Origin of the sequence: Bacillus cereus group sp. MYBK245-2 (assembly GCF_051916145.1) — a bacterium.
GTDB classification, from domain to species: Bacteria; Bacillota; Bacilli; order Bacillales; family Bacillaceae_G; genus Bacillus_A; species Bacillus_A pacificus.
On the sequence record NZ_JBQAGB010000011.1, the window covers coordinates 1 to 57,671 of the forward strand.

Below are 57,671 nucleotides of genomic sequence, written 5' to 3' on the forward strand. Positions count from 1 at the left end.
TTCTACAACTGATTGTTCTTCTTCAATCGCTGCTTCTTCCACAACTGGTTGTTCTTCTTCAATCGCTGCTTCTTCTACAACTGATTGTTCTTCTTCAATCGCTGCTTCTTCTACAACTGATTGTTCTTCTTCAATCGTTGCTTCTTCTACAACTGATTGTTCTTCTTCAATCGCTGCTTCTTCTACAACTGATTGTTCTTCTTCAATCGTTGCTTCTTCTGCAATTAAAACGTCCGCAAAGCTTTGAACATCTTTTTTCGTTTGTTCATCAGCTTCAGCAACATGTATGAATTCATTCTTTTGTTCAATTGCTTCATTTAACACCATTTCTTGCTGCGTTTCCTCAAGTACTACAGGTTCGGCTTCTTCTGACTCTTCTGTTTCTGCAATTACTTCCATTTCTTCTGATTCTTCTGCTTCCGCAATTACTTCCACTTCTTCTGTTTCTGTAATTACGTCTACCTCTTCAAATTCTTCTGGTATTTCCACAATGATTGTTTCTTCAAGCTTTTCTTCTGCTTTGACAATCACTGATTCTTCTGGAGCTTGCTTTTCTACTTCAATAGTAGGTTGTTCTATTTCTGTATTACGTTTCATTTCTTCTGATAATATTGTATCCTCGTGCTCTACTTTAGAAGCTAATGATTCTGTTTGTAGAACATTTTCTACCACTACATCTTTTTCTTGCTTCGCATCTTCCATACGCTCAGCAATTGTTTCATGAAGTAATTCAGCCGCTGGAACTTCCTGCGGTGCACTCATTTCTTGAGCCACTTCTTTTTCTTCTACTATAGGCTCTTGGCGTTCGATTTCATAACCGTTTTTCTCTAGCCATTGATCGACAACTGACTTTTCTTCCTTTTTACTCTGTTGATCTTGCTCATCAACTCTTTCATGACTGGAAGAAGTCGGTGCTTGCCCTTCTGAGAAATGAGATAATGTATATCCTTTTTTCTCTAGCCATGCATCAACGACTGATTTGCCCTCTACAGATATTTCAAGGTCTTCTCTTTCCTTTACTTCCTCCTGCTTTTCTTCCTTTTTCTCTACTGAAGGACGATTATATCCGTAAATTGGCGAAATCATTTCTGTTGGACGAAATGGTCTACGGTTACTTTCTTGCGCTGGTGTAGATGCTTTCTTTACGACAGGCTCTCGCTCCGGTTCATATTGTATTTCCGGCTCTTCATATGTAGAAACTACTTTCTCCACATGCTGTCGTCTGCTTCTTTCCACTTTGATTCCTCTTTGAATAGGCTGATTTTCATACGTTACAGCTTGAACAGGTTGTTCTTCAAAACGCCCTGTTTCTATAACATCCTCTTCATCGAACCCATTATCCGGTATTAATGGAAAACGGCATTTACCTGCATTCCTACTTGCCATTTGTGCTTCTCTTGCTTCGGTGTAGTGGTTTACACGAGGAATTTTCGGCTGACTTTCAACTTGCTTTTGTACTTCTTTATTCATCGCTGTTTGTTCTTCCTCTTTGTTAAACAGCTTTTTCATCCAATCTAACATGCTTACCACTCTTTCTACTAAATAGTAACATCCTTTATTGTATCAGCATTCGGCAAAAAGTGCAGGTAAAATTAAGCATGTCATATTTATCCATAATATTCTAATTTACGAGTGTTTTCATATAGAAAAACGCAGTCTTACATGTAAGACTGCGTTTAAGCTTTACTCTTCCGATATTCATCTACACTATCCGTTACACTTTGCACCGGTCTCAAAGTTTTTTATAATTGTTTTATAATCTCATCCATATTTCCAATATAAACTGGCTGCCATTTTTCTGTACCACGTTCTGCAGTATAAACCGGATAAGCGTCATCATCTATATTTACGAAAACTGGATCGCCCATATCCGTTTCATATCCAATTGTAATCCATCCTTCTTGCCACTTTCCGTTTTCTTCACTAATTAATGAATTTTTATGTTTATCATATCGATAACCGATTTGTCCTTTTTCTAATTCATTTTCACTAAACAAATAGATTTCATAAGAACCTAACTCGATATCTTGCTGTTTTGAAGTTTCAATTCGTTTCAGAAGTTCTGCGATTTTTGGTTGTTGTTTCATGCGTCTATCCCCTTCTATTTTTCTAAATTTTAACTATTTTGTTTATAAAACACAATATAGATTTTAAGAAAAAAGGTGACATCCTTATGAATATGAACGATTTTCTACATATATCTATCACAACTCACAATATATCAAAGATTCAATAGAAAAGAGAGGCTGCCCAAAAGGACAACCTCTCTTTTCTTATACCAATTAAAATTTAAACTCTTGTCCAACTTCAAAGCTATCTTCTAATACAAGAATACCTTTTTCTTGTGGAGCATCTGGAAGCTCTAATTCACGTGCTGAACAAATCATTCCAGCAGAAGGAACTCCGCGAAGCTCAGCTGGCTTGATTAACATACCGCTTGGCATTACAGCGCCGATTTTTGCAACGACAACTTTTTGTCCTGCATCAACGTTTGGTGCACCACATACGATTTGTAATGTTTCTGTACCGATTTCTACTTTACAGATGTTTAACTTATCAGCATTTGGATGCTTTTCTTTTTCAGCTACATAGCCTACAACAAATTTTGGAGAAAGATCTGCTTCTACTGTTTCTTCAAAGCCGTTCTTCGCTAAAATTTCGTTGATTTTTTCTACAAGCTCTTTCGTTAATGTAAGGTTACCTGTTTCTTTTACTTCTAAGTAAGAAGATGCATGAAAGATGTTGAATCCTGCTGTTTCGTTGCTTTCACGGTCATATACGCGTGCAACATCTCCTTTGCGATCAAAAGTACGGTTCTCTAAAGTAATATCTTGTAAGGCAACAATTAGAGTGTCACCAATTCCTTCAAGGTTGTAAAAAACGTTCACTTCGTTCATCCTTTCTCTTTTCCATCTGTCTTCTTCCGATTCTTCGCTAAAATAAAGATTGGTTCAAAGTCCCCATCTTCATATACGAATGAAAGTGATGTAATCGGAACATGCCCTTCGGCAAAAAATTTCATTGTCATTTGTGCAATAATATCATAACCGATTTCGTTGACGATATCAGCAATAATTAATACATCTTGGTGAGGAACAGCAACAACCATGTCACCAGAAATCTTTTCACGCATCGATTGTAGTAACGATTCGTTTAAAATACGAGTCGCATCATACCCATCATTTGTGTTTAAAAAGTAGAATGTATTACCTGCTACTGTGTCTTGTTTAAATTCATAACCTAATGAGCGAGCGTTGAATAATGCCATTTCACGTACTTGTTGCTCTGTCAGCCCTAATTTTTGTAATAAACGCTCGTCAATGAGACGATATGTTTTATTCGAATCTAGCGCATAGTAAATACGTGTTTCCGCCGTATGATCCGTCATAATGAACGGATTTCCTTCTTCTGCTTGTTTCGGGAAAGAAGTAGAGCGAATAACAGGTAAAATTTTCGCCGCGCTATTTTCTTCCTTATGCATCGCAATTAACGCCTCTTGTACGTAATAGGCAACCTCTTCAATCGCCTTTTCTTTATTCACTTCCCATTTTGCTACAACTCCTGGAAGCGATACGTTAATACCTTTTTTTGAGTCTTTCTGTTCTATACGTAGAACTTCTTTCTCACTATCATACTGAAAGTCCCATTCCGGGCGAGATAATCTCTTCATTAACTCGTCTTTCATCTTTTTACTTGTCATCTTCATCTCTTTTTCCTCCCTTCCAAAAAAATAACCTCCCCCGCGAAGGTAGAGGTTGTTTTACAATTCAATTGGCAAATTGCCTTATTTTAAACCTTCAATGAACTCTTCGATTTGTTCTTGTGTTTTACGATCTTTGTTTACATAGCGACCTGTTTCTTCACCTTTATTGTACGCTACAAAGCTCGGAATGCCAAATACGTCTAATTTTACGCATAGATCAATAAACTCATCACGATCTACATAGTAAAATGAGAAATCACTATATTTCTCTTCTACTTCTGGCATAAATGGATCTACGAAGCGGCAGTCTGGACACCATTCTGCTGAGAACATAAAGATTACATTCTCTTCATTTTTTAACTCTTGGAATTGCTCCATGCTTTCTAATGATTTCATCTATATTTCCTCCTCTAACGAGTGCATTTTTTCATGTTATAATCTTTCTTTTATACTACCATACATCGCGCACGGTGCAAGGTTTATGCTTGCTTTTCATCATACTTATATTGCCCAACAAGTAACTTAACAACGTGTACAAATAATTCCGTACGGTCCACATAATCATCCGTAAAAATACCAATCGCACCTTCATGACTACGAATATCTTTTCTCTGTACAAACTCTTCCATCACTTCACTTAACTCCTTACCACCTTCAAGAGGTGCTAAAAAATCATCTGGTAACGTAATACGTGCCCCGCCGGCAACGAATGTTTTACCATCACTTGTTGCTAGCGCGCCCCAATTACACATAAATAAACCGTGCTCTGTTTTCATTACGCCGCCTTCTAGTCCAATGCCAATTTGAGCTTCCCCTTCCTCTAGTGCTCGCTTCGCTCTATTGATCGCTCCTTGCATCGTCTCTTCATCTGAAAATGGCTGGTTTGCTACCCCTGAAGGAACAGAAAGAGATGTAATTGTAGCACCTTTCCAAACCTTCTCCACAGCTCCAACCTTCGTTTTATTCTTAGATCCAACTACTACTTTCATTTCATTCACCTCTATAAAAATTTATCATTTTCCCTTACTCAAATTGTTCTTTATACACGAATGCACGGCCACCACACATCGCTTGTTTGTCTCTTCACTCTAAAAAAGAAGAGTTTTTCTCACAACATTGCGGACCTCGAACCCAAAAGCAACCTTACTCTCACTTCCTACCCGGGGTTTTAATCCCCCGTGCAAGAATCAATTAAGCACTAACCGCTACCATACATCGCTCGAGCATCTATTCAACCTAAAAAAAGAAGGGTTTTTCGCCCTTCTTCTCTACGCGTTATTCTTAATTGTCTCTAACGTCGTTTTATCCGTTGCTCTTACAAGCTTCGTAATTAGCTCTTTTGCTGCCGCATAATCATCCACATGTAAAATAGAAGCATGTGTATGAATGTAACGTGCGCAAACACCAATTACTGCTGATGGGATACCTGAGTTACTTGTATGTACACGGCCCGCATCTGTACCACCTTGCGAAATAAAGTATTGGTACGGAATGTTATGTGTTTCTGCTGTATCTAAAATGAATTCGCGCATTCCTCTATGCGTTACCATCGTACGGTCATAGATACGAAGAAGAGCACCTTTTCCTAATTGACCGAACTGTGTTTTATCACCAGATGCATCGTTAGCTGGGCTTGCATCAAGCGCATAGAAAATGTCTGGTTGAATCATATTTGCAGCAGTTTGTGCACCGCGAAGACCAACTTCTTCTTGTACAGTCGCACCAGAGTATAATGTGTTTGGTAATGTTTCGTCTTTTAATTCTTTTAATAATTCGATTGCAAGGCCACATCCGTAACGGTTGTCCCAAGCTTTCGCCATAATTTTCTTTTCGTTTGCCATCGGCGTAAACGGGCAGATTGGCACGATTTGTTGTCCTGGTTTTACACCAATCTCAATCGCATCTTCATAGCTATCTGCGCCTATATCAATTAACATATTTTTTATATCCATCGGTTTTGCACGTTGCGCGTCACTTAATAAATGAGGAGGAATAGAACCAACAACCCCAATAACAGGGCCATTCTTCGTCATAACTTGAACGCGCTGAGCTAATAGTACTTGGCTCCACCAGCCGCCTAAAGGTTGAAAACGAAGCATTCCGTTTTTCGTAATTTGCGTAACCATGAAACCTACTTCATCCATATGACCTGCTACAAGAACACGCGGGCCAGTTTCATCCCCTTTTTTCAGACCAAATACGCTACCTAAACCGTCTTGTACAATTTCATCTGCATATTTGCTTAATTCTTGCTTCATAAAACGGCGTACATCATGTTCGAAACCTGATGCACCTTGTAATTCTGTTAACGTACGAAATAATTGTAATGTCTCTTTATTCACGAAGTCCCCTTCTTTCAAACCTTAGTAGAATACCTCTTTTATTGTAACGAAATTTTCGAAATGTTTCTAGTTTCTTCTTTTTTAGCTGTATTTGCTTTATAATTATTATCGGTACACTATTTTTATTTTATAGAATTGAGGTGAATATATGAGCTGGAAAGGTTTAGTAGCAGGTCTTGGCGTTGGTTTCGCAGCTGGTTATCTTGTTGCAAACAAAGTACAAGAACAATCCCATATTTCTTCAGAAAAAGCATTGAAAATGGTAAAACAAGCATTAAGTCATAAAGGTGAAATTACTGGCTCTTGGGTACATATGGTTCCAGAGACATTTGAAAAATATGATGTCGCGTATGAAGTGTATCGCGGCGGTCTTACAACGATGTTAAATGATATACAAGAACGATTTGAATTTTTAGTTGATGCTAAAACAGGTACTGTTTTAGAGGTTATAGCAGCATAAACAGGAGGGTTCCCATTAGGTGAACCTCTTATTTTTTAATCGTGGATAGTAATTGAAATTATATCGGCGATTTTTCGAATATATCGACTGCAACTCCAAATATATCAGCGATTTTTCAAATATATCGACCGTAACTCAAATTATATCAGCGATTTTTCAAATATATCGACTTACCAACAAAAAAACGACAACAAAAAGGAGACTGCTCCAACAGACTGCTGGAACACCCTCCCATTTTTATGCTTCTATACCCGTTTTCCGTTCTATTTTTTCTACGATATGACCTTCCTCATTCCACTTTACTGCGCGATAATACGCGTCATGATAAAAAGTGAACCAAGCATCGTTTTCAGCGCCATACTTCATCCACTTTTGCTTATTTTCAATGGATGTCATCGGATAATCATCATAAGCCATTACCCATAATACATTTTGATGGGCGTGCGTCGGCAATAAGTCTGCTAAATGCAGCATTGTTTCTCCTTTGCTTTCTAAAGCGATAACTGCATGTCCATCACTATGACCGCCTGTATGTGCCATTTTTATTTCATCTGTAATTTCTATTTCTTGCTGAAACGTAATAACTTGGTCTACAATCGGCTCCCAATTTTCCTTCCAATATGTATTACGGGATCTAATATTTGGGTTCCTCATTTCATTCCACTCTGTTTCGCTTACGTAAACTTTCGCATTCGGAAAAGCTGGCACAAGGTGATCCCCTTCCCATTTTGTTAAGCCGGATGCATGATCAAAATGAAGATGCGTCATTAAAACGCAGTGGATATCCTCAGGCTTTAATCCTAGTTTTTCTAATGACTCATAAACCGATGATTCTTCTGTTACACCTTGGTTTCGCTTCATTTTCTCACTCAATTTACCGTTTCCTATTCCGGAATCAATGAGCATGTTGCCATCTTTCGTTTGTAAAAGTAACGGATCTGTTCGTAAATAAATATGATTTGTATCATTATGTTTATATTTACGTGACCAAAGTACTTTCGGCACAACGCCAAACATTGCTCCTCCGTCTAAATGTGTGTTCCCACCTTTTAGCCAAGTCACTTTTATATCTCCAACTTGTAACTGTTCCATTTTTCATCCCCCTTTTCTTTCAATACTAACATAAAATTCTGATTATTTTAGATACAAAAAACCTATGCATTACTGCATAGGCTCTGTACGATATTTTGCTTCTACTCGGTAAATGCGATGACCTTTACTAGAGAATTTCTCTTCGTACTCAGTCATAATGTTACCTTCAAAGTCACTGTTATGAAGATCTAAGCTTAAGTAAGTTAGTAACATACCATACTCCGCCATACTCATAAGAGAATATTCAAATAAACCTTGGTTATCTGTTTTGAAATGAATTTCTCCGCCTTCTACTAGCACTTCTTCATAATTGCGTAAAAACGTTTTATACGTTAAACGACGCTTCGTATGACGTTTCTTTGGCCATGGATCTGAGAAGTTTAAATAAACGCGATCAATCTCACCTTTTGCAAAGAAAACTGTTAAATCTTCAGCATCTTTATTAATTAATTTCAAGTTCGGTAATTCTTCTTCAATTAATTTATCAAGTGCATCTACAACAACACTTGTGAATTTTTCAATTCCAATATAATTAATATGGGGATTCGCTTTTGCCATATCATACATAAAGCGGCCACGACCTGTACCTACTTCGATGTGAATGGGTTGCTCATTTCCAAATACTTCTTTCCAGTTACCAGCGCGCTCCTCTGGATTTCCGATTACGATATGTGAATACTCATTAATTCGATCCATTGCATATGGTTTATGTCTTAAACGCATAGATGTTTCCCTCTCTTTACATAGCTATTTTAAAGGAATAATTCCTTCTTTCTGTTTTTAATCAATCTACCAAACAAAAAACCAAGTACGTACGAGCACTCGGTCCGTTTCTTTCAAGTATAAGATGTACCATTTTGATAAAAACTACATACAGCATTAAACATTCCATGACGAAACAGCTTTTTCTCTTACTTTTCTAAGAAGAGAAAAACAATCGAAAGGATGATCCGTTCATGCCAATTAATCAACAACATCAATTAGAAGTGCTGAAAGATATTTTAGTCAATCACCAAAGTGATTGTTGCGGGACAGTTTCTGAATGCGAGCAATTAGAGCGTCTCATTCAATCGTTACTCGCAAACGATAATATAAGTAGTGACGCTAAAGCAATGCTAAACGATGTATATTCTTATAGTCAATCGGGTAAATCTTCCTCTAATTTGGACAACCACATTTCCAATAATCAAGAACAACTTACTCAGTGGATTGCTGGAATGGACAATTTTTCTTAAGTATTACTCTGAAGCAAGTAGTTGCTGTAAATATTGATGCCAATATTCAGCTTCTGCTTGCTGCTTTTTTGTTGTATGCCATTGAATAGACAAAATCGTTTGTGCTATCACATACCATCTCATACGTTTAAGCAGCGATTCATCCATTTCAATATCATAGTAACCGAGCCACTCACTCCATTCTTGGCGCGGAATGTACCAATATAATAACATACCGAGGTCTAGAGCTGGGTCAGCAATTACAGCTCCATCCCAATCAATTAAAAACAACTCATCTTCATCCGACAATAGCCAATTGTTATGGTTTACATCACAATGGCATACAACGAATTCATTGTATTCAATATCCTTTAATGAATCCATTAAATATTGAAGACCTTGCTGAATTGTTTCCTCATCCCTTATATCTCCTCTTAAAACGAGTTGCAGCTGTTGTAATAACTCTTGTGCGTGAAGCGGCTGCTTCCCAAGTCTTTGAATCATCTGCACGAGTGCTTTAGAGGAGTGTATTTTTTTCAAAAGTTTCGCAACACGTTCTAGTTTCATATCCTCTGGCTCTAGCTTCTGTCCCGGAAGCCATTTTTGAGCAGAAATTACATCACCGTTCGTTACCCTTCTTGTCCAAAGTAATTTTGGAACAATTCCTTCTGCTGACAATACCGCTAAAAAGGGCGATGTATTCCGCTTTAAAAATAACTTCTGTTGTCCGTTTTGCGCAATATATGCATCGCCCGTTACTCCACCAGCCGGTACAAGACTCCACTCTTTTCCTAATAATTGTTCCAACCATTCCATATTCATTACCCGTTAACAAATCCTTATCTTTTATAGTTATGAAAAGAAAAACCGCAACATTTCTACACATGTTGTGGATTCATATATATTTTACTGTAAATGAAAAGAAAACTTGGCATAAGCCAAAAACTCTCTATTTTATTTTACAAAACCAGCCATAGAATGACAACTTATCAAAATCGTCACCTTTGTCAATTCTACATTTATTACATTCTCATCGTCAAGTAGCGATTTGTCACATTATCGTCAATATATACGTGCTAATCGGAGCGAGCCTAAGTTCCTTTCCTCTAAATGAAGAAATTGGCTCTATTTTAGCTTGCTTTTCGTTTACTAACACATGCCACGTTTCTTCTTTCGGAAGTTGCACCGTTTTCGCTTCTAAACTGCTATTAAATAAAACGACAATTTCTTTCCACGGTCCAAACGACTCTACATGCTCTAAATGATATGCAAGTACTTCTGGAGATGTTTGCAAAAAAGTCATGTGCTTTTTTATAAGGTCTGCATTTTGTAACCGGAATGCTCCGTGCTCTTTACGAATCGCAATTAAACCTTTTATATAGTTAACGGTCTCTATCTCTTTCTCTTTTCGATCCCAATCTAATTGATTAATTTCATCATTTGCATTATAACTATTTTCATTTCCTTGCTTCGTACGATAAAACTCTTGCCCAGCATGTAAGAAAGGGATGCCTTGCGACAGAATCACCATTGCAGTTGCTAGCAGATGACGTTTTTTCAAAATCTCTTCCGACTCTTCATTACTGCGCATTAGTTTATCCCACATCGTCATATTGTCATGACATTCTACATAGTTAATGCTTTGCACAGGCTCTAGAAACAAACCTGTTTCTTTCATACTCAAAAGGCTTCCTGATGCAATATACTGCAAATGATTACAGTCTACATACCCACCAAATGCAAAACCACGTTTATTTATATGAAAGGTACTCCCTTTTATCCCATCACGAAATTGATCATTAAATTGCGCAATATGCGGCATTTTCTTTGCATTATTTAACGTTGCCTTTTCCTCTGGAGGAAGTGGTGTTTGTAGATCCCATCCTTCTCCTAATAGCAGTGCATCTCGCTTTATGTTTCGCACTTCTTTTTCTATTATATTTATTGTATCAACATCTAAAATTCCCATTAAGTCGAACCGGAATCCATCAACATTGTACTCTGTAAGCCAATATAAAATAGACTCTACAATGAATTTCCTCATCATTTTCCGTTCAGATGCTATGTCATTTCCGACTCCCGTCCCATTAGAAGGCATACCATTTTCACCATGACGAAAATAATATCCTGGGACAAGCTTTTCAAATGATGAGAGCTCTCTTTCATACACATGATTATAGACAACATCTATAATCACTCTAATACCGTGCTCATGAAATGTTTCAATTAACTGTTTACACTCTACGATCCTGTTATACGGGTCAGAGGGATTTGTAGCATAATATCCTGTTGGCGCATTGTAATATAATGGATTGTAACCCCAATTATAGGCAGAAGAAGGGTTTGCCTCATCTACACCACCGAAACAGTATAAAGGTAATAGTTCAACATGTGTAACACCTAAATCTTTTATATGAGACAAACCTGTTAACGTCCCATTTCGCCCTGTCGTTCCTTCTTCCATTAGTCCCTTATATGTTCCTTTTTTACTCACTCCACTGCCCGGATGAATAGTAGCATCACGAATATGCAGTTCATACAATATGGCATCTGTCATTGCTTGTAATGGTGGTAATTGCCCTCGCTTCGTTACATTCGTCTTTTCCAAATCAATAACAACGCCGTACTTCCCATTTACAGTCACTGATTTTGCATAAGGATCCACAGCTTCGTTCCATATTAAATTAATACAAACAAGAAATGTATACTTTTCCCCGGCTAAATCGCCTTGCAATGTATGAGCCCAAACTCCATTTTCTTCTCTGTACATTTCGTAATCTGTATATTCTTTATCACTTTTATAAATTCTTACTTTCGCAAGCCTCGCAGTTGGAGCCCATACTTTAAATGTAGTTGCTTCCTTTTGGTGTACTGCCCCTAAATCTGTACCTTCGTAATAATACTTCTCATCGAAAATCGCTGTTCTTATGACAGCACCTATTTGTAAATCTGTTTCTTCATTCCGTTCATCTCGTACTGTATAATACTTCCCCACATCTAGCGGCTCTTCTATAAAGCACTCATACTTCGTTGCATCAGGAAGCGCAATTGTATGAGCAATCGGTAAATCTTTCACGTTACTTCCTTCTTGCAAACGAAATGTCCGACTTGTTCCATACGCATGTGGGAGCAAAATTGTAATTTTATTCATTTCATCTAAATAGGCATCAAATGGACGTTTTACTTTCAACATAAAAAAATCACCATCATTCTTAAAGTTAAAATGAAACGAGCTGCAAATGATAAGGCTTTTCTTATCAGCGAAGCCCTATACAGTAACACATTGTTCTTTATAGTATATTCACCTGTATAAAAAACGTTTTCATACATTCTATTTTTGTAATTTTATTTCAGCAATTGCTTTATATTTCGGTGTCTCCTTCACGTGAGATTCGTATAAAGTAATCGTATCCGCTTGAAATGATATTTCAGGCACTTCCTTTATATGTTCTAAATCAAACTTTTCTTCTCCTACCCATTTACGTGCAACAGTAATATGCGGATGATATGGGCGCGTTTCTAAAGAAAATCCATTCTCTTCACACATAACGTGTACTTGCTTTTGCAATTGAAACAAATCTTGATTTTCGCTTACCTTTGCCCAAAAAATACGCGGCCTGTCTTCCATACCAAACGTTGAAAACCCTTGTAATGTGAACGATAGTTCTTTCATTTCTATAAGTGTTTGTAATCCATTCTTTATTCCTTCTAATTGTTCCTCTGTCGCACTACCTAAAAACGAAAGGGTAATATGATAGTCTTCTTTATGTACCCATGAACGAAAGGGTAATTCCTCTTGCATTTCCTCTTTATAGTTAGACAGCACTTCTTTTATATGATTTGGTAACGTAATTGCGACAAAATAATGCAGTTCCATGTACATCTTCTCCTTCTTTATTGTTGCTTTTCTTTCTTATCTCATTCCATTAACTTCCCTACAAGTCTAACCAAGTTCAGGTCGTATTAATAAAGTGAAACTTTAATCAGTGGGGGTTTTCTCCATCCCCCACTGATTATCAGCCCTCACCAATCGGACTTTAATGGGCAGTTGATCCCCCCACCTAAATTCTTTGCTTTCGCTGAATTTTGAGATGGGGGTCTTACTGCCCATTAAAGCGGGATAGATGAAATGATATCGACATTTCGACAAGGAGCATCTGCTTACCAACAAACGGCACGTAATAGAAAACCGTCCCAAAGTATGTATCGGGACGGTCTTTTATTATTTATATATCCATTACTTCGCTAATTCATAAATTGCTTGCGCGTAAATTGCTGTTGCCTTTAATAAGTCTTCAATTTCAATATACTCATCTTTTTGATGCGCAAGTTCTTCTTTTCCAGGGAACAATGGGCCAAATGCAACACCAGCTTTTAACGAACGAGCGTAAGTACCGCCGCCAATTGCTAATAGCTCTGCTTTTTCACCTGTTTGTTCTTCATATACACGTTGCAACGTACGAATTAATACATGATCTTTATCAACATGATGCGGGCGAGAGTTCGAATAATCCGCCACTTCAAATCCATGAGTACCTACATATTCTTTTAACTTTGCAATCGTTTCTTCAAAGTTAGTCGTAACTGGGTAACGTACGTTTAATCCTAAATTGCCACCATTTTCTTTCGCATAAGAAAGGCGACCAACATTCACTGTTAACGGACCACTAACCTCATCTTTATAAGCGATAGTAGCCTTTTCACCATAAATATCACCAATAAATGTTTCTGCTACAAATGTTGCAAACGAAGCCCCTTTTCCATCAAGAGCAACTTTCGTTAAGAAGTTTGCCAGTAATAAACCTGCATTCTCGCCCTTCTCTGGAGTAGATCCGTGAGCTGAAACCCCTTTAATTTGCAACGTTACTGTATTACCTTCTACAATTGCTTCACCTATTTTTTTAGCAGTTTGTAAATACTCTTCATATGCTACTGTAAGTGCACTTACATCCTCTCCTGTAACAACCGCTTCTGCAAAATCAGGAACCATATTTAAACGGCGACCTGACTCAAATGAAACAAGTTCATATTTACCTTTCTTCTCTTCACTACCATTTTGCACAACTTGTATATCAGAAATTCCTTTTTCTGCATTAATAATTGGAAAGTCCGCGTCTGGCGCAAAACCGATTGTTGGCATTTCTTCGTTTTTAAAGTAGTGATCTACACATTTCCAATTACTTTCCTCATCTGTTCCTAAAATCATACGAACGCGTTTTGAAAGAGGTAATCCTAATTCTTTCACAATTTTCATCGCATAGTAAGCTGCCATCGTTGGGCCTTTATCGTCAATTGCACCACGTGCAAAAATCTTTCCATCACGAATATCTGCACTATATGCAGGAGTCGTCCAGCCATCGCCTTCTGGTACAACGTCAACGTGACAAAGAATACCTACTAATTCTTCTCCTTGTCCCATTTCAAGATGACCTGCATACCCTTCTAAATTTTTAGAAGTAAAGCCTTCCGTTTCTCCTTTATGTAACATGAACGATAAAGCTTTTTCTACACCTTCACCGAATGGTGCGCCCTCTTTCGCCGATTCTTCTTCCCATACACTTTTAATTTGTAAAAATTGTTGCGTATCACGAATTAAATCATCTTTTCGTTTTGCAACTTCTTCTGTCCAATTAATTGCTGACATCACGCATCCATCCTTCACTATATTGTTTCTTTCATCATAACAAACCGAAATCTCTTATGCCATATACGAAAACCAAATACCGAACAATTGTAATATTTCAGATATTTCTTATTAGTTTTTCTTTTATTTTTCTAAAAAAAATTGCAGGAATTTGGCGTTTTACGTAGAATTTTATGTGTTAGTTGACTGACCATATATACAATGTCAACTACCAATATTTTTCTATATGAATATTTGTTAAATTTCTGTAAAATTTAAGTAGATTAAAGCATGAATTTTATCATGTAGAGTACAATGGTAGTAACGACCTTCTTTCCTGAATGGGGTCAAAAAAACTAGTAGAGGAGTGGTTTTCTCTTGAAACCTACAACTACTCGTATGCTAACACGCATTAAATCAATTTATATGTACATCAATGAAAACGGAACGGTAACGACGAAAGACCTTGTAGATGAGTTCGGGATCACACCGCGAACGATACAACGTGATCTAAATGTGTTGCAGTTTAATGAACTCGTGTATAGCCCTTGCCGCGGTAAGTGGACAACAACAGGAAAGAAAGTGAGAATGACCTCATAACGAAAAATAATTGTATGTAAATAAATACATACCCCTTTCTAACTCATTAGAAAGGGGTCTTTTCTGCGCCTAAAAATAGTACTATTTCTCAGTATCTACTTGATATGTTTTTAACATCTCTACTTCTTCATCTGTTAGCTCTCGGTATTGTCCAAGTTCTAGCTCTTCATCTAACACTAACGGCCCCATCTCTGTTCTCTTTAGGTAGACTACTTTTTTCCCTACCGCTTCAAACATACGCTTCACTTGATGGAATTTTCCTTCTGTAATGACAAGCTCGATTTCAGAAATATCATCGCTTTTTAATATTGTAAGTGCACCTGGCTTTGTTTCATAGCCATCATCTAAAATAACACCTTTAGCAAACTCTTTTACATCCTCTTCTGTTACTACGCCTGCAACGTGTGCATAATATTTTTTCGGCACATGCTTTTTCGGAGATAACAATTGATGTGATAACTTCCCGTCATTTGTTATTAATAAGAAACCTTCTGTATCAATATCAAGTCTTCCCACTGGGAACGGATTAAAAATCGCATCTTCTAACTCTAATAAATCTATTACTGTTTCATGATTATCATCTTCTGTCGCTGAAATAACGCCTTGTGGTTTATGCATCATTAAGTAAACAAACTCTTTATATTCCACAACTTCACCGTGAATCATAACTTCTTGTTCTTCTACATTTACATGAACCTTTGCATCTTTCACTGATATGCCATCAATTTTTACAACGCCGTCTTTCAATAATTTCTTTACTTCTTTTCTACTTCCATATCCCATATTCGCTAATAATTTATCTAATCTCACGTTCTTCACCTTCTTTATTTATCATAGAAAAGGGGACGTAATTACGCCCCTTTTGATTTCAACTTTATTTTGAATCTATTGCCAAGTTTACGCTGGATTTTCTCTAACGCTTCTCCGCCGAATACTCTTTCAAGTACTCCTGTGCGAATTGCTAACAATCCGTAAACAAGACCACCAATACCTGCACAAATCGCAACCGTAATAAGAGCGCCCATTCGGCCATCCGGTGAAATCATGAAGGATAGAATCCATTGTGATAATTTCACAGTAACGACCATTACAAGTGTTAATACTGCAATTTGGAATGTTCTCTTATATACAACACCGAATGAATAGTGTGCGTATTTTTTAATTTGTTGATTTGTGTACCAAACAGAGACTAGGAAACCAACAGCTGTTGCTAGAATCGCCCCTACTGTACCGAAATAACGAATAAAGATTACGTTACATACAAATTTCAAAATAACACCCATTATCAGTGCGATAATCGCATGCTTTTGTTGGTTAATACCTTGCAGAATTGCCGCTGTTACTGTAAATAAAGCAAATAACAACGCAACCGGTGCATACCACATTAATACTTGTCCACCTAATGGATCTGAATCGTAAAATGCAGTATAAATCGGATAGGCAAGTGATGAAATACCGACAACCGCTGGCAACGTTAAGAACATATTTGCCTGGAATGTTTGTGTAATTTGTAACTTTAAATAACGGTATTGCTTTTCAGTAAATGATTTTGTAATCGCTGGTACGAGCGTTAAACTAAACGCTGTCGCAAGTGATACAGGAATCATAATTAATTTATGCGTCCACATTGTGAAAATACCGAGCGCTCGCTCTGCAATATCTCCTTGACCAATCGCTTGCATAATTGAGTTAAATGTCAATGTATCAATTTGTTGATATAAAGGAATTGTTAACCCAATTACAACGTAAGGAATCGCATATGCAAATAATTCTTTAAATAATTGAACAGTACTCACTGTCGATTCTGGTGCAGTTTGTTCAATTAAATATTGATCCAAATGTTTTTTACGTTTTAGCCAGTACCAAATGAGTACACCGAGCGCTCCAACTGCTGAAACGAATGCAGCAAATGTCGCTACCCCAACTGCTGTTGCAACTGTACCGCCAAGTACTTTAATAACGATAAAACTACCCGCTAATAAAAAGACGATACGAATAATTTGTTCAATAATTTGCGAGACAGTAGTTGGTCCCATCGATTGGTGACCTTGGAAATAACCACGAATTAAACTCGCTGCCGGTACAACAATAAGCGCAAAACTTACAAGACGAATAATCGTCGTAACTTCTCCTATATTACTGTGTACACTTTGTTTACCAAGCATTGCTTCTGCAAACAACGGCGCCGTCATGTACAGTACTAGGAATGAAAGAACTCCTGTTACTATCATCATAACCATTCCCGAGCGGAACATTCTCCGGCTCGTTTTATAATCGCCAAGCGCATTATATTTGGAAACGAATTTTGAAACAGCAAGCGGCACCCCTGCCGTTGCAATACTTAAAAAGATCGTATATGGAATGTATCCATATGTATAGAGCGTTCCGCCTTCTGTCCCTACTAATGCATGAAACGGAAAGACGTAAATCATGCCTAAGAACTTCACTAAAAATGTCCCTAACGTAACGATAAGCGTTCCGCGCAGAAATTTCGAATCGGACATACAAAAATCCTCCTACATCTACATAAAGTGAAACTTTAATCAGTGGGGTGTTCTTCCCCACTGATTATTAGTTGAACCAATCGGGCATTTAGGGGCAGTTAATCTCCCACCTACTTCTTTGACCTAAGCAAACTTTAAGGTGGGAGTCTTACTGCCCGTTAATGCGGGGTAAAGTGAAACTATAATAAATTGAACTATTCGAGCATTCGAGAACTATTAGACTTCCCCTAACTCATAAGGTTTTAGTCCTATGGCCCACAAATAGCAGGATAGTGCTGAACTCTAACTTTTGTATTGTACCACAATTCTCTCCTTAAGCAGTACTTCACTCTATTTTTCTTTTAAGGGAAAACATGCTATTCTTTTAGGCAGGAAATGTAGAAAATGAGGTCGATATATTATGCATTATGATGTTATTGTCATCGGCGGCGGGCCTTCTGGGCTAATGGCTGCAATCGGTGCTGCAGAAGAAGGCGCAAGCGTCTTACTTCTTGATAAAGGAAATAAACTAGGGCGTAAACTTGCGATTTCTGGTGGCGGCCGCTGTAACGTAACGAACCGTCTACCACTTGATGAGATCGTTAAACATATACCAGGAAATGGCCGCTTCTTATACAGCGCTTTTTCTATTTTTAATAATGAAGATATTATTACATTCTTCGAAAATCTCGGTGTAAAACTGAAAGAAGAGGATCATGGCCGCATGTTCCCTGTTTCAAATAAAGCCCAATCGGTAGTAGACGCACTTTTAACACGATTAAAAGATTTAGGTGTAAAGATCCGCACGAATACACCTGTTGAAACGATTGAATATGAAAATGGTCAAACGAAAGCAGTCGTACTAAAGACTGGCGAAGTGCTAGAAACAAATCACGTCGTTATCGCTGTTGGCGGAAAATCTGTTCCTCAAACTGGTTCTACTGGAGACGGATATGCTTGGGCAGAAAAAGCTGGTCATACAATTACAGAATTATTCCCAACAGAAGTACCAATCCTTTCAAACGAACCATTTATTCGAGACCGTTCACTGCAAGGACTTGCTTTACGAGACGTAAACTTAAGTGTATTAAACCCGAAAGGAAAGGCTATCATTTCTCACAAAATGGACATGCTCTTCACTCACTTCGGTTTATCTGGTCCTGCTGCTCTTCGCTGTAGTCAATTCGTTGTAAAAGCACTGAAAAAGTTCAAAACGAATACAGTGCAAATGAGCATCGATGCATTGCCAGAAGAAAATAGTGAACAACTATTCCAGCGCATGCTGAAACAAATGAAAGAAGATCCAAAAAAAGGAATTAAAAACGTTTTAAAAGGTTATGTACCTGAGCGTTACTTCCTATTCTTATTAGAAAAAAATGAAATTGATGGCAGCGAGCAAGCTGGACAAGTTTCTCATGAGAAGATTCGTGCACTTGTGAAAGACTTTAAAGAATTTACTGTAAATGTAAATGGTACGCAGTCCATTGAAAAAGCATTCGTTACTGGCGGCGGTGTATCCGTTAAAGAAATTAATCCGAAAGAAATGTCGTCTAAATTCACAAACGGCTTATATTTCTGCGGAGAAGTTCTTGATATTCACGGTTATACTGGTGGTTATAATATTACATCTGCTCTCGTTACTGGTAGAATTGCCGGAACGACAGCTGGAGAAAACGCGAAAATGAAGTATTAAAAAAAGAAACAGGGATTCCTGTTTCTTTTTTATAGGTACATGAAATTATATCAGCGATTCTACTACTTATATCGGCGATTTTTCAAATATATCAGCGATTCTGCAACTTATATCGGCGATTTTTCAAATATATCGACTTACCGACAAAAAACGACAAATATACGCTCCAGCTAACTTCCCATTGCTTTTTTGTTGCTTTATTTACCTTAGTACCTTTATATTTTATATTGTTGAATATTTGAAAAAGGGTAAGGGGAAAACATATGAGAAAAAAAGTCATGATGTCTTTAATGCTAATGACGTTTCTTTCTGCGGTAGAAGGAACGATTGTTAGTACAGCAATCCCTCGTATAACGAGTGATTTATCCGGCGTTGAACTTGTTAGCTGGGTTTATGCAATTTACATGCTTGCCACAGCGGTTTCAACTCCAATATACGGAAAGCTCGCTGATTTATTCGGCCGTAAAAAAGTTTTACTTATCGGAGCTACAATCTTTTTAGTCGGTTCTGCACTTTGCGGTGTCGTTACATCGATGGAACAATTAATCTTCTTCCGTGCGCTTCAAGGTATCGGTGCTGGTGCTGTTATGCCGATCACAATGACAATTATTGGAGACTTATATAGCGAAGCGAAAGACCGCGCAAAAGCACAAGGCTGGATGAGTGCCGTTTGGGGTGTATCTGGTGTTATCGGACCGTTAGCAGGTGGATTTTTAGTTGATTCTCTTTCTTGGCGTTATATTTTCTTCTTAAACGTTCCATTTGGAATTATCGCCTGCTTAATGATTGCCATTTACTACAAAGAATCTATTAAGCCTGCTAAACACCATATCGACTACCTTGGTGCAACAGTATTCTCATTAAGTACGATTGCTCTACTATACGCGTTATTAACAGGTAGCAGTAAGCAAAACTGGGGAGACATAACAATTATCGGCCTATTAATCTTCGCCGTCGTTTCATTCATTATTTTCTTATTCATCGAGAAAAAATCTCCGGAACCATTAATTCCGCTAGCACTTTTCTCTAACCGTACATTATCTACGATTAATATATTAACGCTTATTGCTGGCGCAATGATTATTAGCATTACAATGTACCTTCCAATTTGGAGCCAAGGTGTATTAGGAAAAAATGCGACAGAAGCTGGACTTATTTTAATGCCAATCCCTGTTATGTGGACATTTGGCGCTATTTTCTCTGGTAACTTAGTAGGAAAATTAAAAACGAAACAAATCATTTTACTTGGAGCGAGCATTTTATCAGTCGCTACGTTCTTATTATTTACATTATCAACAAACTCACCATCGTTCCTTATTTATGTAGCAGTCGGATTATTCGGCTTAGGAATGGGGCTTGTGACACCGATTTACATGGTAACAATTCAAGCAGCCGTACCAGCTCATACACGCGGAACAGCCGTTGGTTTAAACACATTTATTAATACATTTAGCCAAACGTTAGGTGCGGCAATATTCGGTACAATCTTCAATACGATGATTCACGCACGTGGTATTAAAAACCTTGATCTTGTATCTGGCGGACATGGAGGTACTACAACAAACGTAGTAACTGAATCGCAATCCGCATTAGCATCAAGTGTACACGTCATTTATATGAGTACTTTTGTATTGGCAGTATGTACATTAATTATCGCTTGGCTTTTATTAAAGCCCGCTACACAAACGAGTGAGCAATAAGAAAGAGGATGACCAAAATGGTCATCCTCTTTTTACTCCTCATTCTCCACAATATGTTTCAACATGGACAATTTATTATCCCAAAAACGTTCATAATACGAGAGCCACTGTTGTAATTCCTCTAATGGTTCTGGATGCAAGCGATATATTTTCTCTCTTCCGCTTTTTCTTCCGCTTACTAAATTCGCTTCTGAAAGAATATGAAGGTGCTTTACAACCGCAGTACGACTCATCGGAAAATGATCCGTTATTTTGGAAATCGGTAACTCTTTATCACTTAATAACCGTATTACTTCTCGGCGGGTTGGATCAGCAATTGCTTGAAACACATCATATTTCGCTGCTGATGAGGACACTTAGCCTTCGACAACCTTTTTCAGTTTTTCATTTACAATCGCTACCCAGCCTCCGCTCATTCTGTCGCGAATAATAGAGCTCTTCGCATTCGCTTTCGGAAGAATTTCATCAGGGTGTTTCCAGCCGCCGTGAATTAACGTAAATTCTGTTTTATTATCTCCTAGGTCTTTCAGATGAAATGAAACAACCCAACCATCTGTATCCCATGAAAAAGATAGATGATTTGGCTCATCGATTTCTAATACTTTACATGGTGATGGTCCAAATGGTGATTGTACATGAAATTCATGTCCTACCTCTAATACGAAATCATTTGGCATAAACCATGAGGCAATCCCTTCTGCAGTTGATACTACATTCCACACCTTTTGAATAGACGCGTTAAAAACGATCGTTTGTTTAATGTCAGTTAATGGATTTTGTTGTTCCATTTTCATTCTCCTTTATTCGGCAATCAAATATAACACCTTTTGGTTACACTTAGATAATATAACACCTTTTAGTTTCATGTCAACGCTAACTCTTTTTTACTGTTGAGAAATTCTCAACATTTTTTCAACAGGACAAACACCCTCTGAGCATTCCCTCATAATATACTCACAAAGGCAATAAAAAATAAAAACTTTTCTCAATATGAAACTCCATCATTCATCTTGAAAGAAGCGCCTTACGTATATCATGCGTATTTCGTCTCTCCTCCTTCCCTCAGGGACACTACGCGAGATATGAAAAATCAGAAGGAATATGCCCACCATTTGAGTAGGTAGTTATTTCTCTTCTCCTCAACATTTCCTCAGGAGCGAAATGACTACCGACTCACTTTTTCAAACAAAAATAAAAAGGGGATGAAAGCTATGTTCTATTGCATTAACTGCTCTGACATTCACCATGAAAAACATCCGAATGATAAAGTATTCAAAAACGGTTTTTATATTGATCCATTTTTAGGTGATCGTTATCACCTTGGTATGTGTAAAGATGCCCAAAATCATCAGACAGGGGAGCCTCTTTTAACTACAAAACAATTAGGCACAACCCAATCTATTATGAACGTATTACCGACACATGTTGTCCCAACATAAAGCATAAAAAAGAGCTGGCTCACCCAGCTCTTTTTTATGCTTTATAAACGATCATTGCTGAAAAACAATAAATTTGGTTTTCGTCATCATTAATAGAAACACCGACTTGGTACTTAATATCTACAAAGTTACTATCATCAATCTTTTTCAAAAAAACATTTACAGCGTCTTCTAAGTCTTTTTCGTGACTTTCATCAAACACTTTCACACGAATCATGTTAACACCATCCTAGATCGCAGCCCTCCGCCGCTTGATTATTGCCACGGTGCGTATCTATGATGCGATAAAACTTTCCGTCTTCATATATATATCCGTCTTCTAACACATATTGTTTACCTTCAGTATAGACATAAAACTTACCTATCATAAATTTACTCGTATATAATTCCAAATAATCTGGCCTAAATTTAGCTACAACTTTATTTGTAATATCAATTTTTATTGTGCGCCCCACCTTCTCTCCCTCCTTTGCAAAGAACGGATTTAGGTATATTGTATTAGCGATTTTACATTTTATGCTTAAAAATAAGTGGATATGCCTCCTTTCTCCGCCTGTACTATTTTTCTAACAAAATCCTCAATAAGTAAAAGCAAAAAAAAATATATAAAAGGAACTTTTACTTATTGACTCAAATATAATTATTATGGTATTATATAAAATTTGACATTTTCATTCACTTATGCTATCATTAAAGATGGTTACCACATATGGAGGTGGATGATTTGTTTCAAATTGGTGATAAAATCGTTTATCCAATGAACGGCGCAGGAGTCATCGAAGCCATTGAAGAGAAAGAAATATTAGGAACAACACGTCAATATTGTGTAATACGTATCATTAGTAAAGATATGCAAGTAATGCTTCCGATGGATCAATTACAAAAATCAGGTATTCGTTATATCGTAGATAAAGGTACGTTAGATGATATACTTCTTGAATTTCAAAACGGGGAATCAGATACATCACTTTCCTGGAAACAAAGATATACAATGAATATGGAAAAAATGAAAAACGGCAATCTGCAAGATAGTGCAGAAGTTGTTCGAGATTTACTTCGCCGCAATAAAGAGAGAGCTTTAAATGCGAGCGAAAAACAAATGCTAGATAACGCCCGAAAAATGATGATTAGTGAAGTTGCACTCGTGCAAAATGTTTCTGAACATCAAGCAACAGAATATCTTCAAGACACTATTAATCACTAAATTTAAAATAGCTGGCCGCTATTTTTTTTGTGTAAAAAAAGGACGAAGAGTTTTATCTCTTCGTCCTTTTCTATTACCCACGCCCAGCTTGAAACGATGGATATAACGTCATTCCACCATCTGCAAATAGCGTAATTCCAGTTACATAACTCGCCTCTGAGGAAGCGAGCCACGTTGCTACCGCTGCAATTTCTTCTGGTTTTCCAATATAGCCCATCGGTATCATACTTTCTACGTCAGCACGTTTTTTAGGATCAGCAAACTTTTCTGCATTGATCGGCGTATTAATTGCACCTGGTCCTATATTATTTACTCGAATACCTTTTGGCGCATATTCCATCGCTAACGTTTCTGTCATCAGTTTCATACCGCCCTTACTTGCTGCATAGTGCACGAATAAGGGCCACGGAATTTTCTCATGAACACTAGACATATTAATGACAGACCCTTTAATATCATGTTCTACAAAATATTTAATCGCTTCTCGGCTTCCTAAAAAAGCACCTGTTAAATTTGTGTTAATTACCCGATTCCAATCTTCAAGCGGCATTTCATGCGATGGTACCGCATTTTCTATCCCGGCATTATTAATCATAACGTCAAGCGTACCAAACTCTTTTACAGCAGATTGAATGAGATTCACCACATCTGATTCGACTGTTACATCACCTTTTACAGCAATCGCTTCTCCGCCTACCTTTTTAATTTCTTCTAACACATCATTCGCTTCTGATTCTCGTGAGCGATAGTTAATTACTACTTTTGCTTTCTCCGCAGCAAACCTTACTCCTATCGCTCTTCCAAGACCAGTTGCTGATCCTGTAATAACGACAACCTTTCCTGCTAAATCACTATACATTCCAATACCTCCTTTAACTTTTTGCTATACCTAACATAATTCCGGCTGCAATAATAAAAACGATACCGACAACAATCCCTGTTAATTGGCGTTTCGTTTTTCTTTCACCTAATATAAGAATCCCGCCAAGCGTCGAAATAATAATTCCCATTTGCGATAGCGAAAAACTTGTTGCCACTCCGACACGCGGTTGCGAAATGAATAAAAACATATTTCCAGCTGCCCAAATTAATCCTGGAATAATATTTCGTATTGCATATTTATTAAATGGATGATGTTTAAACGTAAGCAAAATCCCTCCTAACACCATACCAACTGCTTGTGGCAACAAAGCTGACCAACCATCTACGTTAAACAGTCTAATCACTACTACGTAAACTAAATAACCGACTGTTGAAATAAATAAAATGATAATGCCCCTTTTAAAATTCCCCGCTTGCTCTGCATTCTTTTCTTCTTCACTTTGAAGCGATGTTAAAATAACACCGATAATAATACAAACGAGAGCCAATACACCAAGGACGACTGATATTGTTGTGGACCACTCATGAAATACGATGACTCCAAATAAAGTTGTCGCAACTAATTGAAGTCCTGTTGAAATGGGCATCGTCCTTGAAACGCCCATTAAATCAATACTTTTTAATTGATTCGCCTGACCAAGCGCCCAAAATAAACCTGATACAATCCCAACTCCGATAACAGTAGGAGTCAATACTGGTTTCATAAAAATATAAACAACAATTGAGAAAATAAGTGCGCCAAACGTTGTACCGAGCGTTTGACTATAAGGCCCCCCGCCCAGTTTTACGTTAAATAGCACAATACTTCCCCAAAATATAGCTGGTAAAATCGCTAAAAATATATCCATCGCTCATTACCTTTCTTTACTAAATGTCATAGGTTATCACTCTGAATCAGTAGAGTGAGCTTTTATTTTTTCTTTTTGACGTTCACAAACTTTTTCTGCAATAGCACCAGAAACATTCTTTTCCCGCTCCACTTTCTTTATCTTTACGTGATCTAAATGATCCTCCAAAGTAAGTGTAACTTTATCATTCGGCGGATTATGCGCACCTTGGAACGTAAGAAATTGTAGCGTAATTTCAAATCTAGGAACGAACTCACCGTTCTTGCCGAGACGCTTTATATTGATAACTGAAGCACATTCATATTGATCTTCTGTCACTTGCCTAATAACTGAATAGTACCTATTCGATAATGCACTCTCTAAAAGTTGTTCTCTTGATTCTTTTGCGAAAGAATCACTTGAAGAAGAGAAAAAAGCCACACATAGCATTGTTATAACTGCACATATTTTTTTCATAGTTCCCTCCTTGTTCTATACATTAGTGTTCTCAAAACTGCCATAAAAAAACGACTTTCCCTATGTAGGAAAGTCGTTTTAATGAATCCAATATTAACCACCGCTCACTGGTGGGATAAGTGCAACAACATCACCAGATTGAATCGTATCATCTTCATTTGCATATTCTTCATTAATCGCAACCATAATTGGTGTCGATACTGGCACATTATATTCAGTTGCAACAATATCTTTTAACTCTGCAACCGTAATATTTTCTTTCGCTATTTGTAATTCACTTCTTCCTGCTTCTTCTTGCAAGTTCGCAAATAACAATACTCGAATCATACTTATAACTCCTTCCCAGGCTCTCCCGCCGGATATGGCGTTTTTTCTAATTGATCGCCAATCCAAGAGTCTCCATCTTCCCAAAACTCTTTTTTCCAAATCGGAACAATTTGTTTTATGCGTTCCATAATATATTCATTTGCTTCATAAGCCGCTTTACGATGCGGCGTTGAAACAGCCACAACAACCGCGATATCAGAAATTTGCAGTGTACCGATGCGATGTGTAATCGCAACGTGTGTACCTGGCCATTTCTCTTTCACTTCTAATCCGATTTTCTCTAGCATCTTTTCTGCCATCGTTTTATAAGCGACATATTCTAAGTATAATGTACGACGCCCTTTCGTAAACTCTCTAACCGTTCCAATAAATGTTGTAACAGCACCACATTCGCGGCGAATAACCTTATTCGCTACCTTTTCAATTGAAATTTCTGTATCAATTACTTCATAATACGTATTTGTCATTTCGCACTCCTTACCGTTTGTAAAAACCAGTCTATGTACAATTCTTCTTCTGTTATATGAAATACTTTATATTCTTCTCGTAAGTTTGCAGGAGCATCATACCACGTAATAACTGCTACTATATTTTCTACTTTCTGTAAAAGTTCAACGTCTTCCGCAGAACGAAGTAACACTACTTTCGGATAGCTCTCTTTTTTATAGCCCTCGATTACAATTGTATCTACTTCAAAAAACTCATATAGGCGAATAATTTCTTGCAAAGACCATTCTTCTCTTAATGACGACATGGAAAGTAATCCAGCGCCTTCTACACTACTTACGATCGCACCGGCCTTTCGGTGCCTTTCACTATCTTTTTGCGCTACTTCTGGAAAACCTCCGTGTCCGTGATGTTTAATGGTAGCAACTTTTATTTCACTTTCGGCTAATGCATGCACCAATTTCTCAACAAGTGTTGTTTTCCCACTATTTTGATACCCTACTATTTGTAAGATTGAAGGGGCTTTTCCCATGGCCAATCACATCCCTCAGCGTGCTCTAACAATAATACAGACACTTTCATCCCTGCCTCAAAGCCTCTCGTTCCTCCAGGCAACACAATAAAAGCATTCGCATCTGCAAGTGAAGATACCGCACTCGATTTATCTAAACCGACCGGCATCGCTTGTAATGCCCCGTCCACAACTGTCACCTTTGCTCTTACAAAACGAGTAAACGGATTCGGCTTTGGAAAATCTTTTTGTAAAATAGCATCTGCTCTATATACGTGAGGTTCTTTCGCATACAAATATGTTTTTATAACCGGATGCACAAATAACTCAAATCCTACGTAACAAGCTGACGGATTCCCTGATAAACCGAAAAGTAACTTTCCATCAACTTCAGCTACGGTCGTTACACTTCCTGGTCTCATCGCTATTTTATTAAAGAGTACATTCGCTTGTAATTTTTCATAAATAGCTGGCAAGTAGTCATAATCTCCTACCGACACACCGCCTGTCGTAATTAAAATATCAACTTCATCCATCGCTGATTGAACAGCTGTAAAACATGCATCTAACTCGTCGGCAAGTTGGCCATAATACCGAATTTTACCTCCGGCTTTCATAATTTGAGCAGCAATCATATAAGAGTTACTATTTCTAATTTTCCCCGGCTGTAACGACTCATGTACTTCTAACAATTCACTTCCTGTCGTCACAATACCAACAACAGGCTGTTTTACAACTTTCACAGTACTATATCCAAACGTCGCTAATAAGGCCGCAACACCTGGATTGATTGCAACCCCTTTCTGAACGAGAACTTGATTTTGCTTTATATCTTCTCCCTTAAATGACACATTGTCACCACTATGAAACGGACGCTTTAACTTCATATATGTTTTTCCGTCCTTCTCAAAACCTTCCGTCAGCTCTAGCATGACGACTGCATTACAATCCGCTGGAATAGCTGCTCCTGTCATAATACGAACCGCCTGAAAAGATCCTACTGCATCTAGAAAAACAGACCCCGCTCCGATTTCTCCTATTACTTCAAACTCAATTGCATTCTCTTGATTTGCTTCTTTCGTATCTTCCGCTCGAATTGCGAAACCATCGTAAGGAGAACGATCAAAATGAGGAACGTCATGATCAGAGACAACATCCTCCCCAAGAATTCTCCCGTAACTTTCCGTAATAGAAACCTCTTCTACTTCACCAATTTTCGCATATTCCATTACTCTCTCTACTGCCTCAGCAACTTGAATCGGAATTCGTTTTTCTACCATCGTTTCTCACCCCATATTTGCAATTTTTTTTATCTCGATTAAACTTTATATATTAAATAGAAATTACTTCAAGGAGGAATTCCATGTCTTCATTCACACACTTTAATGACCAAGGACGCGCGAAAATGGTTGATATAAGCGACAAAAAAGCAACCGTTCGAACAGCAATTGCGTGCTCTAGCATTGTCGTTACAAAAGAAATTTACGATAAAATCTCTCATAATGAAATTGGGAAAGGTGACGTATTAGCAGTTGCACAAATCGCTGGTATTATGGCTGCAAAACGCACTTCTGACATTATCCCAATGTGCCATCCTTTATTATTAAAAGGTGTTGACGTTTCTTTCGATTGGAAACAATCCGATGAACAATATCGATTACTGATTGAAGTAAAAGTTAAAACAGAAGGTAGCACCGGTGTTGAGATGGAAGCTTTAACAGCTGCTTCCGCTACCGCTCTTACTGTGTACGATATGTGTAAAGCTGTTGATAAAGGTATGATTATTGGCGAAACGTACTTACTTGAAAAAACAGGTGGAAAAAGTGGAGATTATGCGAGAAAGTCTTAACCTTCTCCCTGTTGAACCTAAAGGATTTCCCTTTAGGTTCAACCTATATATCTTGCATATAAACGTTTTGCTACATTTATATCATTCGTCCCATGAATAAAAGCTCTGCCATCTGTAAATAAAACGAAACGAAATTCCTCTACTAGAAAAGATACTAAATACGGAGTAGCCTTTACATCCACACTTCTTTGTAAGCGCTTTTTAATTTCTTCTAAATTAAATTCATTCCGCACACCTGGACGGATTTGTACTGTATTTCGTCCACATAACACTTCTGTTTTCGTTTGTGCTTCAAATGTTAAACTCGGATATGTACGTAATCTCCCGCAAGATAAACACGTTTCTTTTTTCTGTCTATTCACTTTAAATGCCATCTGTTGATTATTCCAAAGATCAAACGATAACATCGTTTCGCGAAGTGCCCCATAGTCTTCTACTAATATTTTCAGCGCTTCCGTTATTTGATGCGCAACTACTAATTGTACTGCCGGCTGTATAATACCAGCCGTATCACATGTTGCTCCGCTCGCCGGATGCTCCATTAAACAGCGGAAACACGGTGTTTTTCCTGGTAAAATTGTATACGTTACTCCGTAGCTCCCAACGCAACCACCGTATATCCACGGAATATTATACTTTTGTGAAATATCATTAATAAGAAGACGCGTTTCAAAATTATCTGTCGCATCTAATATTAAATCTACATCCTTCACTAACTCTTCCATTTCTTGCACTGTTACATCCGTCACAACCGGATTTATTTCCACCTCAGAATTAATCGCTTTTAAATGCTCTGCCGCTGCTACCGCCTTCGGTTTATACTGCGTTGCGTCTTCTTCTGTATATAATTGTTGCCTTTGTAAATTACTCCACTCTACATAATCACGATCCGCAATTGTTATTTTTCCAACACCTGCTCTAACAATTGCTTCTGCATTTGCTGCGCCAAGAGCTCCCGCACCAATAATAAGCACATGCTTTTCTCTAATTTTTCTCTGTCCTTCTTCTCCAACACCAGCAAATAATATTTGCCTTGAATATCGCTCCTGCATACGATAGCCTCCTTTCTTATCCTCCTATATAAGACATTTCAATTTTCGGACGATTTTTTGCACTTTCTTCCGTCCGTTCATCCGAATACCTATCTTTTCTATTCATCCATACATCTTGTATAACGCTTACTAACTCCTCATCCGAAAGATTTCCTCTAAGAAGTTCCCTTAGGTCGAGTCCCTCTGTCGCAAATAAGCAAGTATAAAACTTTCCATCTGCTGAAATTCTCGCTCTCGTACAAGAGGAACAAAAGGACTCAGAAACAGAAGTAATAAAACCGACTTCAGTATTTGTTCCAACGTAACGATATCGCTTCGCAACTTCACCAAAATAATGTGCTTCAACTGGCTCAAGCGGATACACGCGATGAATCATCTCAATTAACTCTCGTTTCGTAACGACTTGATCAAAGTTCCATCCATTTGTACTACCAACATCCATAAACTCAATAAACCTAAGCGAGATTCCTTGCTCTTTAAAATACGCAGCCATTGGAAGTACTTGATGATCATTCATCCCTTTTTTCACAACCATATTTACCTTTACATCAAGCCCGGCCTCTTTTGCAGCCATAATTCCCTTTATAACAGGTTTCGTATTAATATTCCGGCCATTAATAGCCTTAAATACATCATCATCTATTGCATCCAAACTAACATTTACTCTATGTAATCCAGCTTCTTTTAATACTTTTGCTTGCTTCGTTAAATGAATTGCATTGGTCGTTAACCCTATATCTAATAGCCCGTCAATTTTCATGAGACGTGCAATAAGTTTTGTTAAATCTTTACGAAGTAGTGGCTCGCCACCAGTAAGTCTAATTTTTCGTACACCGATACTAACAAATAATCTTGCCAATCGCTCAATTTCATCAAACGTCAGTAAAAACTCATCTTTCAAAAAAGCATAATCTGGCCCAAACACTTCCGCTGGCATACAATATGTACATCTAAAATTGCAACGATCAATGACAGATATACGTAAATCTTGAAGCGGGCGTCCAAAAAAATCTGTAACCATCTCCTGCATCGCCACCCTCCCTTTCTGCCAAATTTCTCTCTTTTCATTCTATTATAATATATTTTCGAACTGCGATGTTTTTGCTCGAGTGAATAAAGTAAAACTTTCCTAACCAATTAGATTACCTACGAATAACGAGGTAAAAACCTTGAAGCATAAAAGCCCCAAGGTTTTCTTCCTATTAACTTAATCTAATAATAGTTAAAGTAGCTCCTGGCGTTGCCGTAGATAATGTAGCGATTGCAACTAATCCAAATAACTGCAGACTAATAGCAGCTCCAGCAGGCAAATTAGCAATGATCGTTGCACTAAATGAACCAGTAGCAACTGTCGGAGCGTTTATCGTTCCCGCAAGCGGACTGCCATTTACAGTTATACGAGAACTTACAAGTAATCCTGCCGTTAGATTAATTGTATAAGCTATATAATAATTCCCTGCACTTGCAACTGTAAATACAGTATTCCCACCACTAACAGTTATTCCCGGTCCAATATTTTGATTGTTTGGTAACGGAATATTCGTGCCACCTAATAAAACGGAAATAGCGGTTCCAGATGTATTATTCGCAAATGCATACGTTGCAGTTGTACTAACTCCAGTCGCCCCGGTCGCTCCAGTGGCTCCAGCTCCGGTTGGACCTGTATCTCCAGTTGGGCCTTGTGAACCTGTTGCTCCGGTTGCCCCTGTAGCTCCCGTTGGACCTTGAGTTCCTTGCGGGCCTTGAATTCCTTGGGGACCTGTCGCTCCGGTTGCCCCTGTAGCTCCCGTTGGACCTTGAATTCCTTGCGGGCCTTGAATTCCTTGTGGGCCTTGAATTCCTTGGGGACCTGTCGCTCCGGTTGCCCCTGTAGCTCCCGTTGGACCTTGAATTCCTTGCGGGCCTTGAATTCCTTGTGGGCCTTGAATTCCTTGGAGACCTGTCGCTCCGGTTGCTCCTGTAGCTCCCGTTGGACCTTGAATTCCTTGCGGGCCTTGAATTCCTTGTGGGCCTTGTGGGCCGGTCGGACCTATGTCACCTTGCGGACCTTGGATTCCCTGTGGACCTTGTGCTCCTGTGGCCCCCGTCGCTCCTTGGATTCCTTGAGGGCCTTGTGGACCTTGAATTCCTTGTGAGCCAGTTGGACCTATGTCGCCTTGTGGGCCTTGAATTCCTTGGGGACCTTGTGCTCCTGTAGCCCCCGTTACTCCTTGGATTCCTTGGGGACCTTGAATACCCTGTGGACCGGTTGGACCTATCTCTCCTTGAACACCTTGGATTCCTTGCGGTCCCTGTAAACCCGTCACTCCGGTTGCTCCCGTTGCTCCTGTCGCTCCTGTCACTCCAGTTGAGCCTGTCGCCCCGGTATCTCCTGTTACTCCTGTCGCTCCGGTTGCTCCTGTCGGGCCAGGTGGTCCACCAGATGGACCTGTTACTCCCGCCGGACCTGATGGCCCCGTTGGGCCGGTCGGTCCGGCTGGTCCTCCAGATGGGCCTGTTACCCCTGTTGGACCGGTTACTCCTGTTGGGCCTGTAGTGCCTTCCCCTGTCGCTCCGGTTGCTCCCGTATCTCCTGTTGCCCCCGTCGGACCTTGTATTCCTTGAATTCCTTGTGGACCTTGCACTCCTTGTGCGCCCGTCGCTCCTTGAATTCCTTGCACTCCTTGCACTCCTTGGGGCCCCATTGGACCGGTTGGACCTATCTCTCCTTGTACTCCTTGCACTCCTTGTGGGCCCTCTGGACCGGTTGCTCCTATTTCCCCTTGTATCCCTTGAATTCCAGTTGCTCCTTGTGCTCCAGTTGCTCCCGTTATCCCTTGCACTCCTTGGATTCCCTGAATTCCTTGTGGACCTTGTGAGCCTGTTGCTCCTTGCACTCCTTGAATGCCTTGTATCCCCTGAGGACCCTCTGGACCCGTTGCTCCAACTGGCCCTTGAACACCTTGTATTCCTTGCGGACCCTGAAGTCCCTCTGGGCCTTCTGGACCGGTTGGACCTAGCTCTCCTTGTATCCCTTGAATTCCAGTTGGACCTTGTGGCCCAGTCGGACCTACGTCACCTTGCGGACCTTGGATTCCCTGTGGACCTTGTGCTCCTGTTCCCCCTGTCGCTCCTTGGATTCCTTGAGAACCTTGTGGGCCTTGAATTCCTTGTGGGCCGGTTGGACCTATGTCGCCTTGTGGGCCTTGAACCCCTTGCGGACCTTGATCTCCTGTGGCCCCCGTTACTCCTTGAATTCCTTGCGGACCTTGAACACCTTGGGGACCCGTCGGACCTATCTCTCCTTGCACTCCTTGGATTCCTTGCGGACCTTGTAAACCCGTCACTCCGGTTGCTCCCGTTTCTCCCGTCGCTCCTGTCACTCCAGTTGAGCCTGTTGCCCCAGTATCTCCTGTTACTCCTGTCGCCCCGGTTGCTCCTGTTGGGCCAGGTGGTCCACCAGATGGACCTGTTACTCCCGCCGGACCTGATGGCCCCGTTGGGCCGGTCGGTCCGGCTGGTCCTCCAGATGGGCCTGTTATCCCTGTTGGACCGGTTACTCCTGTTGGGCCTGTAGTGCCTTCCCCTGTCGCTCCGGTTGCTCCCGTATCTCCTGTTGCCCCCGTCGGACCTTGTATTCCTTGTATTCCTTGTGGACCTTGCACTCCTTGTGCGCCCGTCGCTCCTTGAATTCCTTGTACTCCTTGCACTCCTTGCGGCCCCATCGGACCGGTTGGACCAATCCCCCCTTGAGCACCTTGCACTCCTTGCGGCCCCTCTGGACCTGTTGCTCCTGTACTTCCACTCGGTCCACCGCCCGGACCTGTCGCACCAGTTGGCCCCGTCGGACCAGGAGGTCCTCCTGACGGGCCAGTGATCCCTGTCGGACCTGTTACTCCTGTCGGACCTGTTATCCCCTGACCAGTCGCTCCGGTTGCCCCTGTATTTCCACTCGGTCCTTGTAGCCCTTGCATTCCTTGTGCCCCTTGTATTCCTTGTGGACCAGTTGCCCCAGGTAATCCTTGCACTCCTTGGATTCCTTGTGGTCCCTCTGGCCCGGTAGCTCCAATGGGCCCTTGTAATCCCTGTATACCTTGTATACCTTGTGCTCCTGTCGCTCCGGTTGGACCAGCTGGACCTTGCAATCCTTGCACTCCTTGAGGTCCTGTCGCTCCAGTTTCTCCCTGTGGTCCCCTTAATCCTTGTGGCCCCTGCTGTCCTTCTGGTCCCGTTGCACCTATTGACCCAACAGGTCCTTGAATTCCTTGTACTCCTTGAGGTCCTGTCGGGCCCAGCTCTCCCATTGGACCTTGTAATCCCCTTGGCCCTTGAGGTCCTGTCGGGCCTTGTGGACCAGTTGGACCAGTAATCCCAATACCAGTAAATCCCGTTGGAACAGGAGGAAAGGTAGGTCCAATAAGATTTGGTGAGATTCTGAAATTAGAGTTTAATGAATTTTGCTTATCGCGCTCTTTCATACTTTCACCACCTACACACCATCTTTTTTACATTACAAACCTCTTCTTAATATGTATTTACAAAAATAATCTCAAAGACTATTTTTATTTTAAATAATAAAAACTCCCTTAATTTCTTAAGGGAGTCCAGCAACTGAATCCATATTATCTGTATTAGGGACAGCTTGCGCTATACCCGATGCATTTACACTTTGCCCCATATTTGTTCCTGTTACAGTACCAGCAGGGGTGCCTCTTGTATATGTTGTCGTCACCGAATCACCCGGCTGTAAACAAAGCTTCGTTTCCGTCCCTATTACTGTAACAACGTCAATCCAAGTGCATCCCATTGAACCACTATAGGATTTCGAAGCAGTAAATGACGTATCACTCAAATTATCACCCGTAAATATATTCCCAGTGTTATTCACAATAACAAACTCTTTTATATGTGCTGGCATACTAACACTCTACCTTTCCTTTATTAACCCAATGTACGTGTACTCGTTGATAATGGTGGAAGAAATACTGATGTTCGAATCACCTCTGGTGGCTGCCTTTTTCCATTTAAAAAAATAGCCGCACTTGATCCTCCAGCACCCGCATAAGCTTTCGATACAGCAAAAGGCGCGATATTATAACAGTCGCCAACATTAACGGCTCCTGTATTGTTAATAATTTTTACTTTACGCATATTAATCCCCATTTACCTATCCCCCTTTTGTACACTGTATGCAAAAGAAAAAAACTTGAAACAGACTCGTTTCAAGTTTTTTAAACTACTTATTTCGTTTCTCCTTCATATTGAAGCATGCCGCCTACCATGTTCACTGTTTTAAATCCTTGCTCATTTAAATAATGACATACATTTTCACTGCGCATTCCCGAACGACAAATAAAGATATATTCATTCTCTTTATCAAAGAAATCTACTTTATTTGGGATATCGCCCATTTTAATATGTACAGCTTCTGGAATTTTTCCTGCCGCTACTTCTTCATCTTCCCTTACGTCTACTAAAAATAACGTTTCTCCTTTTTCTAAACGCTCTTGCACTTCTTCTGTAGTAATTGTTTTAACTTCTGTCATATGTTGTTCCTCCTTATATAAAATAAAACCTTTATTTTCTTTTTTAACGAACATTCTCTATCAATTTTAGCACGCAAAAGAAAGAACGCAAAGAATCGAAAAACTATTTCTCAATTTTCTCGCAAAACTTATTCTTTACAAACATAACCCTTGCATTGTATCCTCAATATACTTGTTTTATGAAAGGAGCCAATGAAAATGACACTTTTCCTTTTCATTATGGGCATCATTTTCTTAATCGCTGCAATTATTGCACTTAGTATGAAAAATAATAGAAAGATAAAATCACCACAAGAAATGTCATTCTTATTTCTATTGCTTAGTATCGCATTCTTCGGTATAGCAATTGCCACATATATTTTTCGCCTACAAATCATGTAAAAAAAGGTGCCTACTACATACATTGCACCTTTTTCACATCATTTATTTTCTACACAAAACTAGACACTTTCCGATTTAAAAATTCATAAACTTTCTTTTCAAATAAATGAATATCAAATGCTCCCGCCATATGTCCATTTATACTTTCTATCTCATACACTTCCGCATACTTCCCTTGTTTTTGCAACATGTCTACCATTTTATAATTATAACGTGACGGCTGAAGCAAATCTTGTTTACACGGAATCATAAGTACATTTGCTTCTATATTAGACAGTGCCTCTTCTAAAGACGAAAATCCATGCGCAATATCATGTAATAAAACTGCTTTCGCGGTATACATCCATGAATTTGCATCAACTAAAGCTATACTTCTATTTGTCACTTTATTAATTTCTTTCTCAAATGATGTTAATGCAGAAAATGTTTCATAAGGCTCTTTCTCTATACTATTACGAGGAAATGTCGTTTCGTAAAAATGCTCGTCAAACGCGTTCATAAACATCATTCTATTTGCTAAATGAAGCCCCTTCATTGGCTGCTCTTCTCCATATTTTCCGCCCTTCCAACTTGGATCCAGCTCGATAGCCTCAATTGCATTTTGCGCTACATTTACCGACGTAATAATTGGATTTTGCGGGTTCGTAATAACACCAATCATCCGCTCTACCATATGAGGATAATGAACAGCCCATTGCTGCGCAATCATCCCGCCAGCTGACGGTCCCATTACAGCATGTAGCCTTGCGATTCCCATATCTTTTATTAACTCATATTGCATACGAGCTACATCAAGAAATGTAAAAACTGGAAAGTCCATCGCATATTCATCTCCAGTTTTCGGATTAATCGATTTCGGTCCCGTTGTAATTACATACGGGCTCTTCACCTGCACATTACAAAGATTATCAGTACATATAACAAAGTATTTATTTGTATCAATTGCTTTTCCTGGTCCAATTAAACCGTCCCACCAGCCAGACTCCTCATCATGCGCTGTATATTTTCCTGCTGCGTGACTAGTTGCACTAAAATAATGACAAACCAAAATCGCATTTGACCTTTCTCTATTTAAAGTACCATAAGTCTCATACCCCATTTGAACAGGAATTGTCCTACCATTTTCAAATGTAAACTCCTTTAAAATAAATTTCTCCTTTTTTACAATTTGCACAGACTCGCCCTCTTCTCGTCATAGTATGTACTGCTTACTAAAGGATTTTTTCTATGCAAACCAATCTCCTCCTTCTTTTCATAAATAAATGAATAATATACAAAATTAGCCACAAAATAGCACTATATTACACAATTAAAGAGGGCATACATATGATTTGGAATTGGCTACGTAAGAAAAAAAAATCAAATACAACAGAGAAAAACGAAACAGATAACTCGGAGCAACACGCTAACAATCAAGAGGGTGATAACAAAAAACTGAATAGAAGTATGAAGCATAATAAAGATAACAATGGCGAGCAAAAAAAAGAGGGACATAAGGAGTCTTCTCAAGGTCCGCAACAACATACTAAGCAAAATGAATCCAATCAGAATCAACAACAACGCTCTAAGCAAGATCATTCGGATCAAGAGAAACAGCAACACTCTGAACAAGATGACCGTGATCAAAATAAACAACAACACGCTAAGCAAAACTCTAAACAAGACAACTCTGATCAAGGTAAACAGCAAAACTCTAAACAAGACAACTCTGATCAAGGTAAACAGCAAAACTCTAAACAAGACAACTCTGATCAAGGTAAACAGCAAAACTCTAAACAAGACAACTCTGACCAAGGTAAACAGCAAAACTCTAAACAAGACAACTCTGATCAAGGTAAACAACAAAACTCTAAACAAGACAACTCTGACCAAGGTAAACAGCAAAACTCTAAACAAGACAACTCTGACCAAGGTAAACAGCAAAACTCTAAACAAGACAACTCTGACCAAGGTAAACAGCAAAACTCTAAAGGTAATAGTATTTATGATTTTACGAAACCAGAAAAAGACCGTATTCATTCTCTACAAGATTTAATAGAGAAACTCAAAAAGTCTAGTGATTTCGTTAATTATCACACATCTGACGATGAAACGATGCCTTATTGGATTTCTTACTATCGTCCTTCTCTTGATGGTGAGAAATTGCAAAAGTATTTAATGCCTACTCTTTTAGAACGACCTAATGCTTCACTAGAAGAGCTGAAAGAGCATATTCCGATGAGTGGCATTACAATTACGAACGATTTACAAAAAATTGAGGACATGGTGTTAAAGGGGCATGCGATCGTTCAAGTAAATCAACAAGATCAAAAATGTATGCTCGCAAATATTGCAATTGATAATTATCGTGCACCAACTCCTCCTTTAAACGAATCGACTGTTATTGGTCCGCAAGAAGGTTTTGTAGAGGATATTGATACAAATATTAATTTAGTTCGAAAACGTCTTCCTGTTTTGGATTTACAAACAAAAGAGATGATTGTTGGTGAGTTTTCCAAAACAAAAGTTGTCATGATGTATTTAGACAACCTTGCTGAAAAAGATAATGTAGATTTTCTAGAAGAGTCTTTACGCGCTCTTGAATATGATCAAATTAATGATAGTGCTTATTTACAAGAATTAATGGGTGAAAAATCGATCTTTCCTCTCTATATCAATACAGAGCGTACTGATAGAGTTACAAAAGCACTAATCGATGGTAAAATCGCTATTTTTGTGGACGGTTCTCCAAGTGTTTTACTAACACCTGTATCCTATTTTGATTTTTTCATTTCACCAGAAGACTACAACGTCTCCTGGATGTACGCTACATTTTCAAGGATTTTAAGATTAATTGCCGTTCTATTTTCAATTTGCGCTACACCGTTATACGTTGCAGTTTTAAATTATCATTATGAACTTATTCCAAGTGATTTACTTGAAACTTTAATTTTATCAAGAGCACAAGTACCATTCCCACCTTTAATTGAAGCACTATTTTTAGAACTTGCAATCGATTTACTGAGAGAAGCTGGCGCGAGGTTACCGATGAAAGTTGGTCAAACGCTCGGTATTGTAGGCGGTATCGTAATCGGGCAAGCATCTGTACAAGCTGGTTTAACGAGTAACATTTTATTAATTATCGTTGCTTTATCAGCACTCGCTTCCTTTATTACACCTATTTATAAAATGGGTAATGCGGTTCGATTACTACGTTTCCCGTTTCTCATATTTGCAGAAATAGGTGGTCTCTTCGGGATTTCTCTTGGATTTATCTTTTTATTTACCCATCTATTTAGACTTACTTCTTTACGCAAGCCGTACGCTTTGTTCTATCCAACAAGACAACAATCTGTTAAAGATTCTTGGATTCGTTTCCCTTTAACAATGATTGATACACGTGATGTACAAGCAAGACCACAACATGTAAAAAAAGCAGCAAAAGGCATTTCAACAAAACATAGATCAGACTTTGATGATTAAGAAATGAGGTGCATTCGATGAGTAAAGTTCAAGAAAAATATCAAATATCTCCTATCTTCGTTTTCTTCTTAATTCACGGTGCACAGTTCGGTGCTGGTGTTCTCGGTTTCGCTCGAATCACCGCAAAGGCCGCTGGTTACGACGGATGGATGGGCGTTGTAATCACAGGGCTCTGTATCCATCTTCTTATATGGATGATGTATTTTTTATTAAAAGAAACAAATGGAAATTTAATTGATTTACAAAGGCAAACGTTTGGAAAGTGGATAGGGAATGTCTTTAATATCATCTTTGCAGCTTATTTTTTAATCGTCAGTATTTCGGTTATTCGAACGTATGTTGAAATTATTCAAGTATGGATGTTTCCTACCGCTTCCACCTTTATGTTAACACTCTTTTTATGCTTAGTTAGCTATTACATTATCTCTTCTGGATTTCGTGTAATTACCGGTATTTGCGTCATCTCTGTTGGTGGTACATTAGGATATTTATTTCTAAGCTTATTCGTTTTGAAATATTCACATTGGGATAATTTACTCCCTATATTCACCCATTCTTTTTCAGACATTTTAAAATCCGCTCAACTGTCAATCTACAGTATGACCGGTTTTGAGATTTACCTCATGGTGTATCCATTTGTAAAAAAGCCTATGCAATCTCATAAATACGCTCAGCTCGGAGCACTATTTTCAAATCTTCTATATCTATTTAGCACCCTTTTAGCTTTTGCATTTTTTAGTGAAAAACAATTGTTAAAAACGATATGGCCTCAACTTTCTATGACTCAAGTCATTCAATTACCATTTATAGAAAGACTTGAATATATTGCAATTTCAGGCTATGCACTCGTTATTATTTCAAGTTTTATCCTCCCTTTATGGGCGTCAGTAAGAGCAACTCACGAAATATTCCGCGTAAAGCAAAGAGGTGTTTTAATCGCTTTTATCTTTATCACGCTCATTGTTTCGCAACTTTTAACAAACAGACACGATATTAATAACTTTATTAGTAATGCATCGAAGGTTAGTTTTTGGCTCATTTATGTATACATCCCAATTCTATTTATTATTGTGTGGGTGAAAAGAAAATGGAAAAAATCAAAAGCACAAGCAAATTAATACTGATTTCTTGTATAACATTCTTCAGTCTAACTGGGTGTTTACAAAAAAATATTATCGATGATGTACAGCTTATTCAAGGAACTGTATTTGACGTTGCAAAAGATAAAAAACTAAAAGTGACATTCGTTTGTCCCATTCAGAAAAAAGGAAATAAAGTTCAAGTTTTTGAAGGCACCGCAAATGCCGTAAAACAAGTAAAAGCTGAAACATCTTTAGAGTCTTCTCAACCATTTGCTAGTGGGCAAATGCGTGTCGCTTTATATACGATAAGACTTGCCAAAACAGGAATGTCTACTTCATTCGATACATTACTTCGAGATGTAAATATAGGGAACGCTTTATATGTTGGTTTATTAGAGGGGAATGGTACTGAACTTTTAAAAGGCAAATATTCGACTTCATACAACGTTGCAATTTATATAAAAAAGTTGTTAGAACATAATATGGAGACCGGTCCTTTACCAACAGATAATCTGCATGTAGGAGCATTCCGTTATTATCAAGAAGGGCAAGACTACTATATTCCCATTCTAAAGAAGCATGGTGATAAAATAAAAATCAACGGAATTGGTCTTTTTAAAAAGGATAAATATATCGGGAAAATCGCAGAAAAAGATATGTTCATCTTTAAAGGACTATTAGAGAAACATAAATTAGATTCACATGAATTCAAAACGGATTCCGCGTACGTAATGATTAATAATATTCGTTCTGTTCCAACTTACGATATAAAAATTAAAAACGGGAAGCCTTCTTTCTTCATTCACGTTCATCTTGATGCACGTATTCAAGAACTATCGAAGCAAATTAACTTAGAAAATAACAAGAACACAAAAAAAATTGAAAAAAACATCCAAAAACAATTAGATAAACAAGCTGCTAAATTAATTAAGCAGTTTAAATCTTTAGGCGTTGATCCTCTCGGGCTAGGAGCTAAATATAAGCAACATTATCGCCCATTCAAATTAGAAAAATGGAGACAGCTGTACAAAGATGTCCCTGTCACTGTAAAATACACCGTGAATATTACAAATTCTGGTGTAATTGAATGAGAAATGATTGAACTCCTCTCTCCAGCATGATACAACGGAAAGAGGAGTTTTTATTTTAGATAGAGAGAGAAGATATTTATGGGGGAGCTTATGTCTAAAAAATTAGTAAAGCCTATTTTAAATGGTATTTTATTTCTCGGCGTCTTTTTATTTGCTCATACATATTTAAAAAATGTTTCCTTCACACGTTATTTACTTGTCGTTATACCAATGTTACTCGTTGGTATATTTGGCATCGATCTTATTTTATCCATTTTAATTAAGAAAGAAGAATAACAGGCGAGCATCTTATTTTCTATAAGATGTTCTTTTCATTTCATAATCACCTTATGTTACAATGAGATTCGGCACTAAGCGAGAAAGGATGAAACAACATGACAAACGAAAAAGGTCTAGATAAAGGGTACGAACTTGTTGCGAAAATGCATGAAATATTCGGACATCCTGTGACAAATACTCCAACAAAATTAACAGAAGAACGCGCAAAAATCCGTGCGAGTTTTATGCAAGAAGAGCTAGAAGAATTTCTAGAAGCAACGACTGTTGAAGATCAATACGATGCACTGATTGACCTTATTTACTTTGCATTCGGCACGTTTGCCGAAATGGGCGTACGTCCTGATAAAGGATTCGAAATTGTAAATAATGCAAACATGGCAAAACTATTCCCTGATGGGAAACCAAGATTCCGCGAAGGCGACGGCAAAATTCTAAAACCTGAAGGCTGGCAAGCACCAGAGCCACAACTTCGTGCTGAAATCGAACGTCAACGTCAAGAAGCTGAAAAAAACTGCTAGGATTTCCTAGCAGTTTTTTATTATGTCTTTTTTTCTGCAATTCATTAATGACCCACGTGTCCCGCGTGCCCTGCTGCTCCACCAATGCTAGCTGCTCCTGCCGCTGCCCCTGCTCCTCCTGCCCCAATTCCACCTGTCCAAGGAGAAGATTGTTGTTGTTGATACTGTTGATATTGTTGATGTTGTTGGTGTTGTTGACCTTGATGACCATGTTGGCCATGATGACCGTGCTGACCTTGATGGTGATGCTGGCCATGGTGACCGTGCTGACCTTGATGGTGATGCTGGCCATGGTGACCGTGCTGACCTTGATGGTGATGATGACCATGGTGACCGTGTTGGTGGCCTTGATGTGTTTGATAAAGAACAGCTTGCGGATGAATGTGGTGTTGACCGTGGTGATGTACTTGTTGTTGGTGATGATGTACATGGTGGCCGTGTTGGCCTTGGTGATGACCATGATGACCGTGCTGACCTTGGTGATGGTGATGATCATGATGGCCGTGCTGACCTTGGTGATGGTGATGACCATGATGACCGTGCTGACCTTGGTGGTGATGATGACCATGATGACCGTGCTGACCTTGGTGGTGATGATGACCATGATGACCGTGCTGACCTTGGTGATGGTGATGTACATGATGACCATGAACAGCTTGCGGATAACCACCTACTCCGCCTGCCACAACACCTACTCCCGGTACCGGAAATCCTGTTTGTACGCCTCCAACGAAAGATGGGAATGTAGTTGGTACCCCTACTGGAATTCCTGTCTGTACGCCAGCTACTGATGTTGGAAAGCCTCCTGTTACTGTAGGCATTCCAGCCCCTGATGTCGAAAAGCCCCCCATTAATGTAGGCATTCCAGTTTGCATACCAGCTACCGATGTCGGAAAACCTCCTGCTCCTCCGCCCATCCAGCTCGGAATACCACCGTATCCTTGTTGGCCAGCTCCTCCCATTAACATCATTTGTTCATAACTATCCGAACCACCTCCGAAAAAACCATGTGGTGCATTATTGTCCATCCCTTTCATTCCTTTCACCTCTTCTACTCAATTTAGCCTACCTTTTTTATCATATTTCCTATAGAAAAATAGGTGTTTGTCTGTATGGGAATTCCGCTCCTTTTTCTTCATTCATGGTAAAATTAATTAACTGAATATTTTTTCTAGGGGGTATTTCCATTGAAGAACGTAACAAAAGCTTCTATCGATGATTTAGATTCAATCGTACATATAGATATTGATGTAATCGGAAATGATAGTAGACGAAATTATATTAAGCACTCTATTGATGAGGGACGATGCGTCATCGTAAAAGAAGATAATTCTATTTCCGGTTTTCTAACATACGATACAAATTTCTTTGATTGTACTTTCCTCTCATTAATCATCGTTTCGCCAACAAAAAGAAGGCGAGGCTATGCAAGCTCGTTACTCTCATATATGTTAAGTCATTCTCCTACTCAAAAAATATTTTCTTCAACGAACGAATCAAATGAAAGTATGCAAAAAGTTTTTAATGCGAACGGTTTTATACGTAGTGGAATAGTTGAAAACTTAGATGAAGGGGATCCTGAAATTATTTTCTACACAAAAAAGCTCAGAGCATAAGCACTCTGAGCTTTTCTTTCATACATTAGTTTGCAACAACGTTAACAAGTTTTCCAGGAACTACAATTACTTTACGAACTGTTTTCCCTTCAATTTGGTCCTTAATTGCTTCAAGTGCAAGTTGTTCCATTTCTTCTTTTGATGCGTCTTTACTCATTGTTAGTTTTGCGCGAACTTTACCCATAACTTGAACAACGATTTCAACTTCATCTTCTACAAGTTTAGACTCATCAAATGTTGGCCAGCTTGCATATGTGATTGTTTCATTGTATCCAAGTTTGCTCCATAGCTCTTCCCCGATGTGAGGTGCAACTGGTGCAATCATTTTTACGAAACCTTCTACATATTCTTTCGGAAGTGTTTCAGCTTTATATGCATCGTTGATGAATACCATCATTTGAGAAATCGCTGTGTTGAAGCGAAGCTCTGCATAGTCTTCTGTTACTTTCTTCACTGTTTGGTGGTAAGCTTTTTCAAGCTCTTTATTTGGTGCATCAGTAATTTTCTCACTTAATTCACCGTTATCTTGAACGAATAGACGCCATACGCGGTCTAGGAAACGACGAGCTCCGTCAAGACCATTTTCAGACCAAGCGATTGAAGCATCTAATGGTCCCATGAACATTTCGTATAGACGAAGTGTATCTGCACCGTGGCTTGCTACGATATCATCAGGGTTTACAACGTTACCTTTTGATTTACTCATTTTCTCGTTGTTTTCACCTAGAATCATACCTTGGTTGAATAATTGTTGGAACGGCTCTTTCGTTGGAACTACACCGATATCGTATAATACTTTATGCCAGAAACGAGCATATAGTAAGTGAAGTACAGCGTGCTCTGCTCCGCCGATATAAATATCAACTGGAAGCCATTGTTTTACTTTTTCAGGATCTACAAGTGCTTCGCTATTGTTTGGATCGATGTAGCGTAGGTAGTACCAGCAGCTACCAGCCCATTGTGGCATTGTGTTCGTTTCACGACGACCTTTTTTACCAGTTTCAGGATCAACAACATTTACCCACTCGTCAATGTTAGCAAGTGGTGATTCACCTGTACCTGAAGGACGGATGTTGTCTGTTTTCGGAAGAACTAATGGTAATTCTTCTTCTTTTACAGCTGTCATTGTACCATCTTCCCAGTGAATAACTGGAATTGGCTCACCCCAGTAACGTTGACGGCTGAATAACCAGTCACGTAGACGGTATGTTACTTTTTGATTTCCTGCGCTCGTTACTTCAAGCCATTCAATCATTTTTGCGATTGCTTCTTCTTTATTTAAACCATCAAGGAATGCTGAATTTACGTGTGCACCATCACCTGTGTATGCTTCTTTCGTAATGTCTCCGCCTTTTACAACTTCCTTCATTGGAAGATTGAACGTTGATGCGAATTCATAGTCACGCTCATCATGAGCTGGAACTGCCATTACAGCACCTGTTCCGTAAGTTGCAAGAACGTAATCAGCGATCCAGATTGGTAATTTCTCACCATTTACTGGGTTAACTGCGTAAGCACCAGTGAATACGCCAGTTTTCTCTTTCGCAAGTTCTGTACGCTCTAAATCACTCTTCATTTTTACTGAATTAATGTAAGCTTCTACAGCTTCTTTTTGTTCAGCAGTTGTAATATCAGCAACAAGTGCATGTTCCGGAGCAAGTACACAGTAGCTTGCACCGAATAGTGTATCAGGACGCGTTGTGAAAACTGTGAACTTCTCGTCTGTACCATCGATATTGAAGTGTACTTCGGCACCTTCAGAACGACCGATCCAGTTACGTTGCATATCTTTTAAGCTTTCTGGCCAATCAAGCTCATCTAGATCTTCTAATAGACGATCTCCGTAAGCTGTAATTTTTAACATCCACTGTCTCATCGGACGACGCTCAACTGGATGTCCACCGCGCTCACTCTTACCGTCAATGATTTCTTCGTTTGCAAGTACTGTACCAAGTGCTGGGCACCAGTTTACAGGTACTTCATCAACGTAAGCTAAGCCTTTTTCAAATAGTTTTAGGAAGATCCATTGTGTCCACTTGTAGTAGTTTGGATCTGTTGTATTTACTTCACGGTCCCAATCGTAAGAGAAACCTAATGATTTAATTTGGTTACGGAATGTATTAATATTATGCTCTGTAAATTCAGCTGGGCTGTTTCCAGTATCAAGTGCATATTGCTCTGCTGGAAGACCGAATGCATCCCACCCCATTGGATGAAGAACGTTATATCCTTGCATACGCTTCATACGAGATAAAATATCTGTTGCTGTATAACCTTCTGGATGTCCTACGTGTAAGCCTGCACCTGATGGATATGGGAACATATCTAGTGCATAAAATTTTGGTTTTTCTGTCTCATCTGGCGTACGGAATGTTTTATTCTCTTCCCAGTACCCTTGCCACTTCTTCTCAATTTCTTGATGATTAAAGCTCATGAGATACCCTCCTTGAAATTCTATTTATTTTCACCGCCCAAAATACAAAAAACCTCTCATCCCTAGAAAGGGACGAGAGGTTATAGATTCCCGCGGTACCACCCTAAATTAATGTACAAATATACATTCGCTTAGATCCGTAACGTGGATTAACGGCAATTGCTACTATTAATTTCACAACTGCAACTCAAAGGCGAGTTCATAACGAAACGTGGATTGACTTGCACCGACCGTCAACTCTCTAAACCAGCTTCTATTACTACTACTCCTTCTCACTGTTATTACAAATATGAGTTAAGTGAACTACCCTTCGCTTAAAATCTCTTAAGAGCTTACTTAAAGCGGGGCTTCTCGATTAATCGTTACTCTTCATAACTAATGAATTGTCTTACGACAGCCGAGCTATCTCCCTTGTTCCAAAGGTTGTTTTATTTAAATATATTCTAAAACATGTGAACATGTTCCGTCAAACTAAACTGCAATTTTTTCTTCAACTGTTTCTTCTACTTTTACTCGTTTATCATAAATGCTCGTTGCGATAAGCGCTACTACAAGCATTACCATGATTGCTATAAACAATACTTCCATATTATATAAATCAACAATCGCTCCGCCAACGACCGGCCCGAACATTTTCCCTACAGTCGCCGCACTATTTACAACACCTTGATAAAAACCTAGCTTATCTTTTGGCGCAAGTATATTTGCAATCGTTGGCACTGCTGGCCATACGAATAACTCACCAATTGTTAATGTTACCATCGCAACGAGGAACATCGTAAATTGCTGCGCTTGACTTAAAATAATGAATGAAGCCGCAAAAATGATGATTCCGATTATAATTTGTTGTTTTAAAGAACGCTTCATCCAGCGAATTAGCATACTAACTAGCGGCTGCGCACAAACGATCATCGCTCCGTTTATCGTCCATAATAAACTATAGTGACGAAGGCTAATGTTTAATTCTTGCATATGTGTTGCAATCGCTCCTTGCCACTGTACGTATGTAACCCAGCATAAAGCATATGCTACACATACGATAAGAAGTGCTTTGAATCCAGGTGTAAGCGACCAACCTTTTTTCGTTTCCACTTCTTTTTGTACTCCTGGCTCTTTCTTGTCTTCCATACCACGGAATCCAATAAAAGCAATTAAGAAGAAAACAAAATATAAAATAAAGTTCGCTAAGAAAATATAATCAAAACGATACGATGCAACTAATCCACCACACGCTGTCCCAATCGCAATACCAACGTTTTGTCCAACATACATCGCATTAAATGCTCGTCTTCCGCCCTCTGGCCAAACCGTACCAACCATCGCATACATCGATGGGAAGACCATTCCAGAACCAAAACCGATTAACGCTAGCCACACAACGTATAAAGGCCAACCGTGGAAGAACACAAGACCTAAAATCGATACGAGTGTAATGACAATCCCTACTAAAGTTGATTTATAACCGCCCCATTTATCAAATAAAACACCGCCGAGCAAGTTTCCGATTACACCAGTAAGCGAGTTGATCATTAATACCATTCCGGCCACAGATAAAGATTTTCCTAGGTGATCATGCAAATAAATTGTATTAAAAGGCCATAAAAAAGAAGCACCCGTGACATTAATAATCATCCCAGCTACTAATAGCCATACTTTCCTTGGCATAGTCTCCCCTCCTATTCTATTTTTTCGTTCATCTATAACAGTAAAATTGTAGTCGTTTTTAAATAGGAAGGCAACTGATTAATAGTTGATGAAATTCAGATAATGGTTTGTCGGTAAATGAAATTATATTGATTGCTGTTTGAAAATATATCGGCGATTTTGGAAATATATCAGCGATTATTAAAATATATCGACTTACCGACAAAAAACGACAACAGCAACAATATATAAAGAGGCTGCATGAAGTTCATGCAGCCTCTTTATACTATCCAACTTCCTTTTCTCGCTTTGCACGTTCTTTCGCACTCCATTTAAACACCTTATCTAGTAGCGAGTATATTCTCCCAGACTCTTTCGTTACTAACGGTCCTAACGATGCCAATATTAAAACATATAAAGCAGAGAACGGTTTAATCGCTGCCATTAAGCCACCGGCAATGCCGATATTCGCTACAATAATAGAAAATTCCCCGCGTGACACGAGTGTTAAACCTATATTCGTAGAAGCCTTATGGGATAACCCGGCTTTACGTCCTGCAATCATTCCAGCAGTAAAATTGCCGATTAGAGTAATGAAAACTGCTCCTAATGCCAACCAGACTGCTCCTCCAAGCGAAAACGGATCTATGCTTAAACCGAAGCTGAAAAAGAATATGGCTCCAAAGAAATCACGGAATGGGACGACGAGCTTCTCAATTCGATCGCTATGCTCTGTTTCAGAAAAGACGAGTCCTAACAATAACGCTCCAATTGCCTCAGCGACATGAATCGTTTCTGAAAATCCTGCTACGAAGAATAAAATAGCGAATATTATGATAATAAAAATTTCATTTGAGGAAATATCTAATATTTTATTTAAAAACGGCGTAGCTTTTCTAGCGATTACAAAGAATAGTAGCATATACCCTACTGCGATTAACACCGATGTAAGAGCACCTACAAATGATGTGGCACCACCGAGTACTAACCCTGAAACGACCGATAAATATACAGCTAAAAAAATATCATCAAACATGATGATTCCTAATATTAATTCAGTCTCTTTATTACCAGATCTTCTTAAATCAACAATTACTTTTGCAACAATTGCACTCGATGAAATTGTAATGATTCCAGCAATAATTAACGTCTCTAATAAGGGGAAGCCCATAACATATCCATAAAGCAAACCTAATATGAAATTAAGTGATATGTGGACAGTCCCCCCAAAAGCAATTGATTTTCCTGATTTAATTAATTTTTTTATTGAGAATTCTAAACCTAAATAGAATAGGAGGAATATGACGCCAACACGGCCGAGGAAGGAAATAACTTCTCCGCTTTCAATAAACCTTAAATCGATAAGTCCTAAATCGGGGGCATGAGGCCCCACTAACATACCGAGTATAATGAGAAACGGAATAATCGAGAACTTTAACTTCGCAGCGAGGATAGCTGCAAAAGCTACTAATACTAACGCAGTTCCAACTTCAAAGATTAAAGTATCCATCGATTATGAATCACCTCCTGATGAAAGCAATTCATTAATAATTCTTTTCACTTCATGTCTCGCGCCTGATAACACGAGCATATCGCCAGCTTCAATAATAGAGTCTGGACCTGGATTAAAGAATTTCTTCATATTCTTTTTTAAAATAGCAATAATCGTTACGTTATATGTTTTTCTGACATGTAAGCTACCAATTGTTTTTTGTACGACTGGTGCATGATTCTCCACCTTAAACCATTCAATTGATAATCCTTCAAAAGCCATCTCAATTGTGTCTAAAGCTTGCGGTCTATATACCATTCCGCCTAATATAGCTGCAATTTGTCTCGCTTCAGAATCACGAAGAGAAATGCTTGAAATACTTTCATCATGATTTGCATCAAAATGATACATTTCTCTTCGGCCATCATCATGAATAACGATAACCAGCTTTTCATTGCCTTTTGTAATTACTTCAAACTTACATCCAATGCCCGGTAGCTCACTCTCTCTAATATTCATAATTCCCGCCTCCTAAAGTTTTTAGTTACGGCTTTTACAAATCTACATCAATCTCTGTTTTAAATTCTTCATCTTTTGAGATTCCCAAATACTTTAATGTCTCTGAAGGTGTCGCGTGATGGAAATGCTTTTGCAATAGCGCAATTGCTATTCCCCTTTTGTACGCGTGAAATCCAAATGTTTTTCTCATTGAGTTCGTTCCAATCTTTCCAACAATCCCAACCGCTTCAGCAGCATTATGAATTACACGATACGCTTGTTGACGCGTAATTGAATTTTTCGTTTTATTAGATTGAAATACGTAGTTTTCTCTTTTCACATCAATAGATTGTACGTACTCTAAAAGTGCTTCTTTTACTTTTGTATTTAAATAAATATCTTGTTTAAACTTTTCATCTTTCACAGGAAGAGAATAAAACTCTTTAACAGTTCCATCTTCATTTAATATCTCTTCAAATTTCATACTGAGTAGCTCAGTAATCTTTAATCCTGTGTTAATTCCAATAACAAATAAAAGATAATCTCGCTGCGAGTGCTCTTTTAAATACTTTTTCATCGCCTCAATTTGGCTTATATCTTTTAATGCCTCTACAACTTCCATACATGTATTCTCCTCATCTTATGAACGGTAATTTTCTCATCATGTTGTCCATTTTACCTTATCACGCTATGAGATTTCCATGTATTATCCATTATTTTTACAATATACTTTTAGGTTTGGAAATTTATAATTGTGCAAATACAGTAGGGGTAGGAATAATAGGGGGATACAAGTTCATCCTCTTTCTACAGATTGGATTCCTCCTTTCATTTTCCAGCTGCTTCTACTTTCATATTATGTTACTTACTTACATTATATTATATATTTCAGTAACATTGAAGTGTTTTTTCTGAAAATAATAAAAACCGAGCGTTTTTGCTCGGTTTTTATTATTAATCTTCTTTCGGAAGAACAATTCCTTTATACAATTGAACTGTAATGAAGTAATAAATCGCATAAATAACTACGAAAATTACGATTGGTACCCAAATACGGAAGTACGGATCAACTAAAATAAATCCGAAAATATTCATACCAACTAATACGTGAGCGATACCTACAATCGCTGGGAATAGGAAGACTAAGAATAACTCTTTATAAATGGATTTTGTTAATAATTCACGGCGCACACCGATTTTACGAAGCATTTGATAACGTGTAATATCTTTTGATGCACCAGAAAGAATTTTAAACATTAGGCAGCTTGCCATCATTGCTAAGAACGCAATTCCAAGGAAGAATCCCATAAATACTGTCCCGCTCGCAAGACCGTAGAACATGTCATACATTTGATATTTACTACTCATTTGTTCAGCTTTTATATTTTTATATTTAACTAGCTGCAACTCGTCAAGTTTTTTCCATTCTTTTGTGTATGCTACGAAATCGTCTGTTTTTCCAGTAAATACAATTCCTTCTTTACCGTTTACAGTATCGTACATTTTTTGATCTACAATTTTAACGGCATGATCTTTGTATATATAGTATGGTTGAATTGTTCTAAATGCCTCTTCCCATTCTTCAGGCATTGCTTTTTCATTTTGATCTTGCACTGCTCCCGCTACTGTATCTACTGGAGCTTCTCCTGAAACTTCTTTATATTTACCGAAACTTTCCTTACCTACACCATCTCGAATAAATGGTTTATGTTTCTCTAAATCTTCTTTTACATAATAAATATATTTGTCGTCTACTTTATAACGATACTCAGTTTTATTTTTAAATGATATACCATCTAAAATTTTCTTCTCTTCAGCTGTAGGATTATGAATAATCGAATCATAAATTTCAAATCCATCAACCGTTTTTATAACGTTATTTTTAAATGCCATACCACCTGAAATTGCACCGGCTCCAAGAGCAACTAACATTGCTACTGTTGCAAGTACCTTTGTTAAACTATTAATACGGAAGTTTAATTGTGCAAATGTAAAAGCGTTAAGTCCCTTTTCACTACGCTTTTTATTACTTTTTAACTTTTTAATAATAACCGGAAGAAGTGAGCCAAATAGCATGTAAGTACCAGCTGTTGTTGTAATTAATGCAATAAGGATTCCCATTTCTCTTAACGTTTCCATATTTATCATCGATGCATATCCAATACCTAATAAAATAACCGCAAGGAATGCAACTACACCTGTCATTTTTCCTTTTACCGCAACACGTTCTGTTTGTGCATCTGCATGTACAAGTTGCAATACAGAAATACGTGATAACTTAATACTATTCATAATTGCTGATAATACAAATAGTGCGAAGAAGAAGATACAAGTAACAGTCATTGATGGAAGGTAAAATGCTTTATAGCCTTCACCAGCAAATTCTAATTGTTTCATTAATAACTGACCGATACCTTCTGCAAGTCCTACACCAACTGTAATACCAATCGCAAGAGACGCAGCGCCTAATACGATTGTTTCGATAAACATAAGTAATGTAACTTTATGCTTTTTTGCTCCTAACATCATATACATACCAAACTCTTTTTGACGAAGAGATAATAAGAAAGAGTTCGCATATAAAATATAGAAGAACGTTATAATAGCAAGTAAAAATGAACCTGCCTGGAATACAAATCCAATTGATTGAATAACTGAGTTAGATTCAATAAACGCTTTATTTAGAGCTAACGTTTGAAACATATAAAAAATTGAAATCGACATGACAAGGCCGACAAGTAAGACGATGTAATCTTTCAGCTTACTTTTCAGTCCTGACATGGAAAGTTTAAATAACATACTGGAGCCTCCTTTCTTACGCTTTTTGTGTGCCTAAGTCTGCAAGCACATCTAAAATCTCTTTATAAAATTCTTCACGTGTACCACCGCGGTGAATTTCTTTATATAGCTCACCATCTTGAATGAATAAAATACGCTGACAGTAACTTGCACTGTACGGATCATGTGTAACCATCATAATCGATACACCTTGATCTTTATTTAAGTTTGTCATCGCATCAAGTAAACTCGTTGCATTTTTAGAATCAAGCGCTCCTGTTGGCTCGTCCCCTAAAATAATTGCAGGTTCATGCACTAATGCACGCGCCGCTGCTGAACGTTGTTTCTGTCCACCAGATACTTCAGATGGATACTTTTGAAGAATTGCTGAAATGCCTAACATATCTGCTACCTTTTCTACTTTTGGCCCAATATTTCGCGACGAGACACCTTGAAGAGAAAGTGGAAGTGCAATGTTTTCGTAAATAGATAAGTTCTCTAATAAGTTAAAGTCTTGGAAGATGAATCCTAATTTTTGTGAACGGAAATCTGAAAGCTCACCTTGCTTCATTTGTGTAATATCCGTTCCTGCAATTTCAACAACGCCGCCCGTTGCTTTATCTAGCGTTGAAATTACATTTAATAATGTCGTTTTACCAGAACCAGATGGTCCCATAATCCCAACAAACTCACCCTCTTGAATTGAGAATGATACACCTTTTAATGCATGTGATTGATTCTCACCTTTTTTACCGTACACTTTTTGAACGTTTTTCACGTCTACAACTGGTTTCGTCATATATATCCTCCTACGCTTGTTTTTCCATTACCTATTTTGCGCCTTTTGGAGATGAACTGCTATTTGTTAACATTACAATTACCTTACACTTTTGTAATATAACAAAGGTGTACTTGTAAGCTTGGCTATTAATACTAGTGACATATTGAATCGATAAATGAAATTATATCGGCGATTTTTCAAATATATCGACGATTCTCCTACTTTTATCAGCGATTTTTTTAATATATCGACTTATCGACAAAAGCTGACAATAAAAATAAGCTGCTCCACAAAAGGAACAGCCCACTTCTCTCTTTATCCCACTTTATTTCTTTAAAGGTGTTACCGTCCAATACGTAATAACACGCCAAATCCATTCTAATGGACCCATTTTAAAGATTTTCATCCAAATCACACTACACACAATTTGAATTGCATAAATTGCGATACACACATATAACGTCTGCATGTACGTTAAGTTACCTGCAAAGTTACATACACTTCCTGCGATTAAAATCATTGCAGTTTGTCCAATATAATTCGTTAAAGCCATACGACCATAATATTTCAGTGGCGCTAACAATGTTTGAACTAGTTTTAATTGAAGTAATAAAATTAATGCTCCAACATAGAAGGCTGAAATAATTGGTCCAACTGTAATACCAATTTTTAAAAATTGGCTTGCAGCATCCATTGTTCCGTCTTCAGTTTCCATTATCCCATTTATAAATGGTTCAGCAGGAACGTGCCCATATTGATACCATACAGCTATTACGCTTAAAACAAACATAATACCTGTAAAAATAGCGACTTTCTTTATGTTCTGCGTAAGATTTTCAAATACACGATATTGTCCTGCAGCAAGCCCTAATAAAATTAAGCCAAGTGGTAATAATTCTTTAACTCCCATTACACTAAAAGCTATTGTCAAAATAAGACCAATGACTAAGTTCACTTGTTTTTTCGCCTTATAAAACGGTAAAACGATTAACCCGCAAATTGCGTATAACGCTAGTGCTTCTCCAGGCTGAAACATTTGATGAATCAAACCGAAAATAAATAGTGCAACTAAACGGCGGAAAAATAAAATATATCCATTTTTTCCCTTTGCAATTGCTCTAGAGATAAAGATATAGAATCCCACTCCAAATAAGAATGAGAAGATTGAGAAGAAACGCCCTTCTACAAATAAGTATAGAAATCTTTGATAACTCGCATCTACTGTATTAGGATCCGGGATTTTAATGTTAAGTAGTGCAAGAATATTTACTAAAATAATCCCCAGTAATGCGAAGCCACGAATGTAATCTAACTCATCAATTCGTTTGTTTGTCATATTGTTCCCCATAAAGCAACTCCTTGTCCAAAATTTAATCCTCCCCTACTCTACTGGAAATGTAGTCTTACAACTATCGACAAACCTTACAGAAATCTTACATTATTGTCATATAGCAAAAATAAAACCAGGTCATATTGCGACCTGGTTTACTCTGATTGTTTCGATTTTTGAGGTTGTCCTTTTTTACTATTACGCTGCTTCACTTGCACAATCGGATCAAGTTCATTTGAAAACTCAGCGTTATGTCCATTTTGCGTTTTTTGTTCTGGATTATTTTGATCTGAACGTTTCGCCATTACATTCACTCCTTATTAGTGCGGTGTAATAATCATTTGATGTTGCAATTGGCGAATTGCCATACGTGCTCTATTTAATTGCTCACGTTGCTCATCATTCGCATGTTGTTGCATCGTTTGTAAATCGTTATATGCTTGTTCTAATTGTAACTGCGCATCCGAATACTCCATCGTATTATAATGCTCTTGTCTCATACCAAGATTTAGTTGTTCTTTCGCATATTCCACCGCTTGTTCCGCTTGTGTAATATACGATTCAAGTGATTGACGCTCTGCCATAATTGTCCCTCCTTGCTTCAATTCCCCTTTAGTGTGTCCCTTCCATATGAACCTTATGAGTATGTTATAATGGATTTTGTTTCATTTTGACTCGGCTTAGGAGGGAAAGTAATGAAGGTTCAAAACCCTTTTCCATATACAAACGACAATAAACGTTATCATACGTGGAATTACCATTTACGAAATGAATTTGGTGAAAAAATCTTTAAAGTTTCATTAGATGCGGGCTTTGATTGTCCGAACCGTGACGGTACAGTTGCTTATGGCGGTTGTACATTTTGCAGTGCTGCTGGATCTGGTGACTTCGCTGGCGATCGCCGCGATGATGTTATAACGCAATATCATGAAATGAAAGAAAAAATGCGCTCAAAGTGGAAAGATGGAAAATGTATCGCTTATTTTCAGGCTTACACAAATACACATGCACCAATTGAAGTATTAAAAGAAAAATTCGAACCGCTTCTAGCTGAAAAAGACGTTGTCGGCCTTTCTATCGCAACTCGTCCAGATTGTTTACCAGACGATGTCGTTGAATATTTAGCGGACTTAAATAAACGCACATATCTTTGGGTTGAACTCGGATTACAAACTGTTCATGAACGTACTGCAAATCTTATTAATCGTGCTCACGATTATCCTTCTTACGTGGAAGGCGTAAATAAATTACGTAAGCACGGCATTCGAGTTTGTTCTCATATTATTAACGGTCTTCCTCTTGAAGATTACGACATGATGATGGAAACAGCTCGTGAAGTAGCGAAGCTTGATGTACAAGGAATTAAAATTCATTTACTTCATTTATTAAAAGGAACGCCAATGGTGAAGCAATATGAAAAAGGACAACTAGAATTCCTTTCTCTTGAGGATTACGTAAGTCTCGTTGTTGACCAACTTGAAATAATTCCAGAGGACGTAATTGTGCACCGTATTACAGGTGACGGTCCACCTGATTTAATGATTGGTCCAATGTGGAGCTTAAATAAATGGGAAGTATTAAATTCCATCGATGCAGAATTTGTACGCCGCGGAAGCTGGCAAGGAAAATATGCAAATGAGGAGAAACAAAAATGAAATTAGAACGTGTATTACCGTTTGCTCGCACTCTCTTGCAAACGGCAGTAAAAGAAGGCGATTACGCTGTAGATGCAACTTTAGGAAACGGTCATGACACTTGCTTCCTAGCTGAAATCGTTGGCGATAACGGAAAAGTATTTGGATTTGATATTCAAAAAGAAGCAATTGAAAGCTCGACAACTCGTCTAAAAGAAAAAGAACTTTTCGAACGTACTGTTTTAGTTCACGATAGTCACGATACACTTCTATCCGTATTACCAGAAGATGCAAAAGGAAAAGTAACAGGCGCAATTTTCAACTTAGGTTATCTTCCAGGCGGCGACAAGCATATCGTTACAAAACCGAACTCAACAATTTCAGCGATCGAACAATTACTAGAAGTAATGGCACCTGAAGGAATCATCGTCCTTGTTATTTACCACGGACATCCAGAAGGACAAGTAGAACGCGACGCTGTTCTCAAATTTGCCGAAAAATTAGACCAAAAACAAGCACACGTACTGCGCTACGGCTTCATTAACCAACAAAATAACCCGCCATTTATTGTGGCGATTGAGAAGCGCTAAATATATCAACGATTTTTTCGATATATCGACGATTCGACACACTATATCGACTTATCGACAAAACACAACAAAAAAAGACGTGCACTTATTGCACGTCTTTTTGTTATCCTCCTATATAATGGATATATACACTGTATAGGAGGATAGAACTTTGCTAGTAGAACTAAGGGGAATTCAAAAGAAGTATGGCAAATCACTTATACTAGACAACATTGATTTATCCATTCCAGAAGGAGAAGCACTCGCCATTGTTGGCGGGAACGGGACTGGAAAAAGTACTCTACTCAAAATAATTGCAGGCTTTATTTCACATACGGCAGGGACAATTCAAAGGAAAGAACATATACAAATCGGTTATGTACCTGAACATTTTCCTGAAGGGATTCGTTTTACATTAGAAGATTATCTATATCATCTCGGTCGCATTCACGGTTTATCAACAAAATATGTAAAAGATAAAATCCCGCTGCTTCTTGAAAGGTTTCATTTACTTCATGCAAGGCATTCCGTTGTACGAAACTTTTCAAAAGGTATGAAACAAAAAACAGGCATTATGCAAGCGTTACTTACGGACGTACATTTATTAATTTTAGACGAACCGCTTTCCGGGC

The 57,671-nt window shown here is 38.4% G+C and carries 61 protein-coding genes, 1 pseudogene and 1 other annotated feature (1 of these 63 running past the window's edge); of the genes and pseudogenes, 18 read left to right on the plus strand and 44 right to left on the minus strand.

The annotated features are described in order from the left end of the window. The 7 genes and pseudogenes from ACTFRN_RS17950 to ACTFRN_RS17980 all read right to left on the minus strand — a co-directional run. A pseudogene (locus ACTFRN_RS17950) lies at window positions 1-1,521 on the minus strand (DNA translocase FtsK); the annotation flags it as partial. A gap of 221 nt (window positions 1,522-1,742) precedes the next feature. Next, window positions 1,743-2,087: a hypothetical protein gene (locus ACTFRN_RS17955; protein ID WP_000813328.1), complete on the minus strand. Its 345-nt coding sequence runs from the start codon at window positions 2,085-2,087 to the stop codon at window positions 1,743-1,745. 195 nt (window positions 2,088-2,282) lie between these two features. Continuing rightward, window positions 2,283-2,897, minus strand: a complete 615-nt coding sequence (ytpR, locus tag ACTFRN_RS17960) for a YtpR family tRNA-binding protein (RefSeq protein WP_001006757.1) — start codon at window positions 2,895-2,897, stop codon at window positions 2,283-2,285. Next, window positions 2,894-3,706 carry a DUF1444 domain-containing protein gene (locus tag ACTFRN_RS17965; RefSeq protein ID WP_000784613.1) on the minus strand — a complete coding sequence of 271 codons (813 nt, stop codon included), beginning with the start codon at window positions 3,704-3,706 and terminating at the stop codon, window positions 2,894-2,896. The genes ytpR and ACTFRN_RS17965 overlap by 4 nt, the downstream gene beginning before the upstream one ends. 78 nt (window positions 3,707-3,784) lie before the next feature. Beyond that, entirely contained in the window at window positions 3,785-4,099 is a 315-nt protein-coding gene (locus ACTFRN_RS17970) for a thioredoxin family protein (RefSeq protein ID WP_000838188.1), read from the minus strand. Window positions 4,100-4,182: 83 nt separating this feature from the next. Further along, window positions 4,183-4,692, minus strand: a complete 510-nt coding sequence (locus ACTFRN_RS17975; RefSeq protein WP_000869960.1) for a DUF84 family protein — start codon at window positions 4,690-4,692, stop codon at window positions 4,183-4,185. A gap of 279 nt (window positions 4,693-4,971) precedes the next feature. Continuing rightward, window positions 4,972-6,045 (minus strand): M42 family metallopeptidase, encoded by a 1,074-nt coding sequence (locus ACTFRN_RS17980; protein WP_001031510.1) that lies wholly within the window; start codon window positions 6,043-6,045, stop codon window positions 4,972-4,974. 148 nt (window positions 6,046-6,193) lie between these two features. Here ACTFRN_RS17980 and ACTFRN_RS17985 point away from each other — a divergent pair, with 148 nt between their 5' ends. Beyond that, window positions 6,194-6,505, plus strand: a complete 312-nt coding sequence (locus ACTFRN_RS17985) for a PepSY domain-containing protein (RefSeq protein ID WP_000118543.1) — start codon at window positions 6,194-6,196, stop codon at window positions 6,503-6,505. A 237-nt stretch (window positions 6,506-6,742) separates the two neighbouring features. On the opposite strand, the gene ACTFRN_RS17990 is transcribed toward ACTFRN_RS17985, so the two are convergent. Together ACTFRN_RS17990 and trmB are read right to left on the minus strand one after the other, a co-directional pair. After that, window positions 6,743-7,597: a YtnP family quorum-quenching lactonase gene (locus ACTFRN_RS17990; RefSeq protein WP_000436883.1), complete on the minus strand. Its 855-nt coding sequence runs from the start codon at window positions 7,595-7,597 to the stop codon at window positions 6,743-6,745. A gap of 69 nt (window positions 7,598-7,666) precedes the next feature. Further along, window positions 7,667-8,320 carry a tRNA (guanosine(46)-N7)-methyltransferase TrmB gene (gene trmB, locus ACTFRN_RS17995; protein ID WP_001239380.1) on the minus strand — a complete coding sequence of 218 codons (654 nt, stop codon included), beginning with the start codon at window positions 8,318-8,320 and terminating at the stop codon, window positions 7,667-7,669. Window positions 8,321-8,553: 233 nt separating this feature from the next. Here trmB and ACTFRN_RS18000 point away from each other — a divergent pair, with 233 nt between their 5' ends. Next, window positions 8,554-8,832, plus strand: a complete 279-nt coding sequence (locus ACTFRN_RS18000) for a YtzH-like family protein (RefSeq protein WP_001122234.1) — start codon at window positions 8,554-8,556, stop codon at window positions 8,830-8,832. Between the two features lie 3 nt (window positions 8,833-8,835). On the opposite strand, the gene ACTFRN_RS18005 is transcribed toward ACTFRN_RS18000, so the two are convergent. The 4 genes from ACTFRN_RS18005 to pepV form a co-directional block, all read right to left on the minus strand. Next, entirely contained in the window at window positions 8,836-9,633 is a 798-nt protein-coding gene (locus ACTFRN_RS18005; protein ID WP_001055736.1) for a phosphotransferase family protein, read from the minus strand. 229 nt (window positions 9,634-9,862) lie between these two features. Then, window positions 9,863-12,004 carry a type I pullulanase gene (gene pulA, locus ACTFRN_RS18010; protein WP_000921723.1) on the minus strand — a complete coding sequence of 714 codons (2,142 nt, stop codon included), beginning with the start codon at window positions 12,002-12,004 and terminating at the stop codon, window positions 9,863-9,865. Between the two features lie 138 nt (window positions 12,005-12,142). Further along, window positions 12,143-12,688, minus strand: a complete 546-nt coding sequence (gene thpR, locus ACTFRN_RS18015) for an RNA 2',3'-cyclic phosphodiesterase (protein WP_000419001.1) — start codon at window positions 12,686-12,688, stop codon at window positions 12,143-12,145. Between the two features lie 360 nt (window positions 12,689-13,048). Continuing rightward, window positions 13,049-14,455, minus strand: a complete 1,407-nt coding sequence (gene pepV, locus ACTFRN_RS18020) for a dipeptidase PepV (protein ID WP_074567785.1) — start codon at window positions 14,453-14,455, stop codon at window positions 13,049-13,051. Window positions 14,456-14,812: 357 nt separating this feature from the next. Here pepV and ACTFRN_RS18025 point away from each other — a divergent pair, with 357 nt between their 5' ends. Then, window positions 14,813-15,034 carry a DeoR family transcriptional regulator gene (locus tag ACTFRN_RS18025; protein ID WP_000805512.1) on the plus strand — a complete coding sequence of 74 codons (222 nt, stop codon included), beginning with the start codon at window positions 14,813-14,815 and terminating at the stop codon, window positions 15,032-15,034. 81 nt (window positions 15,035-15,115) lie between these two features. On the opposite strand, the gene ACTFRN_RS18030 is transcribed toward ACTFRN_RS18025, so the two are convergent. Continuing rightward, entirely contained in the window at window positions 15,116-15,844 is a 729-nt protein-coding gene (locus tag ACTFRN_RS18030) for a pseudouridine synthase (protein ID WP_001234935.1), read from the minus strand. A gap of 41 nt (window positions 15,845-15,885) precedes the next feature. Further along, complete coding sequence (locus ACTFRN_RS18035) at window positions 15,886-17,538, minus strand: putative polysaccharide biosynthesis protein (RefSeq protein WP_049110715.1); 1,653 nt, start codon at window positions 17,536-17,538, stop codon at window positions 15,886-15,888. A 400-nt stretch (window positions 17,539-17,938) separates the two neighbouring features. Here ACTFRN_RS18035 and ACTFRN_RS18040 point away from each other — a divergent pair, with 400 nt between their 5' ends. After that, complete coding sequence (locus tag ACTFRN_RS18040; protein ID WP_014893470.1) at window positions 17,939-19,210, plus strand: NAD(P)/FAD-dependent oxidoreductase; 1,272 nt, start codon at window positions 17,939-17,941, stop codon at window positions 19,208-19,210. A 263-nt stretch (window positions 19,211-19,473) separates the two neighbouring features. Then, a complete protein-coding gene (locus ACTFRN_RS18045; protein ID WP_088106196.1) occupies window positions 19,474-20,910 on the plus strand; it encodes an MDR family MFS transporter in 1,437 nt (478 codons plus the stop codon). A 32-nt stretch (window positions 20,911-20,942) separates the two neighbouring features. On the opposite strand, the gene ACTFRN_RS18050 is transcribed toward ACTFRN_RS18045, so the two are convergent. Both ACTFRN_RS18050 and ACTFRN_RS18055 read right to left on the minus strand, forming a co-directional pair. Beyond that, window positions 20,943-21,266 (minus strand): ArsR/SmtB family transcription factor, encoded by a 324-nt coding sequence (locus ACTFRN_RS18050; protein WP_000098837.1) that lies wholly within the window; start codon window positions 21,264-21,266, stop codon window positions 20,943-20,945. Further along, window positions 21,267-21,698: an SRPBCC family protein gene (locus ACTFRN_RS18055; RefSeq protein WP_014893469.1), complete on the minus strand. Its 432-nt coding sequence runs from the start codon at window positions 21,696-21,698 to the stop codon at window positions 21,267-21,269. It lies immediately after the preceding gene. Between the two features lie 423 nt (window positions 21,699-22,121). Here ACTFRN_RS18055 and ACTFRN_RS18060 point away from each other — a divergent pair, with 423 nt between their 5' ends. Further along, window positions 22,122-22,349, plus strand: a complete 228-nt coding sequence (locus ACTFRN_RS18060) for a DUF3973 domain-containing protein (protein ID WP_000498992.1) — start codon at window positions 22,122-22,124, stop codon at window positions 22,347-22,349. A 34-nt stretch (window positions 22,350-22,383) separates the two neighbouring features. Here ACTFRN_RS18060 and ACTFRN_RS18065 read toward each other — a convergent pair whose 3' ends face one another. Both ACTFRN_RS18065 and ACTFRN_RS18070 read right to left on the minus strand, forming a co-directional pair. Further along, entirely contained in the window at window positions 22,384-22,566 is a 183-nt protein-coding gene (locus tag ACTFRN_RS18065; protein ID WP_000621751.1) for a sporulation protein Cse60, read from the minus strand. A 1-nt stretch (window position 22,567) separates the two neighbouring features. Continuing rightward, window positions 22,568-22,804 carry a DUF2553 family protein gene (locus ACTFRN_RS18070; RefSeq protein ID WP_000533800.1) on the minus strand — a complete coding sequence of 79 codons (237 nt, stop codon included), beginning with the start codon at window positions 22,802-22,804 and terminating at the stop codon, window positions 22,568-22,570. Between the two features lie 254 nt (window positions 22,805-23,058). Here ACTFRN_RS18070 and ACTFRN_RS18075 point away from each other — a divergent pair, with 254 nt between their 5' ends. After that, on the plus strand, window positions 23,059-23,553 hold the full coding sequence (locus tag ACTFRN_RS18075) for a CarD family transcriptional regulator (protein ID WP_001993652.1): 495 nt from the start codon (window positions 23,059-23,061) through the stop codon (window positions 23,551-23,553). A gap of 73 nt (window positions 23,554-23,626) precedes the next feature. Here ACTFRN_RS18075 and ACTFRN_RS18080 read toward each other — a convergent pair whose 3' ends face one another. The 7 genes from ACTFRN_RS18080 to moeA form a co-directional block, all read right to left on the minus strand. Further along, entirely contained in the window at window positions 23,627-24,412 is a 786-nt protein-coding gene (locus tag ACTFRN_RS18080; protein ID WP_000286661.1) for a glucose 1-dehydrogenase, read from the minus strand. A 13-nt stretch (window positions 24,413-24,425) separates the two neighbouring features. Continuing rightward, entirely contained in the window at window positions 24,426-25,283 is an 858-nt protein-coding gene (glcU, locus tag ACTFRN_RS18085) for a glucose uptake protein GlcU (RefSeq protein WP_000350850.1), read from the minus strand. A gap of 36 nt (window positions 25,284-25,319) precedes the next feature. Beyond that, window positions 25,320-25,739 (minus strand): DUF3888 domain-containing protein, encoded by a 420-nt coding sequence (locus ACTFRN_RS18090; protein WP_088106195.1) that lies wholly within the window; start codon window positions 25,737-25,739, stop codon window positions 25,320-25,322. A gap of 93 nt (window positions 25,740-25,832) precedes the next feature. Beyond that, window positions 25,833-26,066, minus strand: a complete 234-nt coding sequence (gene moaD / locus ACTFRN_RS18095; RefSeq protein ID WP_000621784.1) for a molybdopterin converting factor subunit 1 — start codon at window positions 26,064-26,066, stop codon at window positions 25,833-25,835. A gap of 2 nt (window positions 26,067-26,068) precedes the next feature. After that, window positions 26,069-26,533 carry a molybdopterin synthase catalytic subunit MoaE gene (gene moaE / locus ACTFRN_RS18100; RefSeq protein ID WP_061183144.1) on the minus strand — a complete coding sequence of 155 codons (465 nt, stop codon included), beginning with the start codon at window positions 26,531-26,533 and terminating at the stop codon, window positions 26,069-26,071. Then, complete coding sequence (gene mobB / locus ACTFRN_RS18105) at window positions 26,530-27,045, minus strand: molybdopterin-guanine dinucleotide biosynthesis protein B (RefSeq protein ID WP_049113164.1); 516 nt, start codon at window positions 27,043-27,045, stop codon at window positions 26,530-26,532. The genes moaE and mobB overlap by 4 nt, the downstream gene beginning before the upstream one ends. Further along, window positions 27,015-28,304 (minus strand): molybdopterin molybdotransferase MoeA, encoded by a 1,290-nt coding sequence (moeA, locus tag ACTFRN_RS18110; RefSeq protein WP_074567784.1) that lies wholly within the window; start codon window positions 28,302-28,304, stop codon window positions 27,015-27,017. Before moeA ends, mobB begins: the two co-directional genes overlap by 31 nt. Before the next feature lie 83 nt (window positions 28,305-28,387). On the opposite strand from moeA, the gene moaC reads away from it, so the two are divergent. Then, entirely contained in the window at window positions 28,388-28,873 is a 486-nt protein-coding gene (gene moaC / locus ACTFRN_RS18115) for a cyclic pyranopterin monophosphate synthase MoaC (protein ID WP_000094140.1), read from the plus strand. 38 nt (window positions 28,874-28,911) lie between these two features. Here moaC and ACTFRN_RS18120 read toward each other — a convergent pair whose 3' ends face one another. The 6 genes from ACTFRN_RS18120 to ACTFRN_RS18145 form a co-directional block, all read right to left on the minus strand. Continuing rightward, window positions 28,912-29,925, minus strand: coding sequence for a molybdopterin-synthase adenylyltransferase MoeB (locus ACTFRN_RS18120; RefSeq protein ID WP_049113156.1), 1,014 nt, complete (start codon window positions 29,923-29,925; stop codon window positions 28,912-28,914). Window positions 29,926-29,941: 16 nt separating this feature from the next. Continuing rightward, entirely contained in the window at window positions 29,942-30,955 is a 1,014-nt protein-coding gene (moaA, locus tag ACTFRN_RS18125) for a GTP 3',8-cyclase MoaA (RefSeq protein ID WP_001157146.1), read from the minus strand. Window positions 30,956-31,127: 172 nt separating this feature from the next. Next, on the minus strand, window positions 31,128-34,382 hold the full coding sequence (locus ACTFRN_RS18130) for a BclA C-terminal domain-containing protein (RefSeq protein ID WP_440038351.1): 3,255 nt from the start codon (window positions 34,380-34,382) through the stop codon (window positions 31,128-31,130). 116 nt (window positions 34,383-34,498) lie between these two features. Then, window positions 34,499-34,822, minus strand: a complete 324-nt coding sequence (locus ACTFRN_RS18135; protein WP_001110853.1) for a hypothetical protein — start codon at window positions 34,820-34,822, stop codon at window positions 34,499-34,501. 23 nt (window positions 34,823-34,845) lie between these two features. Continuing rightward, a complete protein-coding gene (locus ACTFRN_RS18140; protein ID WP_000512597.1) occupies window positions 34,846-35,067 on the minus strand; it encodes a spore germination protein in 222 nt (73 codons plus the stop codon). 77 nt (window positions 35,068-35,144) lie between these two features. Beyond that, window positions 35,145-35,450, minus strand: coding sequence for a rhodanese-like domain-containing protein (locus ACTFRN_RS18145; RefSeq protein WP_000141203.1), 306 nt, complete (start codon window positions 35,448-35,450; stop codon window positions 35,145-35,147). Window positions 35,451-35,648: 198 nt separating this feature from the next. Between ACTFRN_RS18145 and ACTFRN_RS18150 the strand changes: the two genes are divergently transcribed. Further along, window positions 35,649-35,831: a hypothetical protein gene (locus ACTFRN_RS18150; protein WP_000171883.1), complete on the plus strand. Its 183-nt coding sequence runs from the start codon at window positions 35,649-35,651 to the stop codon at window positions 35,829-35,831. A gap of 49 nt (window positions 35,832-35,880) precedes the next feature. On the opposite strand, the gene ACTFRN_RS18155 is transcribed toward ACTFRN_RS18150, so the two are convergent. After that, window positions 35,881-37,005, minus strand: a complete 1,125-nt coding sequence (locus ACTFRN_RS18155; protein ID WP_001167606.1) for an alpha/beta fold hydrolase — start codon at window positions 37,003-37,005, stop codon at window positions 35,881-35,883. 152 nt (window positions 37,006-37,157) lie between these two features. Between ACTFRN_RS18155 and ACTFRN_RS18160 the strand changes: the two genes are divergently transcribed. From ACTFRN_RS18160 to ACTFRN_RS18180, 5 genes are all read left to right on the plus strand, one after another. Next, window positions 37,158-39,293 carry a spore germination protein gene (locus ACTFRN_RS18160; RefSeq protein WP_440038353.1) on the plus strand — a complete coding sequence of 712 codons (2,136 nt, stop codon included), beginning with the start codon at window positions 37,158-37,160 and terminating at the stop codon, window positions 39,291-39,293. A 17-nt stretch (window positions 39,294-39,310) separates the two neighbouring features. Beyond that, complete coding sequence (locus ACTFRN_RS18165) at window positions 39,311-40,411, plus strand: spore germination protein (RefSeq protein ID WP_000049075.1); 1,101 nt, start codon at window positions 39,311-39,313, stop codon at window positions 40,409-40,411. After that, on the plus strand, window positions 40,381-41,466 hold the full coding sequence (locus ACTFRN_RS18170; RefSeq protein ID WP_000411394.1) for a Ger(x)C family spore germination protein: 1,086 nt from the start codon (window positions 40,381-40,383) through the stop codon (window positions 41,464-41,466). Before ACTFRN_RS18165 ends, ACTFRN_RS18170 begins: the two co-directional genes overlap by 31 nt. Window positions 41,467-41,556: 90 nt before the next feature. Beyond that, complete coding sequence (locus ACTFRN_RS18175; RefSeq protein ID WP_000038779.1) at window positions 41,557-41,742, plus strand: hypothetical protein; 186 nt, start codon at window positions 41,557-41,559, stop codon at window positions 41,740-41,742. Between the two features lie 98 nt (window positions 41,743-41,840). Continuing rightward, entirely contained in the window at window positions 41,841-42,263 is a 423-nt protein-coding gene (locus tag ACTFRN_RS18180) for a hypothetical protein (RefSeq protein WP_014893467.1), read from the plus strand. 44 nt (window positions 42,264-42,307) lie between these two features. Here the strand turns inward: ACTFRN_RS18180 and ACTFRN_RS18185 are convergent, their stop codons facing one another. Next, window positions 42,308-43,300 (minus strand): hypothetical protein, encoded by a 993-nt coding sequence (locus ACTFRN_RS18185; protein WP_000677570.1) that lies wholly within the window; start codon window positions 43,298-43,300, stop codon window positions 42,308-42,310. A 150-nt stretch (window positions 43,301-43,450) separates the two neighbouring features. On the opposite strand from ACTFRN_RS18185, the gene ACTFRN_RS18190 reads away from it, so the two are divergent. Continuing rightward, window positions 43,451-43,879: a GNAT family N-acetyltransferase gene (locus ACTFRN_RS18190; protein ID WP_000800320.1), complete on the plus strand. Its 429-nt coding sequence runs from the start codon at window positions 43,451-43,453 to the stop codon at window positions 43,877-43,879. 25 nt (window positions 43,880-43,904) lie between these two features. Here ACTFRN_RS18190 and leuS read toward each other — a convergent pair whose 3' ends face one another. From leuS to ACTFRN_RS18240, 10 genes are all read right to left on the minus strand, one after another. After that, the gene (gene leuS, locus ACTFRN_RS18195) at window positions 43,905-46,313 is read right to left on the minus strand and encodes a leucine--tRNA ligase (protein ID WP_000009454.1); all 2,409 of its coding nucleotides are present in this window, start codon (window positions 46,311-46,313) and stop codon (window positions 43,905-43,907) included. A gap of 65 nt (window positions 46,314-46,378) precedes the next feature. Continuing rightward, window positions 46,379-46,598 (minus strand) — a binding site (T-box leader). Between the two features lie 186 nt (window positions 46,599-46,784). After that, window positions 46,785-47,978, minus strand: a complete 1,194-nt coding sequence (locus ACTFRN_RS18200; protein ID WP_001137557.1) for an MDR family MFS transporter — start codon at window positions 47,976-47,978, stop codon at window positions 46,785-46,787. A gap of 265 nt (window positions 47,979-48,243) precedes the next feature. Then, window positions 48,244-49,467 (minus strand): cation:proton antiporter, encoded by a 1,224-nt coding sequence (locus ACTFRN_RS18205; protein WP_049110697.1) that lies wholly within the window; start codon window positions 49,465-49,467, stop codon window positions 48,244-48,246. Window positions 49,468-49,470: 3 nt separating this feature from the next. Next, window positions 49,471-49,968 (minus strand): cation:proton antiporter regulatory subunit, encoded by a 498-nt coding sequence (locus ACTFRN_RS18210; protein ID WP_001026043.1) that lies wholly within the window; start codon window positions 49,966-49,968, stop codon window positions 49,471-49,473. A 34-nt stretch (window positions 49,969-50,002) separates the two neighbouring features. Beyond that, window positions 50,003-50,569 (minus strand): tyrosine-type recombinase/integrase, encoded by a 567-nt coding sequence (locus ACTFRN_RS18215; RefSeq protein WP_000454214.1) that lies wholly within the window; start codon window positions 50,567-50,569, stop codon window positions 50,003-50,005. A 332-nt stretch (window positions 50,570-50,901) separates the two neighbouring features. Beyond that, entirely contained in the window at window positions 50,902-52,746 is a 1,845-nt protein-coding gene (locus ACTFRN_RS18220; protein ID WP_049110699.1) for an FtsX-like permease family protein, read from the minus strand. A 16-nt stretch (window positions 52,747-52,762) separates the two neighbouring features. Beyond that, window positions 52,763-53,524, minus strand: a complete 762-nt coding sequence (locus tag ACTFRN_RS18225; protein WP_000165859.1) for an ABC transporter ATP-binding protein — start codon at window positions 53,522-53,524, stop codon at window positions 52,763-52,765. A 307-nt stretch (window positions 53,525-53,831) separates the two neighbouring features. After that, window positions 53,832-54,854, minus strand: coding sequence for a DUF418 domain-containing protein (locus tag ACTFRN_RS18230; protein ID WP_088106348.1), 1,023 nt, complete (start codon window positions 54,852-54,854; stop codon window positions 53,832-53,834). A 137-nt stretch (window positions 54,855-54,991) separates the two neighbouring features. After that, window positions 54,992-55,141, minus strand: coding sequence for a hypothetical protein (locus ACTFRN_RS18235; RefSeq protein WP_001129340.1), 150 nt, complete (start codon window positions 55,139-55,141; stop codon window positions 54,992-54,994). A 15-nt stretch (window positions 55,142-55,156) separates the two neighbouring features. Then, window positions 55,157-55,420, minus strand: a complete 264-nt coding sequence (locus ACTFRN_RS18240) for a YtzC family protein (protein ID WP_000840873.1) — start codon at window positions 55,418-55,420, stop codon at window positions 55,157-55,159. Between the two features lie 111 nt (window positions 55,421-55,531). Here ACTFRN_RS18240 and ACTFRN_RS18245 point away from each other — a divergent pair, with 111 nt between their 5' ends. The 3 genes from ACTFRN_RS18245 to ACTFRN_RS18255 form a co-directional block, all read left to right on the plus strand. Next, window positions 55,532-56,491: a TIGR01212 family radical SAM protein gene (locus tag ACTFRN_RS18245; protein WP_014893466.1), complete on the plus strand. Its 960-nt coding sequence runs from the start codon at window positions 55,532-55,534 to the stop codon at window positions 56,489-56,491. Continuing rightward, entirely contained in the window at window positions 56,488-57,060 is a 573-nt protein-coding gene (locus ACTFRN_RS18250) for a class I SAM-dependent methyltransferase (protein ID WP_000764491.1), read from the plus strand. The genes ACTFRN_RS18245 and ACTFRN_RS18250 overlap by 4 nt, the downstream gene beginning before the upstream one ends. 151 nt (window positions 57,061-57,211) lie before the next feature. Next, window positions 57,212-57,671: the 5' portion of an ABC transporter ATP-binding protein gene (locus ACTFRN_RS18255; protein ID WP_000959731.1), read on the plus strand. It continues 374 nt past the right edge of the window; only the first 460 of its 834 coding nucleotides appear in the window; its start codon is at window positions 57,212-57,214; its stop codon lies off the right edge, out of view.

What these genes read in the sequence shown, in the direction of transcription:
- ACTFRN_RS18250 (WP_000764491.1), top strand. Translation starts at nt 56,488, where the DNA reads ATGAAATTAGAACGTGTATTACCGTTTGCTCGCACTCTCTTGCAAACG.
- moaC (WP_000094140.1), top strand. Translation starts at nt 28,388, where the DNA reads ATGTCTTCATTCACACACTTTAATGACCAAGGACGCGCGAAAATGGTT.
- ACTFRN_RS18210 (WP_001026043.1), bottom strand. Translation starts at nt 49,968, where the DNA reads ATGAATATTAGAGAGAGTGAGCTACCGGGCATTGGATGTAAGTTTGAA.
- ACTFRN_RS18000 (WP_001122234.1), top strand. Translation starts at nt 8,554, where the DNA reads ATGCCAATTAATCAACAACATCAATTAGAAGTGCTGAAAGATATTTTA.
- mobB (WP_049113164.1), bottom strand. Translation starts at nt 27,045, where the DNA reads ATGGGAAAAGCCCCTTCAATCTTACAAATAGTAGGGTATCAAAATAGT.
- ACTFRN_RS18200 (WP_001137557.1), bottom strand. Translation starts at nt 47,978, where the DNA reads ATGCCAAGGAAAGTATGGCTATTAGTAGCTGGGATGATTATTAATGTC.
- trmB (WP_001239380.1), bottom strand. Translation starts at nt 8,320, where the DNA reads ATGCGTTTAAGACATAAACCATATGCAATGGATCGAATTAATGAGTAT.
- ACTFRN_RS18220 (WP_049110699.1), bottom strand. Translation starts at nt 52,746, where the DNA reads ATGTTATTTAAACTTTCCATGTCAGGACTGAAAAGTAAGCTGAAAGAT.
- ACTFRN_RS18175 (WP_000038779.1), top strand. Translation starts at nt 41,557, where the DNA reads ATGTCTAAAAAATTAGTAAAGCCTATTTTAAATGGTATTTTATTTCTC.
- ACTFRN_RS18060 (WP_000498992.1), top strand. Translation starts at nt 22,122, where the DNA reads ATGTTCTATTGCATTAACTGCTCTGACATTCACCATGAAAAACATCCG.
- ACTFRN_RS17970 (WP_000838188.1), bottom strand. Translation starts at nt 4,099, where the DNA reads ATGAAATCATTAGAAAGCATGGAGCAATTCCAAGAGTTAAAAAATGAA.
- ACTFRN_RS17965 (WP_000784613.1), bottom strand. Translation starts at nt 3,706, where the DNA reads ATGAAGATGACAAGTAAAAAGATGAAAGACGAGTTAATGAAGAGATTA.
- ACTFRN_RS18090 (WP_088106195.1), bottom strand. Translation starts at nt 25,739, where the DNA reads ATGAAAAAAATATGTGCAGTTATAACAATGCTATGTGTGGCTTTTTTC.
- ACTFRN_RS18215 (WP_000454214.1), bottom strand. Translation starts at nt 50,569, where the DNA reads ATGGAAGTTGTAGAGGCATTAAAAGATATAAGCCAAATTGAGGCGATG.
- pulA (WP_000921723.1), bottom strand. Translation starts at nt 12,004, where the DNA reads ATGTTGAAAGTAAAACGTCCATTTGATGCCTATTTAGATGAAATGAAT.
- ytpR (WP_001006757.1), bottom strand. Translation starts at nt 2,897, where the DNA reads ATGAACGAAGTGAACGTTTTTTACAACCTTGAAGGAATTGGTGACACT.
- ACTFRN_RS18160 (WP_440038353.1), top strand. Translation starts at nt 37,158, where the DNA reads ATGATTTGGAATTGGCTACGTAAGAAAAAAAAATCAAATACAACAGAG.
- ACTFRN_RS18035 (WP_049110715.1), bottom strand. Translation starts at nt 17,538, where the DNA reads ATGTCCGATTCGAAATTTCTGCGCGGAACGCTTATCGTTACGTTAGGG.
- ACTFRN_RS17975 (WP_000869960.1), bottom strand. Translation starts at nt 4,692, where the DNA reads ATGAAAGTAGTAGTTGGATCTAAGAATAAAACGAAGGTTGGAGCTGTG.
- ACTFRN_RS18055 (WP_014893469.1), bottom strand. Translation starts at nt 21,698, where the DNA reads ATGGAACAACAAAATCCATTAACTGACATTAAACAAACGATCGTTTTT.
- ACTFRN_RS18135 (WP_001110853.1), bottom strand. Translation starts at nt 34,822, where the DNA reads ATGCCAGCACATATAAAAGAGTTTGTTATTGTGAATAACACTGGGAAT.
- ACTFRN_RS18145 (WP_000141203.1), bottom strand. Translation starts at nt 35,450, where the DNA reads ATGACAGAAGTTAAAACAATTACTACAGAAGAAGTGCAAGAGCGTTTA.
- ACTFRN_RS18225 (WP_000165859.1), bottom strand. Translation starts at nt 53,524, where the DNA reads ATGACGAAACCAGTTGTAGACGTGAAAAACGTTCAAAAAGTGTACGGT.
- ACTFRN_RS18045 (WP_088106196.1), top strand. Translation starts at nt 19,474, where the DNA reads ATGAGAAAAAAAGTCATGATGTCTTTAATGCTAATGACGTTTCTTTCT.
- moeA (WP_074567784.1), bottom strand. Translation starts at nt 28,304, where the DNA reads ATGGTAGAAAAACGAATTCCGATTCAAGTTGCTGAGGCAGTAGAGAGA.
- ACTFRN_RS18040 (WP_014893470.1), top strand. Translation starts at nt 17,939, where the DNA reads ATGCATTATGATGTTATTGTCATCGGCGGCGGGCCTTCTGGGCTAATG.
- ACTFRN_RS18205 (WP_049110697.1), bottom strand. Translation starts at nt 49,467, where the DNA reads ATGGATACTTTAATCTTTGAAGTTGGAACTGCGTTAGTATTAGTAGCT.
- ACTFRN_RS18140 (WP_000512597.1), bottom strand. Translation starts at nt 35,067, where the DNA reads ATGGGGATTAATATGCGTAAAGTAAAAATTATTAACAATACAGGAGCC.
- ACTFRN_RS18080 (WP_000286661.1), bottom strand. Translation starts at nt 24,412, where the DNA reads ATGTATAGTGATTTAGCAGGAAAGGTTGTCGTTATTACAGGATCAGCA.
- ACTFRN_RS18150 (WP_000171883.1), top strand. Translation starts at nt 35,649, where the DNA reads ATGACACTTTTCCTTTTCATTATGGGCATCATTTTCTTAATCGCTGCA.
- ACTFRN_RS17955 (WP_000813328.1), bottom strand. Translation starts at nt 2,087, where the DNA reads ATGAAACAACAACCAAAAATCGCAGAACTTCTGAAACGAATTGAAACT.
- ACTFRN_RS18235 (WP_001129340.1), bottom strand. Translation starts at nt 55,141, where the DNA reads ATGGCGAAACGTTCAGATCAAAATAATCCAGAACAAAAAACGCAAAAT.
- ACTFRN_RS18185 (WP_000677570.1), bottom strand. Translation starts at nt 43,300, where the DNA reads ATGAAAGGGATGGACAATAATGCACCACATGGTTTTTTCGGAGGTGGT.
- ACTFRN_RS18245 (WP_014893466.1), top strand. Translation starts at nt 55,532, where the DNA reads ATGAAGGTTCAAAACCCTTTTCCATATACAAACGACAATAAACGTTAT.
- moaD (WP_000621784.1), bottom strand. Translation starts at nt 26,066, where the DNA reads ATGATTCGAGTATTGTTATTTGCGAACTTGCAAGAAGAAGCAGGAAGA.
- ACTFRN_RS18170 (WP_000411394.1), top strand. Translation starts at nt 40,381, where the DNA reads ATGGAAAAAATCAAAAGCACAAGCAAATTAATACTGATTTCTTGTATA.
- moaE (WP_061183144.1), bottom strand. Translation starts at nt 26,533, where the DNA reads ATGACAAATACGTATTATGAAGTAATTGATACAGAAATTTCAATTGAA.
- ACTFRN_RS18075 (WP_001993652.1), top strand. Translation starts at nt 23,059, where the DNA reads ATGGAGGTGGATGATTTGTTTCAAATTGGTGATAAAATCGTTTATCCA.
- ACTFRN_RS18065 (WP_000621751.1), bottom strand. Translation starts at nt 22,566, where the DNA reads ATGATTCGTGTGAAAGTGTTTGATGAAAGTCACGAAAAAGACTTAGAA.
- ACTFRN_RS18240 (WP_000840873.1), bottom strand. Translation starts at nt 55,420, where the DNA reads ATGGCAGAGCGTCAATCACTTGAATCGTATATTACACAAGCGGAACAA.
- pepV (WP_074567785.1), bottom strand. Translation starts at nt 14,455, where the DNA reads ATGTCAGCAATTAATTGGACAGAAGAAGTTGCAAAACGAAAAGATGAT.
- glcU (WP_000350850.1), bottom strand. Translation starts at nt 25,283, where the DNA reads ATGGATATATTTTTAGCGATTTTACCAGCTATATTTTGGGGAAGTATT.
- leuS (WP_000009454.1), bottom strand. Translation starts at nt 46,313, where the DNA reads ATGAGCTTTAATCATCAAGAAATTGAGAAGAAGTGGCAAGGGTACTGG.
- ACTFRN_RS18130 (WP_440038351.1), bottom strand. Translation starts at nt 34,382, where the DNA reads ATGAAAGAGCGCGATAAGCAAAATTCATTAAACTCTAATTTCAGAATC.
- ACTFRN_RS18120 (WP_049113156.1), bottom strand. Translation starts at nt 29,925, where the DNA reads ATGCAGGAGCGATATTCAAGGCAAATATTATTTGCTGGTGTTGGAGAA.
- ACTFRN_RS18230 (WP_088106348.1), bottom strand. Translation starts at nt 54,854, where the DNA reads ATGGGGAACAATATGACAAACAAACGAATTGATGAGTTAGATTACATT.
- ACTFRN_RS17990 (WP_000436883.1), bottom strand. Translation starts at nt 7,597, where the DNA reads ATGGAACAGTTACAAGTTGGAGATATAAAAGTGACTTGGCTAAAAGGT.
- moaA (WP_001157146.1), bottom strand. Translation starts at nt 30,955, where the DNA reads ATGCAGGAGATGGTTACAGATTTTTTTGGACGCCCGCTTCAAGATTTA.
- ACTFRN_RS17985 (WP_000118543.1), top strand. Translation starts at nt 6,194, where the DNA reads ATGAGCTGGAAAGGTTTAGTAGCAGGTCTTGGCGTTGGTTTCGCAGCT.
- ACTFRN_RS18180 (WP_014893467.1), top strand. Translation starts at nt 41,841, where the DNA reads ATGACAAACGAAAAAGGTCTAGATAAAGGGTACGAACTTGTTGCGAAA.
- thpR (WP_000419001.1), bottom strand. Translation starts at nt 12,688, where the DNA reads ATGGAACTGCATTATTTTGTCGCAATTACGTTACCAAATCATATAAAA.
- ACTFRN_RS18165 (WP_000049075.1), top strand. Translation starts at nt 39,311, where the DNA reads ATGAGTAAAGTTCAAGAAAAATATCAAATATCTCCTATCTTCGTTTTC.
- ACTFRN_RS18005 (WP_001055736.1), bottom strand. Translation starts at nt 9,633, where the DNA reads ATGAATATGGAATGGTTGGAACAATTATTAGGAAAAGAGTGGAGTCTT.